This window comes from Elusimicrobiota bacterium, from assembly GCA_016182905.1.
In the GTDB taxonomy this organism is placed as follows: domain Bacteria; phylum Elusimicrobiota; class Elusimicrobia; order UBA1565; family UBA9628; genus GWA2-66-18.
Genome location: JACPFR010000021.1, coordinates 1 through 56,311 on the forward strand (window position 1 = coordinate 1; position 56,311 = coordinate 56,311).

Annotated in this window: 51 protein-coding genes and 1 pseudogene (1 of these 52 cut by a window edge); 22 read left to right on the forward strand and 30 right to left on the reverse strand. The window is 68.8% G+C overall.

Annotated elements, in window-relative coordinates; translation table 11 throughout:
- The 3 genes from HYV14_08200 to holA form a co-directional block, all read left to right on the forward strand.
- On the forward strand, window positions 1–1,842 hold a 1,842-nt coding region (locus HYV14_08200; GenBank protein MBI2385981.1), incomplete at its 5' end, for a leucine--tRNA ligase.
- Window positions 1,839–2,456 (forward strand): hypothetical protein, encoded by a 618-nt coding sequence (locus HYV14_08205; protein ID MBI2385982.1) that lies wholly within the window; start codon window positions 1,839–1,841, stop codon window positions 2,454–2,456. The genes HYV14_08200 and HYV14_08205, both read left to right, overlap by 4 nt.
- A gap of 4 nt (window positions 2,457–2,460) precedes the next feature.
- Entirely contained in the window at window positions 2,461–3,474 is a 1,014-nt protein-coding gene (gene holA / locus HYV14_08210; GenBank protein ID MBI2385983.1) for a DNA polymerase III subunit delta, read from the forward strand.
- 58 nt (window positions 3,475–3,532) lie between these two features.
- Here holA and HYV14_08215 read toward each other — a convergent pair whose 3' ends face one another.
- Genes HYV14_08215 through HYV14_08225 form a run of 3 tightly spaced genes read right to left on the reverse strand, consistent with a single transcriptional unit; the run spans window position 3,533 to window position 5,323 of the window.
- Entirely contained in the window at window positions 3,533–3,823 is a 291-nt protein-coding gene (locus HYV14_08215) for a 30S ribosomal protein S20 (protein ID MBI2385984.1), read from the reverse strand.
- Between the two features lie 56 nt (window positions 3,824–3,879).
- Window positions 3,880–4,641, reverse strand: coding sequence for a hypothetical protein (locus HYV14_08220; protein ID MBI2385985.1), 762 nt, complete (start codon window positions 4,639–4,641; stop codon window positions 3,880–3,882).
- Window positions 4,622–5,323, reverse strand: a complete 702-nt coding sequence (locus HYV14_08225) for a FecR domain-containing protein (GenBank protein ID MBI2385986.1) — start codon at window positions 5,321–5,323, stop codon at window positions 4,622–4,624. The genes HYV14_08220 and HYV14_08225 overlap by 20 nt, the downstream gene beginning before the upstream one ends.
- 33 nt (window positions 5,324–5,356) lie before the next feature.
- On the opposite strand from HYV14_08225, the gene HYV14_08230 reads away from it, so the two are divergent.
- Window positions 5,357–6,658, forward strand: a complete 1,302-nt coding sequence (locus tag HYV14_08230) for an excinuclease ABC subunit UvrC (protein ID MBI2385987.1) — start codon at window positions 5,357–5,359, stop codon at window positions 6,656–6,658.
- Between the two features lie 133 nt (window positions 6,659–6,791).
- On the opposite strand, the gene HYV14_08235 is transcribed toward HYV14_08230, so the two are convergent.
- The 4 genes from HYV14_08235 to HYV14_08250 form a co-directional block, all read right to left on the reverse strand.
- A complete protein-coding gene (locus tag HYV14_08235; protein ID MBI2385988.1) occupies window positions 6,792–8,027 on the reverse strand; it encodes a type II secretion system F family protein in 1,236 nt (411 codons plus the stop codon).
- Between the two features lie 14 nt (window positions 8,028–8,041).
- A complete protein-coding gene (locus HYV14_08240) occupies window positions 8,042–9,121 on the reverse strand; it encodes a type IV pilus twitching motility protein PilT (GenBank protein ID MBI2385989.1) in 1,080 nt (359 codons plus the stop codon).
- A gap of 17 nt (window positions 9,122–9,138) precedes the next feature.
- Window positions 9,139–10,887 carry a Flp pilus assembly complex ATPase component TadA gene (gene tadA, locus HYV14_08245; protein MBI2385990.1) on the reverse strand — a complete coding sequence of 583 codons (1,749 nt, stop codon included), beginning with the start codon at window positions 10,885–10,887 and terminating at the stop codon, window positions 9,139–9,141.
- A 119-nt stretch (window positions 10,888–11,006) separates the two neighbouring features.
- Window positions 11,007–13,193 (reverse strand): hypothetical protein, encoded by a 2,187-nt coding sequence (locus tag HYV14_08250; protein ID MBI2385991.1) that lies wholly within the window; start codon window positions 13,191–13,193, stop codon window positions 11,007–11,009.
- Window positions 13,194–13,267: 74 nt separating this feature from the next.
- Between HYV14_08250 and HYV14_08255 the strand changes: the two genes are divergently transcribed.
- The gene (locus HYV14_08255) at window positions 13,268–14,662 is read left to right on the forward strand and encodes an MBL fold metallo-hydrolase (protein MBI2385992.1); all 1,395 of its coding nucleotides are present in this window, start codon (window positions 13,268–13,270) and stop codon (window positions 14,660–14,662) included.
- A gap of 77 nt (window positions 14,663–14,739) precedes the next feature.
- Here the strand turns inward: HYV14_08255 and HYV14_08260 are convergent, their stop codons facing one another.
- The 5 genes and pseudogenes from HYV14_08260 to HYV14_08280 form a co-directional block, all read right to left on the reverse strand.
- Entirely contained in the window at window positions 14,740–15,225 is a 486-nt protein-coding gene (locus tag HYV14_08260; protein ID MBI2385993.1) for a TraR/DksA family transcriptional regulator, read from the reverse strand.
- Window positions 15,226–15,336: 111 nt separating this feature from the next.
- Window positions 15,337–16,812 carry a glutamate--tRNA ligase gene (locus tag HYV14_08265; GenBank protein ID MBI2385994.1) on the reverse strand — a complete coding sequence of 492 codons (1,476 nt, stop codon included), beginning with the start codon at window positions 16,810–16,812 and terminating at the stop codon, window positions 15,337–15,339.
- On the reverse strand, window positions 16,809–18,464 hold the full coding sequence (gene recN / locus HYV14_08270) for a DNA repair protein RecN (GenBank protein MBI2385995.1): 1,656 nt from the start codon (window positions 18,462–18,464) through the stop codon (window positions 16,809–16,811). The genes HYV14_08265 and recN overlap by 4 nt, the downstream gene beginning before the upstream one ends.
- Before the next feature lies 1 nt (window position 18,465).
- On the reverse strand, window positions 18,466–19,347 hold the full coding sequence (locus tag HYV14_08275; GenBank protein ID MBI2385996.1) for an NAD(+)/NADH kinase: 882 nt from the start codon (window positions 19,345–19,347) through the stop codon (window positions 18,466–18,468).
- A 358-nt stretch (window positions 19,348–19,705) separates the two neighbouring features.
- Window positions 19,706–21,040: pseudogene (locus HYV14_08280) on the reverse strand (ComEC/Rec2 family competence protein).
- A gap of 189 nt (window positions 21,041–21,229) precedes the next feature.
- Here HYV14_08280 and HYV14_08285 point away from each other — a divergent pair.
- The 5 genes from HYV14_08285 (at window position 21,230) to HYV14_08305 (ending at window position 25,963) form a co-directional block, all read left to right on the forward strand.
- Window positions 21,230–21,700 carry an SRPBCC family protein gene (locus tag HYV14_08285; GenBank protein ID MBI2385997.1) on the forward strand — a complete coding sequence of 157 codons (471 nt, stop codon included), beginning with the start codon at window positions 21,230–21,232 and terminating at the stop codon, window positions 21,698–21,700.
- The gene (locus HYV14_08290) at window positions 21,700–22,614 is read left to right on the forward strand and encodes a TIGR01777 family protein (GenBank protein MBI2385998.1); all 915 of its coding nucleotides are present in this window, start codon (window positions 21,700–21,702) and stop codon (window positions 22,612–22,614) included. Before HYV14_08285 ends, HYV14_08290 begins: the two co-directional genes overlap by 1 nt.
- 59 nt (window positions 22,615–22,673) lie before the next feature.
- Window positions 22,674–23,372: an SDR family oxidoreductase gene (locus HYV14_08295; protein MBI2385999.1), complete on the forward strand. Its 699-nt coding sequence runs from the start codon at window positions 22,674–22,676 to the stop codon at window positions 23,370–23,372.
- Between the two features lie 87 nt (window positions 23,373–23,459).
- Entirely contained in the window at window positions 23,460–25,610 is a 2,151-nt protein-coding gene (locus HYV14_08300) for a hypothetical protein (protein ID MBI2386000.1), read from the forward strand.
- Window positions 25,611–25,708: 98 nt separating this feature from the next.
- The gene (locus HYV14_08305; protein MBI2386001.1) at window positions 25,709–25,963 is read left to right on the forward strand and encodes a hypothetical protein; all 255 of its coding nucleotides are present in this window, start codon (window positions 25,709–25,711) and stop codon (window positions 25,961–25,963) included.
- Between the two features lie 53 nt (window positions 25,964–26,016).
- On the opposite strand, the gene HYV14_08310 is transcribed toward HYV14_08305, so the two are convergent.
- Window positions 26,017–26,559 carry a hypothetical protein gene (locus HYV14_08310; GenBank protein MBI2386002.1) on the reverse strand — a complete coding sequence of 181 codons (543 nt, stop codon included), beginning with the start codon at window positions 26,557–26,559 and terminating at the stop codon, window positions 26,017–26,019.
- 96 nt (window positions 26,560–26,655) lie between these two features.
- Here HYV14_08310 and HYV14_08315 point away from each other — a divergent pair, with 96 nt between their 5' ends.
- The 7 genes from HYV14_08315 (at window position 26,656) to HYV14_08345 (ending at window position 32,150) form a co-directional block, all read left to right on the forward strand.
- Window positions 26,656–27,735: an anhydro-N-acetylmuramic acid kinase gene (locus HYV14_08315; GenBank protein ID MBI2386003.1), complete on the forward strand. Its 1,080-nt coding sequence runs from the start codon at window positions 26,656–26,658 to the stop codon at window positions 27,733–27,735.
- Between the two features lie 26 nt (window positions 27,736–27,761).
- A complete protein-coding gene (locus HYV14_08320; GenBank protein MBI2386004.1) occupies window positions 27,762–28,037 on the forward strand; it encodes an MGMT family protein in 276 nt (91 codons plus the stop codon).
- A gap of 5 nt (window positions 28,038–28,042) precedes the next feature.
- Complete coding sequence (locus HYV14_08325) at window positions 28,043–28,831, forward strand: PhzF family phenazine biosynthesis protein (GenBank protein MBI2386005.1); 789 nt, start codon at window positions 28,043–28,045, stop codon at window positions 28,829–28,831.
- Window positions 28,828–29,790: an endonuclease/exonuclease/phosphatase family protein gene (locus HYV14_08330; protein MBI2386006.1), complete on the forward strand. Its 963-nt coding sequence runs from the start codon at window positions 28,828–28,830 to the stop codon at window positions 29,788–29,790. The genes HYV14_08325 and HYV14_08330 overlap by 4 nt, the downstream gene beginning before the upstream one ends.
- A 50-nt stretch (window positions 29,791–29,840) precedes the next feature.
- The gene (locus HYV14_08335; protein MBI2386007.1) at window positions 29,841–30,548 is read left to right on the forward strand and encodes a hypothetical protein; all 708 of its coding nucleotides are present in this window, start codon (window positions 29,841–29,843) and stop codon (window positions 30,546–30,548) included.
- A complete protein-coding gene (locus HYV14_08340) occupies window positions 30,545–31,192 on the forward strand; it encodes a hypothetical protein (GenBank protein ID MBI2386008.1) in 648 nt (215 codons plus the stop codon). The genes HYV14_08335 and HYV14_08340 overlap by 4 nt, the downstream gene beginning before the upstream one ends.
- Window positions 31,193–31,268: 76 nt before the next feature.
- Entirely contained in the window at window positions 31,269–32,150 is an 882-nt protein-coding gene (locus tag HYV14_08345) for a YihY/virulence factor BrkB family protein (protein MBI2386009.1), read from the forward strand.
- Here HYV14_08345 and HYV14_08350 read toward each other — a convergent pair.
- Window positions 32,147–33,154: an ABC transporter permease gene (locus HYV14_08350; GenBank protein MBI2386010.1), complete on the reverse strand. Its 1,008-nt coding sequence runs from the start codon at window positions 33,152–33,154 to the stop codon at window positions 32,147–32,149. The two genes, HYV14_08345 and HYV14_08350, sit on opposite strands and share 4 nt — an antisense overlap.
- Window positions 33,151–34,041: an ABC transporter ATP-binding protein gene (locus HYV14_08355; protein MBI2386011.1), complete on the reverse strand. Its 891-nt coding sequence runs from the start codon at window positions 34,039–34,041 to the stop codon at window positions 33,151–33,153. Before HYV14_08355 ends, HYV14_08350 begins: the two co-directional genes overlap by 4 nt.
- Window positions 34,042–34,143: 102 nt before the next feature.
- On the opposite strand from HYV14_08355, the gene HYV14_08360 reads away from it, so the two are divergent.
- The 3 genes from HYV14_08360 to HYV14_08370 are packed head-to-tail and all read left to right on the forward strand — an operon-like array spanning window position 34,144 to window position 36,886.
- Window positions 34,144–35,328, forward strand: a complete 1,185-nt coding sequence (locus tag HYV14_08360) for a hypothetical protein (GenBank protein MBI2386012.1) — start codon at window positions 34,144–34,146, stop codon at window positions 35,326–35,328.
- Window positions 35,329–35,333: 5 nt separating this feature from the next.
- Window positions 35,334–35,972 (forward strand): hypothetical protein, encoded by a 639-nt coding sequence (locus HYV14_08365; GenBank protein ID MBI2386013.1) that lies wholly within the window; start codon window positions 35,334–35,336, stop codon window positions 35,970–35,972.
- Window positions 35,969–36,886, forward strand: coding sequence for a TPM domain-containing protein (locus HYV14_08370; GenBank protein ID MBI2386014.1), 918 nt, complete (start codon window positions 35,969–35,971; stop codon window positions 36,884–36,886). The genes HYV14_08365 and HYV14_08370 overlap by 4 nt, the downstream gene beginning before the upstream one ends.
- A gap of 73 nt (window positions 36,887–36,959) precedes the next feature.
- Here the strand turns inward: HYV14_08370 and HYV14_08375 are convergent, their stop codons facing one another.
- From HYV14_08375 to HYV14_08445, 15 genes are all read right to left on the reverse strand, one after another.
- Window positions 36,960–39,395: an MtrB/PioB family decaheme-associated outer membrane protein gene (locus tag HYV14_08375; GenBank protein ID MBI2386015.1), complete on the reverse strand. Its 2,436-nt coding sequence runs from the start codon at window positions 39,393–39,395 to the stop codon at window positions 36,960–36,962.
- A gap of 25 nt (window positions 39,396–39,420) precedes the next feature.
- Complete coding sequence (locus tag HYV14_08380) at window positions 39,421–40,263, reverse strand: DmsE family decaheme c-type cytochrome (GenBank protein ID MBI2386016.1); 843 nt, start codon at window positions 40,261–40,263, stop codon at window positions 39,421–39,423.
- Window positions 40,264–40,624: 361 nt separating this feature from the next.
- The gene (locus tag HYV14_08385; GenBank protein MBI2386017.1) at window positions 40,625–41,974 is read right to left on the reverse strand and encodes a sigma-54-dependent Fis family transcriptional regulator; all 1,350 of its coding nucleotides are present in this window, start codon (window positions 41,972–41,974) and stop codon (window positions 40,625–40,627) included.
- Window positions 41,967–43,418: a HAMP domain-containing protein gene (locus HYV14_08390; GenBank protein MBI2386018.1), complete on the reverse strand. Its 1,452-nt coding sequence runs from the start codon at window positions 43,416–43,418 to the stop codon at window positions 41,967–41,969. Before HYV14_08390 ends, HYV14_08385 begins: the two co-directional genes overlap by 8 nt.
- Entirely contained in the window at window positions 43,415–44,320 is a 906-nt protein-coding gene (gene phnD, locus HYV14_08395) for a phosphate/phosphite/phosphonate ABC transporter substrate-binding protein (GenBank protein ID MBI2386019.1), read from the reverse strand. The genes HYV14_08390 and phnD overlap by 4 nt, the downstream gene beginning before the upstream one ends.
- A 98-nt stretch (window positions 44,321–44,418) precedes the next feature.
- Window positions 44,419–45,597, reverse strand: coding sequence for a cystathionine gamma-synthase (locus HYV14_08400; GenBank protein ID MBI2386020.1), 1,179 nt, complete (start codon window positions 45,595–45,597; stop codon window positions 44,419–44,421).
- Window positions 45,598–45,632: 35 nt separating this feature from the next.
- Complete coding sequence (locus HYV14_08405; protein ID MBI2386021.1) at window positions 45,633–46,031, reverse strand: hypothetical protein; 399 nt, start codon at window positions 46,029–46,031, stop codon at window positions 45,633–45,635.
- Window positions 46,028–47,506: a carboxypeptidase M32 gene (locus HYV14_08410; protein ID MBI2386022.1), complete on the reverse strand. Its 1,479-nt coding sequence runs from the start codon at window positions 47,504–47,506 to the stop codon at window positions 46,028–46,030. Before HYV14_08410 ends, HYV14_08405 begins: the two co-directional genes overlap by 4 nt.
- Window positions 47,507–47,510: 4 nt before the next feature.
- Complete coding sequence (locus HYV14_08415) at window positions 47,511–48,569, reverse strand: alpha-ketoacid dehydrogenase subunit beta (protein ID MBI2386023.1); 1,059 nt, start codon at window positions 48,567–48,569, stop codon at window positions 47,511–47,513.
- A 3-nt stretch (window positions 48,570–48,572) separates the two neighbouring features.
- Entirely contained in the window at window positions 48,573–49,631 is a 1,059-nt protein-coding gene (locus HYV14_08420; GenBank protein ID MBI2386024.1) for a thiamine pyrophosphate-dependent dehydrogenase E1 component subunit alpha, read from the reverse strand.
- 49 nt (window positions 49,632–49,680) lie between these two features.
- Entirely contained in the window at window positions 49,681–51,165 is a 1,485-nt protein-coding gene (locus tag HYV14_08425) for a tetratricopeptide repeat protein (protein MBI2386025.1), read from the reverse strand.
- Window positions 51,165–52,550 carry a cystathionine beta-synthase gene (locus HYV14_08430; protein ID MBI2386026.1) on the reverse strand — a complete coding sequence of 462 codons (1,386 nt, stop codon included), beginning with the start codon at window positions 52,548–52,550 and terminating at the stop codon, window positions 51,165–51,167. Before HYV14_08430 ends, HYV14_08425 begins: the two co-directional genes overlap by 1 nt.
- Before the next feature lie 14 nt (window positions 52,551–52,564).
- Window positions 52,565–53,152 carry a recombination protein RecR gene (recR, locus tag HYV14_08435; GenBank protein ID MBI2386027.1) on the reverse strand — a complete coding sequence of 196 codons (588 nt, stop codon included), beginning with the start codon at window positions 53,150–53,152 and terminating at the stop codon, window positions 52,565–52,567.
- The gene (gene dnaX / locus HYV14_08440) at window positions 53,149–54,861 is read right to left on the reverse strand and encodes a DNA polymerase III subunit gamma/tau (GenBank protein MBI2386028.1); all 1,713 of its coding nucleotides are present in this window, start codon (window positions 54,859–54,861) and stop codon (window positions 53,149–53,151) included. Before dnaX ends, recR begins: the two co-directional genes overlap by 4 nt.
- Window positions 54,858–55,238, reverse strand: coding sequence for a DoxX family protein (locus HYV14_08445; GenBank protein ID MBI2386029.1), 381 nt, complete (start codon window positions 55,236–55,238; stop codon window positions 54,858–54,860). The genes dnaX and HYV14_08445 overlap by 4 nt, the downstream gene beginning before the upstream one ends.
- Before the next feature lie 252 nt (window positions 55,239–55,490).
- Here HYV14_08445 and HYV14_08450 point away from each other — a divergent pair, with 252 nt between their 5' ends.
- Both HYV14_08450 and HYV14_08455 read left to right on the forward strand, forming a co-directional pair.
- The gene (locus HYV14_08450; protein ID MBI2386030.1) at window positions 55,491–56,138 is read left to right on the forward strand and encodes a hypothetical protein; all 648 of its coding nucleotides are present in this window, start codon (window positions 55,491–55,493) and stop codon (window positions 56,136–56,138) included.
- Window positions 56,135–56,311, forward strand: the 5' portion of a protein-coding gene (locus HYV14_08455; GenBank protein MBI2386031.1) for an alpha/beta fold hydrolase. Its footprint extends 507 nt past the window's final position; only the first 177 of its 684 coding nucleotides appear in the window; its start codon is at window positions 56,135–56,137; its stop codon lies beyond the right edge, outside the window. Before HYV14_08450 ends, HYV14_08455 begins: the two co-directional genes overlap by 4 nt.

A 56,311-nucleotide genomic window follows, 5' to 3' on the forward strand; every position in this document is an offset into this window, starting at 1 on the left:
GGGCGCTCCGAGGGCGCCGAGGTGACCTTCAAGTCGGAGGGCGGGGACGAGATCAAGGTGTTCACCACCCGGCCGGACACTTTGTTCGGGGCGACGTACATGGTGCTGGCCCCCGAGCACGCCTTGACGGAGAAATTGACCACAGAGACACAAAGAACGAAGGTAACGGCTTACGTCGACGCGGCGAGGAATAAGTCCGACCTGGAACGGACGGAACTGCAGAAGGACAAGACGGGGGTGTTCACGGGCGGGTACGCGCTCAACCCGGTCAACGGGGAAAAGATACCGGTCTGGATCGCGGATTACGTGCTCGGGTCGTACGGCACGGGGGCGATCATGGCGGTGCCGGCGCACGACGAGCGGGACCATGAGTTCGCGGCGAAGTACGGCATCGAGATCAAGACCGTGGTCTTGCCTCCGGCGGGGGCGGATCTCGAGGAAGGAAAGGCTTTTACCGGCGAGGGAACGGCAACGAATTCGGGACTCCTGGACGGCCTTACGACGCCCAAAGCCAAGGAAAAGATTATCGCTTGGCTTGAAGAGAAGGGCCTCGGGGCCAAGCGGGTAAACTATAAACTTCGCGATTGGCTCTTCTCGCGGCAACGGTATTGGGGAGAGCCGATACCGATAGTGCACTGCGCGAAGTGCGGAGTGGTCCCCGTACCTGAATCGCAGCTGCCGCTGCGATTGCCCGAGGTGGCCGATTTTAAACCGACCGGGACGGGCGAGTCGCCTTTGGCGAACGTCACGGACTGGGTCAATACGGCGTGCCCCGCCTGCGGCGGGGCGGCCAAGCGCGAGACCAACACGATGCCGCAGTGGGCGGGCTCGTGCTGGTACTACCTTCGGTACATCGATCCGAAAAATTCCACGGCGGCCTGGGACAAAGATCTCGAAAAATCCTGGGGACCGGTCGATTGTTATGTCGGCGGAGCCGAACACGCCGTCCTCCATCTGCTATATGCCCGGTTCTGGCATAAAGTCCTGTTCGACCTCGGCTTCGTCTCCACCAAGGAACCTTTTCAGAAGCTGAGGCACCAAGGGATGATCCTGTCGTACTCGAACCGGGATTCGAAGGGCAATTATCACCCCTACGAAGACGTGGAGTATGACGAGAAGGGGCAGGCCAAGCTCGCGGCCACCGGCGAGGTCCTCGCCTCGCAGGTCGAGAAGATGTCCAAGTCCAAGAAGAACGTGGTCAATCCCGACACCGTGCTCAAGCGCTACGGCGCCGACTCCTTCCGCCTGTACGAGATGTTCATGGGGCCCTTCGAGCAGGCCAAGCCCTGGGACATGCGCAGCATTGAAGGGGTGCATCGATTCTTGAAGCGCGCGTTCGTGCTGATCAACGACCTGGAGACGGCTCCCGCCGGGGGCGAGGGGCTCGTCGCGCTGCGCCACCGCACGATCAAGAAGGTCGGAGAGGACATCGAAGCCTTCGGCTTTAATACGGGCATCTCGGCGTTGATGATCTATTTGAACGCTCTTCAGGCTGATGATGCGCCGTCGAAGATAGACCTCGATACGTTTCTTCTTCTGCTCAATCCGTTCGCCCCGCATCTGACCGAGGAATTGTGGGAAAAGCTAGGCCACGAAGATCTGCTCTGCCGTCAACCGTGGCCGTCGTGGGACGCCAAGCACCTCGTCGACTCGACCATCGAGTATCCCGTCCAGGTGAACGGCAAGCTGCGCGACACGTTCACGATCGCGGCCGACGCGGCGGACGACGTCGTCAAGGAGACGGCGGTCAACCTCGCGAAGGTCCAGAACGCCGTGGGGACTCAAAAAATCGTTAAGATAATCCTCATCCCCAAGAAGCTGGTGAACCTGGTGGTCAAATGATCAAGAGATCGATTCCTCTCGTCCTGATCGCGCTCGCCGCCGCGTGCGGCACCGACGTCGCCTACAAGCCGACGCCCCAGCTGCTCCCGCAGCACGTCCAGCGCCTGGCTCTGCGGCCGATCGTCAACAAGACCCAGCAGTTCGGCCTCGAGGACAAGCTCCTGCTGCGCGTGCGCGACGAGTTCCTGCGCGACGGCCGCTACCCGCTGGTCCCCGAGCCCGAGTCCCAGGGGATCGTGTGGATCACGATCTCGCGCTACATCCTGACCGCCGTGCAGTACGACGCAACGCAGATCGCGACCGCCTACAAGCTGCGCATCCTCGTCGATCTCCAGTTCGTCGACAAGAGCACCAACCAGATCATCTGGGAGGAGAAGAACCTCGAGGGCATCCTGTCCTTCCCGGCTCAGACCCTCCGCGGGGGCTTGACGGAAGAACAGGCGCGCGAGCAGATCTGGGACATCCTGTCGCGCAACATCGTCAAGCGCGTCGTGGAGGGCTTCGGCTCGGTCACCGGGACCACGGAGCGGCGCATCACCGGCGACGCCCCTTCCACGCAGCCCGCGGCCAAGCCCGAGGAGCCGCTGAAGCCCGTCATCTCCAACCCGTACTGAGGCGATGGAGCTCAGGCCGAACGACCTCGCCGCGGAGTGGAAGGCCGGCAAGTTCCGGCCCGTCTACTACCTGTTCGGCGAAGAGTCGGCGTCTAAGGCGGACGCGGTCCTGAGGCTCAAGGCGCTGTTCAAGCCCGACGACTTCAACCTGCGGGAGTTCAGCGGAGACCCGAACTCCGAGCACCCCGCGATCGTCAGCGAGGCCCTGACCTTGCCCGTGTTCGCCGACAAGCGGCTCGTGATCGTGCGCAACCCCAAGATCCCCGCCGAGGCGCGCGCGGCGCTGGCCGAGTACCTGCGCGCTCCCTCGGCGACGACGACCTTGGTGCTCCTGTCCGAGGACCGGCGTCCCGACAAGAAGGACGCGCTCGCCAACGCCGCCGCCGCGGCCGGAGCGGTGTGCGTTTTTTCCCCGCTCACGGAAGAGGAAGCCGTCGAGCGCCTCCTGGTCGAGGCCAAGAAGGCCGGGAAGAACCTCGATCCCGCGGCCGCCGCCGCGCTCACCGAGCAGGCCGGGACGGATTGGGGCATTTTAGCCGGAGAGCTGGAAAAAGCGATCCTCTTCGCCGGCCAGGCGGCCGACATCGGCATGGAGGCCGTGTCGGCGAGCATGGGCTTGCGCAAGGCGACCGACCCGTGGGCTTTCGAGCGCCTGGTGTCGTCGCGCGACCTCAAGGCCTGCATGACCTACCTTCGCGACGCCTTCGCCGACGCCAAGCCCGACGAGGTCGTGTTCCGCTCGCTCGCTCAGGCCCGCGCCGCCTACCTCAAGCAGCTCAAGGCCAAGCGCATGCTCAAGGCCGGCCTGGCGCAGAGGGACATCGAGATGAAGCTCCGGATCTTCTACGACCGCGACTTTTTCCAGCGCGCCCAGCGCGTCACCGAGGAGCGCCTGCGCCGCGACCTGCGCCGCCTGCTCGAGGTCGAGACCGACCTCAAGTCCAAGGCCTGGCTCGACGCCAAGATCGAGTTCGAGGGCGTCGTCGTCGAGCTCTGCACCCCGACGGCGCGCCTCTGAAGGAAGCGAAGCGCCCGTCCCTTGCGGGACGGGCGCTCGTTTTATGCCGTGAAAAGTGTTACTTCGCGGCGGCGGTCAGCTTGTTGACCTGAAGGGCCAGGCGCGACTTCTTGCGCGCGGCGGCCTTCCAGTGGATGGTTCCGCTCTTCGCGGCCTTGTCGAGCGCGGCGGAGGCCTTGCCCGTCAGCGCGCCGAGGTCCTTGATGTCCCTGCTCTTCGCGGCGTCCACGACGGCGCGGACGGCGAGGCGGACCGACTTCTTGATGCCCGCGTTGTGGATCGCGTGCTTCAGGGACTGGCGGTGAGCCTTGAGACCCGACTTGTGACGCATCTGCTTCTTCTTTGCCATAGTTTTGAGATTATGGCTTTTTAGAGCCTATGCCGTCAATGAGGCTCCGACGGGGCTCAGCGGGCCCGGATCAGGACGGTGAAGCCCCAGACGAGGGACCGGTAAAGGGCCTTATAGGACCCCCCGCCGGAGGAGACCGCGTAGGCCGAGGAGGTCGTCCAGACCACGTCGCGCAGGGCCACGCTCGGGCCCACGGAGACGGCCGCGGAAGGGTGCCACAAGCCCGCCAGGTACCACCAGCGCTCGTAGTACGAACGCGTGCCGAAGTTCAGCGGGATATAGGTGCCGTGGCGGAGGAAGACCGTCGCCTTCGGCTCCAAGCCCTCGAGCCAGAACCAGGCGAGCTCCGGCTCGAGCTTGAGGGAGCTCTGGTTGTTGAAGAAGTTGCGCTCGTAGCGGACCTTGAACGCGCCGACGAAGCTCCCTCCCAGGCCCGCGCGCGGCGTCGCGTCGAGGATGAGGATGTTCTCCGGACGGTTCCCGGTCGGCCGCCAGAACCACGTCCCCGCTCCGTTGTTCGTCCAATCGTCGTCGTGCCGGGCGCCGCTCTGCACCTGGTAGAAAACGCCGAGCTTGAGGTTCCGGTGGGCCCTCCCGTAGGTCCCCAAGGTCAAGGAGCGCTGCGGTCTCTGTCCCTCGAACTGCCAGCGCTCGGTAAGGTCGGCGAGCGGCTCGAGGCGCCCCGCGCGCCCCATCACGCGCGCCGAGGCCTCGTACTCCGGCAGGCGCCCGCGCGGGACCTGCGGGACGGGCGCGGCGAAGGCCGCGGACGCGGCCCACGCGAGGAGGAAGGCGGCCTTAACGGTAATCTTGGTCAAGGAGGTCCGCGTAGGCGCCGTCCAGATCCGTCTCGTCCTCGACCGGGCTCTTCTCGGCGTCCATGTTCCAGTTGAGGCTCTTGGTCCAGTCGTAGGCCTGCGGCTTGGTGAGGTCGACCCCGGCCTTGATCAGCACGCCTTTGCCCGCGGGCACGAGCAGGCTCTCCTTCGACTTGTCCGTCGAGAGCTCGACGGCGCCCTCGTTGACGCACACCCACAGGTCCCGGGACTTGCCCTTGGCGCGCCCGTAAGCCGTGAAGAACTCCGTGCCGCGCACGGCGGCGACGGCGGACGGCGTGCGCACGTTGAACTGCCGGCCGGCGAGGCGCTTCGTGATCTTCGCGAACACCGAGCCGTAGGAGAGGAAGGCCTCGGCCAAGGTCTCGGACTTCGAGCCGTTCGCGCCGGGCCAGGTCACGGCGACGCGGCTGGACCCGCGCAGCTTGAGGCGGGAGCCGTCGGGCAGCTCGATGACGGCGCCGGCGCCCTGCGCCGTGGTCACGGAGGCGCCGTGGTCGAGCCGCGCTCCGGTCTTGCCGAGGCCGCCGCCGTGCTCGGACTCGACGGTCACGTCCCCCTTCACGTACACGAGCCGCGCGGAGGGAGCCTTGGGATCCGCCGCGAGCAAGGGGCCGGCGGCGAGGAGGAAGATGGCCGATAGAAGTCCGATTCTCGTCGTCATGTGATGATTCTACCTCATTGATATACTGTAGGTATGGAGCCTTTGGACCGCCGCCACCTCCCTCATAAGACCGGCGTCTACATCATGTGCGACGCCGGTGGGGAGATCCTCTACATCGGCAAGGCGCTGGACCTGGCCAAGCGCGTCGCGAATTATTTCAATCCCAACAAGGAGGACCTCAAGAACCAGAGCCTCGTCCCCCTGATCCGGCGCATCGACTACGTCCTGTGCGAGTCCGAGCGCGAGTCCCTGCTGCTCGAGCGCCGCCTGATCAACGAGCACCAGCCCTTCTTCAACGTGATGTGGAAGGACGGCAAGACCTACCCGTACATCAAGGTCACTTTGGGCGAGGATTATCCAAGGATCTTCACCACGCGCCGCAAGGTCCGCGACGGCGGCGCCTACTTCGGCCCCTTCCCGAAGGTCTCCCCGATCCGGGCGCTCCTGCGCTACCTCTGGAAGCAGCGCCTGTTCCCCCTCCGGCCGTGCCGCTGGGAGTTCTCCGAGGCGAAGCCGCTGGACAAGCGCAAGATCACTTCGTGCCTGTACTACCACACCGGGGAATGCCCGGCGCCGTGCGCCGGGAAGACCTCGAAGAGCGCCTACCGCGACATCGCCGAGAGGGCCGTGCTGTTCTTCAAGGGCCGGTACGACGACCTCCGGGCGGAGTTCGAGCGGGACATGCAGGCCGCGTCGAAGGAGCTGGACTACGAGCGCGCGGCGCAATTGCGCGACAACGTCCTGGCCCTGTCCCAGATGGGCGAGCGGGTGCGGGTGCGCGCCGTCGAGGCCGACCAGGTGGGCGGCCACACCGCGCGCACGCAGATGGTCACGGACCTCCAGAAGGCCCTGATGCTCCCGACCCCGCCGGTGCACATCGAGTGCTTTGACATCTCGCACTTCCAGGGCCATCAGACCGTCGCGTCCATGGTCTGCTTCACCGGCGGCAAGGCCAACCGGGACCACTACCGGAAGTTCAAGATCCGGGACACGGCGGGCATCGACGACTTCAAGTCCATGCACGAGGCCGTGTACCGGCGCTACAAGCGCCTCAAGGCCGAGAAAGCCGCCCTGCCCGACCTCATCCTCATCGACGGCGGCAAGGGCCAGCTCGGCGCCGCCCAGGAGGCCCTCAAGGCGCTCGGGCTCAAGATCCCGATGGCCTCGCTGGCCAAGCGCATCGAGGAGGTCTTCGTCCCGGGCCGCTCCGAGTCCATCCTCCTGCGCCTCGACGACCCCGCCCTGCGCCTGCTCCAGCAGCTGCGCGACGAGGCCCACCGCTTCGGCGTCGCCTACCACCGCCTCCTGCGCGACAAGAGCCTGTTCGAAGGATAGGCGCGAGCGGTGTCAGGCTCGCAAATTCGTTGAATTCTCCTGAAAGCAGAAGGCCCCGGCAGCGTCGCCGAGGCCTTCCCACTCGCGGACGTCCTAAGAATTCAACGAATTTGCGAACCTGACACCGTGTCCCTTAGCCTTGCTTGCCGGCCAGCTCGCCGAGGCCGAACATGGGCATGAACATCGCGATGACGATCGTGCCGATGATGAGGCCCATGACGACGATGACGATGGGCTCGATCAGGGAGGTCAGGCCTTTGACGGCGGTGTCGACCTCCTGGTCGTAGAAGTCGGCGATCTTGGAGAGCATGATGTCGAGGGCGCCGGTCTCCTCTCCGACGGAGATCATCGAGGTGACCATGTTCGGGAAGATGCCCGACTTCTTGAGCGGGTCGGACAGGTGGCCGCCCTCGCGGATGGACTCGCGCGTGCTGTCGACGGCCTCGGCGATGACGACGTTGCCGGCCGTCTGGGCGACGGTCTCCAGCGCCTGCATGATCGGCACGCCGGACTTGATCAAGGTGCCGAGCGTGCGCGTGAAGCGGGCGACGGCGACCTTCTTCAGGATGGGCCCGAAGATCGGAGCTTTGAGGGACTGGGCGTCGACCCATTTGTGGCCGAACGGCGTGGCGTAGAACTTCTCGAAGGCCTTCCAGCCGACGAACGGGGCCGCGACGATGAGGTACCATTTCGCCTTCATCGCGTCGGAGAGGTCGATGAGGATCTGCGTCGGCAGCGGCAGCTCCGCGCCGAAGCCCGCGAAGATGTTCTTGAAGGTCGGGATGACGAAGATCATCAGGAAGACGGTGACGATCGAGCAGATCGAGAGCACGATCGCGGGGTACATCATCGCACCCTTCACCTTGGCCTTCAGGGCCTCGGAGCTCTCGAGGTAGGCGGTCAGGCGCTCGAGGATGGTGTCGAGGATGCCGCCGAGCTCGCCGGCCTTGACCATCGAGCAGTACAGGTCGGGGAAGGCGTTCGGGTGCTTCTTCAGCGCGTCGGAGATGGACAGGCCGGCCTCGATGTCGGACTTGACCCCGCCGAGGACCTCCTTGAAGTCGGGGTTCTCGGCCTGGCTCTCGAGGATGCCGAGGCTCTGCACGATCGGCACGCCGGCGCCGACGAGGGTCGACAGCTGGCGGGAGAACAGCGACAGGTCCTTCGAGGGGATGCTCTTCTTGCTCTTCTTCCAGCCGACCGCGGCCTTGAACTTCTCGACCGGCGACATCGTCTTCTCCGCGATCTCGAGGACGACCATCTTCTGCCCGCGCAGCTTCTCGACGGCGGCGCGCTGCTCGTCGGCGTCGATGACGCCCTCCATGACGAGGCCGGCGGCGGTCTTGGCTTTATAGCTGTAGGCGGGCATAGTCTCTCCCTATTCTACGATTGCGCGGGCGTCATGTGGCGCTGCATCAGGCGGCGAAGGTCCTCGGGGTCCATCGAGTGCGCCATGGCCTCCTGGAAGGTGATCTTCTGCTTGAAGTAGAGGTCGGCCAGCGACTGGTTCATCGTCTGCATGCCGATCTTGCCGCCGGTCTGGATCGCGACCTGGATCTGCTCGACCTTCTGCTCGCGGATCAGGTTGCGGATCGCGGAGTTGACGATCAAAGTCTCGCAGGCCAGGACGCGGCCCGTGCCCGTCGAGTGGCTCAGCAGCTGCTGGCAGAGGACGGCCTGGAGGACGAAGGAGAGCTGGACGCGGACCTGATCGAGCTGGTGCTGGGGGAACACGTCGATGATGCGGTTGATCGTCTGGGCGCAGTCCGTCGTGTGGAGCGTGGCCAGCACCATGTGGCCGGTCTCCGCGATGTTGAGCGCGGCCTGGATCGTCTCCAGGTCGCGCAGCTCGCCGATGAGGATGACGTCCGGGTCCTGGCGCAGGATGTGGCGCAGGGCGGCGCCGAAGGTCACCGTGTCGGAGCCGACCTCGCGCTGGTTGATGACGGACTTCTTGTGCGCGTGGACGAACTCGATGGGGTCCTCGATCGTCATGATGTGCGCGGCGCGCGTCTCGTTGATGAAGTCGATCATGCTGGCCAAGGTCGTGGATTTGCCCGAGCCGGTCTGGCCGGTGACGAGGATGAGCCCCTTCGGGAGCTTCATGATGTCGAGGATGGACTTGGGCACGCCGATCTCCTCGAAGGTCTTGAAGGAGTTCGGGATCGCGCGGACGGCGGCGCCGACCGAGCCGGTCTGGCGGTACACGTTCATGCGCACGCGGCCGATGCCGCGCAGGTTGAAGGCGAGGTCGAGCTCGTTGGACGCCTCGAAGCGCTGGCGCTGCTGGTCGTTGAGCAGCGAGTAGATCAAGGTCTGCGCCGTCTCGCTGCTGAGCTTCTCGAACGGCGTCGGCAGCAGCGAGCCGTCGATGCGCAGGGTCGGCGGGGCCCCCACCGTGAGATGGAGGTCGGACGCGCCGCGCTCGTGCATCAGCAGGAACAGCTCTCCCATCGAAACCATGCAGGACTCCTTTAAAGTTAAGTGTCGACGTCCGACGCCGTCACGCGCATCATCTCCTCGGCGGTGGTCAGGCCCCCGAGCAGCTTGCGCACGGCGCACATGCGCAGAGTCAGCATGCCCTGCTTCATGGACTGGTTCTTGATCATCTTCGCTGACGCCCGGTCCAGGATGAGCTGGCGGATCGCGTCGGTGACTTCCATGACCTCGTAGAGGCCCTGGCGTCCGCGATAACCGGTGGTCGCGCAGTTCTCGCAGCCTTTGCCCTTATACAGCGTGATCTTGTTCTTCTCGCCCACGGCCGCCTGGAGCTGGACCTCGGGCACGCCAAGCTTGAGCAGCCAGTCCTTCTCGACCTCGTACGGCTCCTTGCACTTCGGGCAGATCGCGCGCAGCAGGCGCTGGGCCTCGATCATCAGCATGGCCGAGCTGACGAGGAAGGGCTCCACGCCCATCATGCCCAGGCGCGTGATCGTCTGCGAGGTGTCGTTGGTGTGCAGAGTCGAGAAGACGAGGTGGCCGGTCAGGGCGGCGTTGATTGCGATCGTCGCCGTCTCCTGGTCGCGGATCTCGCCGACCATGATGACGTCGGGGTCCTGGCGCAGGAAGGAGCGCAGCGCCGCCGGGAAGGTCAGGCCGACCTGGTTGTTGATCTGGACCTGGTTGATGCCGGGGAGCTGGTACTCGACGGGGTCCTCGGCCGTCATGATGTTGCAGTCCGGGGTGTTCAGGTTGGACAGAGCCGAGTACAGAGTGGTCGATTTTCCCGACCCGGTCGGTCCGGTGACGAGGTTGACGCCGTACGGCGCCTCCATGGCTTTCTTGAAGACCGCCATGGCTTCCGGCTCGAAGCCGAGCTGGGTCATGTTGACCTTCAGACCCGACGAGTCGAGGATGCGGGTGACGATCTTCTCGCCGGGAGCGCAGGGCAGGACCGACACGCGCATGTCGATCTCCTTGCCGTCCATCTTGATGCGCATGCGCCCGTCCTGGGGCACGCGCCTCTCGGCGATGTTGAGGTTCGACATGATCTTGACGCGCGCGCAGATCGCGGCGTGGAACTTCTTGGGCGGGGAGGGCTGCTCGTGCAGGACGCCGTCGATGCGGTAGCGGATGCGCAGGTCCTTGGCGTAGGCCTCGATATGGATGTCCGAGGCCTTGGCCTTCACCGCCCCGGCGATGATCAGGTTCACCATCTTGATCACCGGGGCGTCCTCGGCCGCCTTCTCGAGACCGGATTCGGTCTTTTCGGCCTTCTCCTCGACCTGCTCGAGCTCGTCGGCCGCGGCCTCGTTCTCCGACTGCTGCTTGACGATCTCCTCGAGGGCCTCCTGGGAGGTCTCCTGCTTGTAGTACTTCTCGTGCGCGGCGGAGATCTCGGCCTCGGAGGCGAGGCAGCCGATGACGTCGCAGCCGAGCTGCATCTTGAGGTCGTCGAGGATCATCACGTCGAGGGGGTCGGCGATGGCGACGGTGAGCCGGTCCTTCGTCTTGTTGAAGGGCATCAGCATCTTCTGCCGCGCGATGGACTCGGGGACCGCCTTGATCGCCTCCTCGGGGATCTCGCCGATGTCGGCGAGGGACACGTAGGAGATGCCGGTCTTCTCGGCGAGGAACTGGAGGAGCTTCTCCTCCTCGATGAAGCCCTTCTCTATGAGGAGGGAGCCCAGCTTCTCGCCGCCCTTCTTCTGGGCGTCGAGGGCTTCTTTCAGGTTGTCCGCGGTGAGGAGCTTCTCCTCGACCAGGAAATCGGCGAGACGCCGGGACAGGCCGAGGGAGATCACATGCTGGGTCGGAGCCATTTCCCTATAAGGTTACGGTCCACGGGGTTTTTTGTCAAGGCCGGTCGCTAGAACAGGCATATTAATAAGAAATGAACGAATAACGCCTATATGCCCGAATCGACGGTGTCCGATCCGAAGGTGCCGTCGTCCTCGGCGGGCGGACGCAGCTCGCCGGAGTCGGGCAGGGGCAGCAGCGGCACCTCCTTCGGCTCCTCGATGACCGCGCGGCGCCTGGGGGCGGCCTTCTTCACTGGCTTCTTCTTGGCCTTGGGGGCCTCCGGCGGGGGCCCGCCGGCGAGCATCTGGCGGGCCTCGATGTTCTTGCCCATGACGATGCCGTTGCCGTCGACCTCGAACAGATACAAGGCGCCCTTGCCCACGGACGAGCCCGGGACCAGGCGGTACTCGACGAGCACGGTGTTGTCCCCCGTCGTGCTCGCGTTCCACTCCTCGGTCCCGGCCCCGGGGCTGGCGGTGTACGAGTACTGCAGCCAGCGGCCGACGGTGCCGCGGTCGCCGTCGAGCGGGAAGTCCTTGACCGCCTCTATCGCGGCCAGATGCTCGGCCGACGGGCCGGGCGCCGGCGCCGGAGCGGGCGCGGGATCCTCGGCGATCTTCGGCTTGACCATCGGAGGAGGTACCACGGCTCCCTCGTCGACGGTGACGCCGATCGGGGCCTTGCCGTCGTCGAGCGTCGTCATCTGACGGAGGTCGTCCTTCGGCTGGCGCATGAAGATCACGCCCAGGACCACGAGCAAGGTCACGAGCACGCCGCCGGCGATGAGGAAAGGCTTGTTGCTGCGCCCCGGCTTCTTGATCTCGCCCGTCGGCGGGGCGGGCTCGGGCTTGGCGAAGCGCGCGGCGACGGCGGCGTCGGCCGGGGCGGCGGCGGACGCGGCGCCCGACCGCGCCATCGTCGCCGGGGGCGGGACCTGCGTGGTCGCGTCGGAGGAGCCGGACAGGTCTCCGCCGGTCAGGTCGGGCACCGGCTGGGAGCGGCTGAGGGTGTTCGGCGGCGGGGCCACCGGCGTCGGCGTCGCGGGCGCGGGCTGGGAGGGCACCGTGAACGGGCTGATGAGCGAGGAGGGCTCCGGCGTCGACATCGGGGTCATGACGACCGGAGCCGGCTCCGGCGGGACGATCGGCGCCAGCGTGATCGGGGGCGGCGGCGGGGGAGGCACGACCGGCATCGGCGCCGGCGTCGGGACGGGCGGGATCTCCGCCGGAGGCGGGGTCTGGGCCGGCGCCGCCTCGACGATGGGCTCCAGCTTGAACTCGGGGACCGGATTCGAGGAGGCGCCCTGCGCGGCCTCGTCGGCGCCGAGGACCTTGAACGACTTCTTGGTCGGGACGATCTTGAACGCATGCGGCTTGCCGAACGACAGCTTCGCGGGCGCCGGCGCGGCCTCCGGCGCCGCGGCCGGGGCCGCGATGCTCGGGAGCTCCACGGCGGGAGGTTGATCCGCCTTCGGCGAATCGATAACAGCCGGTGCGGCAGCGGAAGCGAAAGACGGGATGTCCGGAAGCGCCGGAGCGGGAGGCTCGACCGGCGCGGCCGGGGGCGGCGGGGCCGCGGCGGCGGGCGGGAGCGGCGCGGAGCCGGCGAAGGACGGGAAGCCGCCGCCGACGGGGGCCTCGGGCCACTCGGACGGGGGCTCCACCGCCGGAGATGCCGGGACGGCGGCGACCGGGGGCGGCCCGCCCGGGATCGGGGGCGGCGCCGGCGACAGGAAAGTCTTCACGGGCTCGGGCGCGGGAGGAGCCGCCGCGGCCTGCGCCGCGGGCTCGATACCGCGGGAGCGGAGCTCGAGGTCCTTCGCGGCCAGACGCCGGGACAGATCGGTCTGCGCGGCCTCCAGGTTGGAGACGTGGCGGTACATCGCCTCGAGCTGAGCCGTCAGCTCCGAGATCTTCTCGCGGGCGCAGCGCGACTCGGCCGCGTCGGCGTCGGCGCTCGGGAACAGGATATCCTTGAAGTCCTTCTTGAACGAGGCGTCCTGGAACAGGTCCTCGGCGAGGGAGGCGGGGAAGTCGTCGTCGCCGATGAGGCCGGCGGAGTCGATCTGCAGCTGGTCGAGCAAGCCGGAGGTCGAAGGGAAATCGTCGAGAGGACCCGCGCCGCCGTCGGGCAGCCCCGCCAGCTCGGAGAGCTCCCCCGCCGGGGTCCACGAACCGCCCGCGGGGTCGCCCGCGCAGACGAGGGTGCCCGCGTCGAGGCCGGGAAGGCCCGACACGGCCTCCTTGTCGAAAGGGCCGAGGATGCGAGATTCCTTATAAACCCAATACTTCACTCGATGCTAGGGTAGCTTCCCGGTGTTACATTTTCAAGGCGGCCGCGTCTCCCCCCAAAAGGTAAAATGGGCGCATGATCATCCGACCCTTCTACCTCGCCTGCCTGGCCCACGGCTCCTACCTGCTCGGAGACGAAAAAACGGGCGTCGCGGTGATCGTCGACCCCCAGCGCGACGTGGACGGCTACGTCGAAGAGGCGGCAAAGCTCGGCCTGAGCATCAAGCACGTGATGCTCACTCATTTCCACGCGGACTTCGTGGCCGGCCATCTGGAGCTGCGCGACCGCTGCGGCGCCGCGATCCATCTCGGCGCGCGGGCCAAGGCGGATTACCCGTTCTCCCCGCTCAAGGACGGAGCGCGCCTCGAGTTCGGCGCGCTCGGCATCGGAGTCCTCGAGACCCCGGGCCACACCCCGGAGGGCGTCTGCCTGACGGTGTACGACCTGGACGCCGACCGGAGCAAGCCCAAGGCCGTGCTCACCGGGGACACCTTGTTCATCGGCGACGTCGGCCGCCCGGACCTCATGGCGTCGGTCGGCTTCGCGGCCGAGGATCTCGCGGGGATGCTCCACGACTCCCTGAAGACCAAGCTGATGACCTTGCCCGACGAGACCTTGGTCTATCCCGCCCACGGGGCCGGGTCGGCGTGCGGCAAGAACATGTCCGACGAGCGCGTCTCCACGATCGGCGAGCAGAAGCTCTACAACTACGCCCTCAAGGCCCGCTCTCGCGAGGAGTTCATCCGCCTCGTGACCGAGGGCCAGGCCGAGGCGCCCGCCTACTTCGCGCACGACGCGGACATGAACCGCCGCGAGCGCGGCACCCTCGACACGGCGCTGGCCTCCCTCCCCGAGCTGTCCCCCGAGCGGGCGGAGACGCTCGTCCGCGAGGGGGCGGTCGTGCTCGACACGCGCGATCCCGCCGACTTCGCCGGCGCGCACTGGCGCGGCGCGGTCAACATCGGGCTCGACGGCAAGTTCGCCAACTGGGCGGGCTCGGTGCTCGACCCCGAGAAGCCGCTCATCGTCGTCGCCGACGCCGGACGGGAGAAGGAATCCGTCCTGCGGCTGGCCCGCGTGGGAGTCGACCGCGTGGCCGGCGTCCTGAAAAGCGGCATGGCCTCCCTGGACGGCCGCCCGGACCTCGTGGCGCGGACGCCGCGGACGACCGCCCGGGCCTTGGCCGAACGCCTCTCCGGGAAGAACGCTCCGTTGGTCGTGGACGTGCGCACCGACGCCGAGCGCGCGGCCGGCTTCGTCGCCGGAAGCCTCCACCTGCCGCTGGCGCAGTGGCCGCGGCGGGCGGCGGAGGTCCCGAAGGGGCGGCCGGTCGCCGTCTACTGCGCGGGCGGCTACCGCTCCTCGATCGCGGCGAGCCTGCTCCGCGCCGCGGGCCACGCCGACGTCACGGACCTCGTCGGCGGCTTCGGGGCCTGGCGAGAGAGATCGCTGCCGACGTCTCTCTCCTGAACGACGAAGGGAACTATCCTTGAGGATAGTTCCCTTTCAACCGTCCGCGGGGACGGCTCGATCGACGGACCCTCCGGCTATTCTCCGGCGCGTTCCGTTTCGCCGATGACGCTGAAGTCGAGGCCCGGCTCGGCGGCCTCCGTCACCTTCTGCTCGATCTGGTTCTGATAGGCGATCGAGTAGCGCGCGTAGGGGATCGCCTCGAGGCGGGCGCGGGTGATGGGCTTCTGGGTGGCCTCGCACAGGCCGTAGGTCCCGTTGTCGATCTTGCGGATGGCGGCCTCGACCATGTCGAGGGTGGTGCGCTCGTTGTCGGAGAGCTCGAACATGAGCTCTTTTTCAATGGACTGGCTCGCCTGGTCGACGGAATCGCCGTTGTCCACGTCGCTGATACCCTGTTTGCGCACCGTGCGCAGGATGTCGTCGCGCATGGAGACGAGCTCGGCGCGGATCGACTTGATCTTCGCCGGCGTCAGCCACGCCAGATCTTTGGCGGAAGCTCCGGCGGAAGCCTTGGGCTTCGCCGGCGAGTTCACCGCCTTCTTCACGAGTTTTTTCGTCATAACGCCTCCGGAAAATCGGAAAGGGATAGTATATGAGAATGCCCGCGCGACGCAAGACCCAGGCCCGCCGGGCGCGACGCCGGGGTCCTCGCCCTGCCTGCAACAGAACGGCTATGCGCCGGGAACGGTCTCGGCAAGGCGAGAGGCGGCGTCCTTGAGGCGGGAGACGACCATGTCCTTGCCCATGATCTCGAGCATCAGGAACAAGGTCGGCCCCTCGGTCCGTCCGCTGACGGCCACCCGGATCGGATGGAAGACCTGGCCGTTCTTGAGGCCCTTGTCCGCGACGAACCGGCGGATGCGGGCCTCGAGGGCCTTGTCCTCGAAGGGCGCGAAGCCGGAGAGGACCTCGGCCATGTCCAGCAGCACCTGCTTGGCGCCGGGAGCCTTGAGGACCTTGTCGAAGGCCTTCGGGTCGAAAACGACGGGCTTGTAGAAGAACTCGATCAAGCCGGGTATCTCGGAGAGCAGCTTGAACTTCTCGTGCTCGAGCGCGACGACCTTCTCGAGCGCCGGCCCGGGCAGGCCGATCAGGCCCGCCTTCTCCAAAAAGGGCTTCGCCAGCTTCACGAGCTCGGCGACCGGAGTCTGCCGGATATACTCGCCGTTCATCCAGTTCAGCTTGACCGTGTCGAACGTCGCCGGGCTCTTCTGGCAGCCCGCGAGGTCGAACTTGGCGATCAGGTCCTCGTCGGTGAACAGCTGCTGGGACTCCGAGGTGGACCAGCCGAGCAGCGCGAGGTAGTTGCGCATCGTGTGCGGCAGGTAGCCCTGGTCGCGGTACTCGAGCACCGAGGTCGCCCCGTGGCGCTTGGAGAGCTTCGAGCCGTCGGGGCCGAGGATCATGGACAAGTGCGCGAACAGCGGCGGCGTCCAGCCCAGCGCGTAGTAGATCTGGATCTGGGACGGGGTGTTCGACAGGTGCTCGTCGCCGCGGATGACGTGGGTCATCTCCATCAGGTGGTCGTCGATGACGCAGCAGAAGTTGTAGGTCGGGCCGTCGGTCGTCTTCCAGATGACGAGGTCCTGCTGCAGATTGTTCTCGAAGGAGACCTTGCCGCGGATCTGGTCGTCGACGGCGGTCGCGCCGTCGGCCGGCATCTTGAAGCGGATGGAGAACTTCTTGCCGGCGGCCTCGCGCTCCCTGCGCTGCGCGTCGCTGAGCGCGCGGCACACCCCGGGATAGCGCGGCGGGCGCTTCTCGAGCTGGGCCACGCGCCGGTACTCGTCGAGCTCCTCCTTCGTGCAGTAGCAGCGGTAGGCCTTGCCCTCGGAGACGAGCTGGTCGAGGTACTTGCGGTAGATGTGGACGCGCTGCATCTGGAAGTAGGGGGAGTACGGCCCCTTGTCGGTCTTGCCGTCGAGGGGACCCTCGTCCCAGTCGAGGCCGAGCCACTTCACCGAGTCCAGGATCGCGGTCACCGAGTCGTCGGTCGAGCGGACCTCATCGGTATCTTCTATCCGCAGGATGAAGTCGCCCTTGTGGCGGCGCGCGAAGAGCCAGTTGTACAGCGTCGTGCGCGCGCCTCCGATGTGCAGGAAGCCGGTCGGGGAAGGGGCGAAGCGAGTGCGGATCTTTTGGCTCATGAGATTGAACTCTCCAGTAATTCCTGCGCGTGCTTGCGGGACGCGCCCGTCGGCTTGCCGCCGAGCATCGTCGCGACCGCCTCGAGACGGCCGGCCCCGTCGAGACGGTCGACGCGCAGGCGCGTGCGGCCCGCGGCGACGTCCTTGGCGGCGTGAAAGTGGTTCTGCGCGAAGCAGGCCACCTGGGGAAGGTGCGTGATGCACAGCACCTGGCGGCCCTTCGCCAGCGCGGACAGGCGCTCGCCCACGGCGTGCGCGACCTCGCCGCCGATGCCGGCGTCCACCTCGTCGAAGACGAGCAGCGCCGTCCGGTCGGCCTTCGCGAAGACGGTCTTCAAAGCCAGCATGACGCGGGAGAGCTCGCCGCCGGAGGCGGCGCTCTTCACCGGGCGGGGCGGCTCGCCGGGGTTTGGGGCAAGGAGGAATTCCACCGCGTCGGCCCCCGTCTTGCCCCAGCTCCCCTCCTCCATCTCGACGGCGCAGGAGAAGCGGGCGTGCGGCAGGCCCAGGACCTTGAGCTCCTTGAGCGCGGCCGCGTCGAGCTTCTTGGCGGCCTTCACGCGCTTATCATGAGCCTGGTCGGACAGGCGCATGAGCTCACCCTCGGCCTTGGCGAGCTCCTTGCGCGTCTTCTCGAGATGCGCGTCGGCGTTCTCCAGGCCGTCGAGCTCCGCGGCCAGGCGCTCGCGCGCGGCGAGCACCTCGGCCAAGGTGACGCCGTGCTTGCGCTTCAGGCGCGCCAGGGCGTCCTGGCGCGAGAGCAAAGCGTCGAGGGCGGCGGGATCGGCCGAGACCGAGTCGCGGTAGGCGCTGAGCTCGCGCGCGACCGAGCCGGCGGTGACGTGCGCGCTCTCGAGCTCGGTGTGGAGGCTGCCGGCGGCCGCGTCGAGCTTGGCGAGCTCGGAAACGGCGCGAGACGCTTTCAGCAGGCGCGCGACGGCGGCGTTCTCCTCGGCGTACAGCAGGCCGTAGGCGGCATCGGCGAGGCCGCGCAGGCGCTCGGCGTTCTTCAGGCGCGGGAGCCGCTCCTCCAATTCCTCGTCCTCGCCGTTGCGGATATTGGCCTCGTCGATCTCCTCGAGCTGAAAGCGCAGCAGGTCGGCGCGGCGCTCGCGCTCCGCCTCGGACAAGGAGGACGCCTCGAGGCGGGCCTTGAGCGCGGTCCAGGCGGCGTACGCCCCCGCCAGAGCCTCGCGCTCGGCGTCGAGGCCGCCGAAGCGGTCGAGCAGCTCGAGCTGGGAGGAGGCCTGCAGCAAGGTGCGGCTCTCGTGCTGGCCGTGGAAGTCGGCGAAATGGTCCCCGACGCGGCCCAGCGCGGCCACCGGGGCGGGGCGGCCCGCGATCATCGCGCGCGTGCGGCCGGTGGCGTCGAGCTCGCGGCGCAGCTCGACGGTCTTGCCCGTCAAACCGAGCTCGCGGCGCAGGTCGGCCGGGACGTCGGCGAGATCGACCAGGCCCTCGACCTCCAGGCGCTCGGCGCCCGCGCGCAGCCAGGACGAGGAGCCGCGCGAGCCGAGGAGGAAACCCAGGGCCTCGAGGAGGATGGACTTGCCCGCGCCGGTCTCGCCGGTGAGCGCGGTGAAGCCGGCGCCGAGCTCGAGCTCGACCTTCTCGGCCACCGCGAAGTTGAAGACCTTCAGCTTCCTCAGCACGTCAGCGCTGCCCCCACTTCAGCTTGCGGCGCAGGACCTCGAAGAAGGAGCGGCCCGGCGGCAGCAGCAGGCGCAGCGGCGTCTCCGCGCGGCGCACGCGCACCTCGTCGCCGAGCTTGAGGTCGCAGCCGGGACGGCCGTCGAGCGAGACGAGCACGCGCGGCGCCTCGCCCTCGCGGCGCTTGCCGAGGCGGATGGTCAGGGGCAGGTGCGCCGGGACGATCAAGGGCCGCTGCGTCAGCGCGTGGGGGCAGATCGGCGCCACGAGGGTCACGTCGAGGGAAGGATCGATGATCGGGCCGGAGGCGGCCAGCGAGTAGGCCGTCGAGCCCGTCGGCGTCGCGACGATGAGCCCGTCGCCGAAGTAGTCGGCCACGAAGCGCTCCCCGGAGCGGGTGGAGAGCGTGATCGCGCGAGCCTGCTCGCCGCAGCGGATGACGACCTCGTTGAGGGCGAGGTCCGGCCCGTAGATGCGCCGGCCGGCGCGCAGGACCTCCGCCGAGAGCATCGAGCGCTCCTCGACGGCGAAGCGCCCGGCGAGGACCGCGCTCACGCAGCGCTTGAGGTCCCCCGCCTCGGCCGCCGAGAGGAAGCCCAAGGTCCCGATGTTGACGCCGAGCAGCGGGATGCCGCGCGGGGCGACCTCGCGCGCGACGTGGAGCATGGTCCCGTCGCCGCCGAGCGCGACGGCGAGGTCGGCGTCGCGCAGGGAGCGCGCCGTCGGCACGCGCGCCGCCGTCACCGTGCGCACGCCGTGCTTCTTGAGCAGGGCGCGCACGAGCTCGAGCGTCCGCGACGAGTCGGGCTTGGCCTCGTTGCGGAAAATGAGGACCGAGCCGAACGCCGGGACGGAGGGGATCTTGGATGAAGTAGGAGTCGCCATCGGTCGTGACCTCGAACGCGGACGCCCAAGGAGGCTCGATTATAGCAAAAGGCCCTTGGGCCCTTCGGATGGAAGGATTACCCCGGCCCCCGACCGAGATCTCGACGCGGCCGAGCCTCAGCGTCCACGGCCCGCCCACGGCGACCCGCTCCAAGGTCCCCGCGCCCAGAGCCCGCGAGGCTCGGCGCGCCTTAGCCCGGGGCGGCTTGGGGCCCAGGTGCCAGGCGGGGCCGCCGTTGAAGCGCAGCAGGACGCTCCCGTCCGTCAGGAACAACGCCGACACCGGCGGACGCGGGGCCAAGGCCCGCCCGCCGGCGAAGAGGAGCGCCGCGCAAGCCGCGAGGGCGGCGCACGCCTTGCGCCGGGGCCAGAGGCTCAGGCCCCCGAGCAGGAGGAGCCAGGAGGCGATCTCGACGCCGGTCCAAGGCCGCGGCTCGACGGCCGCCCACGACAGGGCGGCGGCGCGCACGCAGGTCCGCTCGAACAGCCGCAGGCCCGCGTCGACGAGCCCCGACGCCGCGGGCGCCGCCGCCGGGAGCCACGCGTCCGCCGCCCACAGGCCGAAGCCGCCCGCGAGCAGCGGCCCCGACAGCGGGACGAGGATGAGGTTGACGAGCGGCCCGACGAGCGAGGCTCGCCCGAACACGGCGATCCACAGCGGCCACAGCGCCGCGGCGACGGCGACGCTGATCAGGAACAGGGCCGCCGCGGCGCGCGCGAGGCGCGGCCAGGACGCGGGCGCGGCGCGCTCCGCCCCGTTGCCCGCCCAGATGATCGCCGCGCAGGCCCCCACGCTCATGACCGCGCTCGGCGACAGGGCCGACGCCGGATCGAGGACGAGCATGACCGCCGCCGCGAAGGTGAGCGCCGCCGACGCCGTCGTCTCCCGGCCGAGGGCGCGCCCCGCGAGCGCCGCGGCCAGCATCACCCAGGCGCGCACGCACGGCGGGTCGGCGCCCGCCATCAAGGTGTAGAACCCGGCGGCGCCGAGCGTCAGCGCCGCGCGCGCCGCGGGCCGGAGGCCCGCGGCGAGCCCGCACAGCGCGGCCGCCGCCGCCGCGAAGCCGATGTTCGAGCCCGAGGCGACGAGCAGGTGCGTGGCCCCCGCGTCGCGCACCGCCTTGGCGAGCCCGTCGGAGAGCGCGCCCGCGTCGCCGAGCGCGATGCCGGCGAGCAGGGCGGCCCGCTCCGGCGGGAGGCGGCGCGCGAACGCGGCCTCGGCGGACAGGCGCGCGCGCTGGGCCCAGGCCCAGGGCAGGAAGCGGACGGGAGCGCCACCCGTCGAGACCGCGACATCGCGCGCGTGGAGCACCCAGCCGCAGCCCGCGGCCGCGAGCGCCCCCGCCTCGTCGAAGTCCCCGGGGTCGCGCGGGCGCCGCGGCAGCCGCAGCTTCCCCGCGACGACCGCCTCGCGCCCCTTTTCCAGGTCCCCGACCTCGCGCCCGCGCGGAAGCCAGACCTGCGCGCGCTGGATCCCCGTCGGCGAGGCGAACGCCAGCCGCGTGCGCCAGCCCCGCCGCGTCCGGCGCACCGGCGCGTCGAGCGTCCCCGCGACGCGCACCGGCCCCGCGTACGCCGCCTCCCTCCAGCCCTCGTCGCGGGCGGGCGCGAGATGCCCCGCGCGGCGCGCGGCCAAGACGGCCAAAGCCCCGGCGACCACGGCCCAGAACAGCGGACGGCGAAGGATCCCCATCCTTTCATACGATCGACCCGCCCGTTTTGTTCCCTCGCGGGCGGCTGTTTCCGGAAACGGTTGCGGGCCGCCCGGGCGCAGGCTATACTGCGGCCGTATGCTCCTTCCCGCACTTGGCGGTCAAGAAAACGTGACGCCGGGACGATGAAAGATTTTGCAGAATCCCTCATTCCCAGGAGGTCAGCGAACATGACGACCAAGACCGAAGAGAAGAGGACCACCGGCACCGTCCGGCTCCACCGCGTGCTCAAGGCGCCGGCGGAGCGCGTCTACAAGGCGGTGCTCGATCCAGCGGCGAACTGCAAGTGGCTGCCGCCGCACGGCTTCACCTGCACGGTCCACAGCCTCGACGCCAAGGCGGGCGGGACCTACAGGATGTCCTTCACGAACTTCTCAACGGGCAAGAGCATGTCCTTCGGCGGCAGGTACGTCGAGCTCAAGCCCGGCGAACGCATCGTCGCCACCGACGCCTTCGACGACCCCGCCATGCCGGGCGAGATGCGGACCACCTACGCCTTCACCAAGGTCTCCGTCGGCACCGAGGTCAGCATCGTGCAGGAAGGCATCCCGGCGATGATCCCGGTCGAGGCCTGCTATCTGGGCTGGCAGGAGTCCTTGGAGCAGCTCGCCGCGCTCGTCGAGCCGGAGATACCCGACTGATGAAAGTGGTCTTGGCCGGCGGCACCGGCTTCATCGGCGGCGCGCTCATCGAGACTCTGCTCCAGCGCGGCGACGCCGTCGTCCTGCTCACGCGCGACGTCGCCGGGGCCCAGCTCCGCTGGGACGGCCGCGTCGACGCCCGCCTCTGGAACGGGCGCGACCCGGGCCCGTGGGTGATGACCGTCGACGGCGCCGACGCCGTGATCAACCTCGCCGGCGAGAGCGTGGCGGGCGGGCGTTGGACCGCGGAGCGCAAGCTCGCGCTGATCAAGAGCCGCGTGGACTCGACCCGGGCGGTCGTCGCCGCGATCGAGGCGGCCAAGGAACGCCCGCTGGTCCTCGTCAACGCCTCGGCCGTGGGCTTCTACGGCGTCTCTCCGGAGGGCGAGTGCGCCGAGGACGCGCAGCGCGGCTCCGACTTCCTCGCCGCGCTGTGCGGGCAGTGGGAGCGCGACGCCCGCGAAGCGGACAGACTCGGCGTCCGCACGGTCATGACCCGCTTCGGCGTGGTCCTGGGCAAGGGCGGCGGGGCGCTGGCCAAGATGCTGACCCCGTTCAAGCTCGGCCTCGGCGGCCCGCTCGGCGGCGGGCGCCAGCCGTTCCCGTGGGTCCACATCGACGACGTCGTCGGGGCGATCCTGTTCGCGATCGACGACGCGAAGCTCACCGGACCCGTCAACGTGACCGCGCCCGAGGCGGCGACGAACGCGGGGTTCACGAAAGCCCTCGGCCGCGCCCTTCATCGCCCGGCCTTCCTGCCCGCACCCGCCTTCGCCCTGCGCCTGGCGCTCGGCGAGATGTCCTCTCTGCTGCTCGGCGGACAGAAGGCCGCGCCGAAGAAGCTCCTCGCGCACGGCTACCAGTTCCGCCGCCCGTCGCTCGACGGGGCCCTCGCCTCGCTGTTCACGAAGTAGCACAGGAATGCGACGCGCGGTCCATGGACCGCGCTCCGCGCCCTCGCTATCCTTGCGGCATGAACGTTCTTAAGCCGTCCGCGGACCACGGGAAGCTCGTCGCCGGCCGGAGGGTGTTGATCACGGGGGCGTCCTCCGGGATCGGACGCGCCCTCGCCGCCGCGTTCCAGGTCGACGGCGCCGTCCTTGCGGTGTGCGCCCGCCGCGAGGTCCCAGTGGGCGAGGCGGCGTCTTTCCGCGCCGACGTCTCGAAGCCGGAGGACGTCGAGAGGCTCATCCGCGGGGTCGAGGAGGCGCTCGGCGGCCTCGACGCGGTGGTCAACAACGCGGGCGTCCTCGAGGCCGGGCGCGTGACCGAGCAGCCGCTCGAGCAATGGCGCCGCGCGCTGGAGATCAACCTCACCGGCCCGCTGCTCGTCGCTCGCGCGGCGGCGCGGCTGATGCCCCGCGGCAGCGTGATCAACGTGACCTCGGGCCTGGGCTTCTTCCCGATGGAGCCGTATCACGCCTACTGCGTCTCCAAGGCCGGGCTCAACATGCTCACTCGCGCCCTGGCCGCGGAGTGGCGCGGGCGCATCGCGGTGAACGCGGTCGATCCCGGCGTCGCCCGCACCGCGATGAACCCTTCGGCCGCGGAGGAGCCGGCCGGCGTCTATCCCATCGTGCGCGCCCTGGTCGCGGCCGGCGCGGAAGGTCCGACGGGCCGCTGCTTCAAGAAAAACGGCGAGGACGTCCCCTGGGCCGGGTGCCTCAAATGAGCCCGAAACGGCCTGGGTCCAAGGTCTAAGCCTCCTCGGGTCCTTCTTCCCTAGTCCTCCGTCGAGGGGCGGTGGTAGGATGGGGCCATGAAGCGACTCCTCGCCCCCGTCCTCTGCGTCCTGCTCGAGCTGCCCTCCGCCGCGGCCGTCGTCGTGCCGCGCGTGCAGGCCGGGCTGACCCCGGCCCTGGGGCCGTCGCTCTCGGCTCCCGCGCTCTCGGCGCCGTCGTTCCAGCTCTCCCCGACAGCTTCCCTGACCCCCTCCTTGAGCGTCGCCGCCTTGCTCGCGGCTCCCGCCGCCCCTGTCCCCGTCGCCCCCGCCGCTCCCGTCTCCGCAGCCGTGCCCGCCGCCTTCGCCGCGCATCCGCTGCTTTCGGCCCCCGCCGCGCCCGGTCCCGTCGGCGCCGCCGCGACGCGCGCCGCCGAGGCCGCGCGCACGGCGCTCGCCGCCGCCGGCTTCGCCGCCCCGAGCGCCGCCGAGAAGGCCGACGACGCCGTCCCGGCCCGGAAGGCCAGTCACGATTTCGCGAAGATGTTCGCGCTCGCGCGCGAGGTGATGAAGCGCCCCGAGGCCCGCCGCTTCCTGCGCGAGGTCTTCAAGGAGGAGCTCACCCTCACCGACGAGCAGAAGAAGGAGTTCGCCCTCGAGGACGGCGTCAAGGACATGTCCGAGAGCCAGTTCATGCTGATGCTCCAGCACAACCCCGCGCTGTGGCCCGAGGTCGAGGCGTTCCTGAAGGCCGCCAAGAAGGAGGACAAGGCCGACCCCGACGCCGCGGACACCGAGTTCGAGAACGCGATGCGCGCCAAGTTCCGCGAGCTCCTCGCCGACCAGCGCGTCGCCGAGGTCTTCCGCAAGTTCAACGACCCCCTCACGCCGATGACCCTCGAGCTTCCCGGCGGCAAGCCCGGCTACCGCAACGCCGAAGTCCACGCCAACCATCAGCGCGTCGTCGACGGCAAGACCGTCCCCGCCGGCGACCTCAAGAAGGTCCTGCTCGACTTCATCGCCGGCGCCGAGACCGAGATCATGTTCAACGTCTTCGACTTCGACCTGATGGACGTCGCCGACGCCCTGATCGCGCGGGCCAAGGACGGGGTCGTCGTCACCGGCGGCATCGACAAGAACGTCGTCGAGTCCCGCCCCGAGGTCAAGGCCGTCTTCGACAAGCTCAACAAAGCCAAGGGCATCGCCATCCGCGCCGTCGACTCGGTCGGCCTCAACCACCAGAAGGTCATGGTCCGCGACTTCAACGACGAGAAGAAGGCCAAGGCGCTGTTCTCGTCGGGCAACTTCACGCAGTCCTGCATCGGCCCCGAGGGCGACCTTAAAGATCTTCCGGCCGCGAAGCGGCCGAAAGACTCGCTGCCCAACGCCAACCACATGCTCGTCCTCGACAGCTTCCTGCTGGCGCAGGTCGCGGCCAACAGCCTGACCAAGACCCTCGTCTACGGCCTGCGCGGCGGCGAGTACCCGCTCGACGGCGCCTACAAGGTGCTCGGCGACGACGGGCAGTGGCTCGTCATCTCCTTCTCGCCGCGCGGCGGCATGGGCGACATCAACCGCGACATGACGCGCCGGCTCATCACGACGACCAAAGGCCCCCTGAGACTGCTGCAGTTCGCGTTCTCCTCGGAGGCGGTGCGCGACGCGATCATCGAGCGCGCGCGGATCGAGGGCAAGGACTTCGACCTCAAGGCCGTCGGCGACACGCCCTTCGCGGTGCGGCCGTGGAGCGTCTTCCTCGAGCTCGCCGGCTACGCGCTCGACGAGACGGAAGGCAAGGCCAAGGAGTACGTCGAGGCCGCCGCCAACGCCCTGCGCGAGGTCCTCGGCACCGAGCGCTACGAGGCGATCCGCAAGAACCTGCGCGTCGGCCCGCGCGCGTACAAGAACCACGTCTACAAGCCCGAGGAGGGCGCCGCGGTCCAGTACAACGCGAAGATCCACCACAAGGTGGTCATCAGCGGCGATTACGCGGTGCTCGGCACCTCGTTCAACTTCAGCGAAGCCGCCAACTCCAACCAGGAGCAGTTCCTGCTGACCAGCGACAAGGCCCTCGTCGCCGCGATGACGTCCGTCTTCGACGGGCTGTTCGCGTTGGCGACGACCTCGATCGTCGAGGAGATCGTCCGCCGCAACGAGCTGTTCCGGAAGAACGAGGCCGAGGACGAGGGCGGCGACGCGCAGTACGACCACGTCGACAGGGAAGCCCGCCGCTCGCGCAAGAAGGGCTGAGCGCGCCGGACACGCGCCCGCCACAAATGATTCACGCGGCATCAATTGGCATGCCCGTCCAGACCTGGCATCCTGTGTCAACGACGCACGGAGGTTCCATGCCGATGACTCAAAACAGGGTGAAGCACATGACGTACGACGCCGGCAGCCGGCTGTCCCGGTTCACGGAGGAGGCGCGCCTGCGCCTGAAGAAGCGCGGCGGAGAGCTGCTCGCGGAGGCGCAGGGGCAGAGCGAGCGCGCGATCAAGAACTCGCGCGGCTGGATCGTCAAGAATCCCGGCCTCGCCGTCGGGTGCGCCTTTCTGGCCGGAGCCGCCGCGACCGCGCTGATCCGCCGGAAGAAGACGGAGTAACCGCGCCGTTCAGGGGCCGCGCGCGCGGCCAGGGAGCGCGCGCGGCCCGGAGCTCAGCGGAACAGTAGCCGCCGCATCGACGGCTGAGACTTCCCCGCCGCCGCGAGCTGAAGGGTGCGCAGGTAGTCGCCGCGCGCCTCCTCGACGGTCAAGCGGCCCTTGACGATCCCGTCGGCCAGGTTGAGCATCAGCACGTTGCGCTCCTCGCTCGTCGAACGCGCGGACAGCTCGTTGCCGTCCGCCGACACGCGAAGGCCGCTGCTGAACGCCGCGAGGGCGTCCCGCTTGTCCGCGGGGACCGGATAGACGATCGAGCTCTCGATGTTCCTCCCGAAGGCGCTGTTGTCGAAGAAGCCGAGCTCGTCCCACACCACGATCCGCTTCCACGGCCCCCGATCCTCCCAGACGAGCCGGTCCTCGACCATGCGGGTCGGCGGGCCGTATTTCTCGACCATCAGCTCGTTGGTCAGGGTCGACCCTTGGGAGGAGCCCCGCTCGGCGGTCTCCTCCCGCGCGCGGCGCCACTCGGAGAGGCGCGGCGAACACGCGGAGCAGGCGGCGAGGAGCAGCAAGGCGGCGGCGATCGGTCGAGGCATGAACCCTCCTGCGCGGTGCGCGACTCCCACGATACCTGAAGCCGCCGCCGCCGGGAATGGACGGATTGTAAAGGTATTTTTGGTAAAGTCCACGCCATGAGCACCCGCCTCGCCGTCGGTCTGATGTCCGGCACCTCCGCCGACGGGGTGACCGCCGCGCTCGTCGCCGTCGGCGCGGACCGCCTGCGCGTCCTGCGCCACCGGACCTATCCTTTCTCCGCCGCGCTCAAGAAGCGCGTCCTGGGCGCTCCCGGCCTCTCCGTCGCCGAGCTGTCGCGCCTGAACTTCGAGCTGGGCGAGGCCTTCGCCGCCGCCGCCCTCAAGATCGCCGGCCGCTCCCGCCCCGCCGTCATCGGCTCCCACGGCCAGACCGTCTGGCACGGCCCCGACGCGGCGCCGCCGAACACTTTGCAGATCGCCGAGCCCGCCGTCATCGCCGAGCGCACCGGCGTGACGGTCGTCGCCGACTTCCGGCCGCGCGACATGGCCGCCGGCGGCCAGGGCGCGCCGCTCGTCCCCGCTTTCGACCTTTTCCTCTATGGACGCGGATCGCTGAAGGCGGTGATCAACGTCGGAGGGATATCGAACGCGAGCATCATCGGCCATGATCGGATCCTCGCCGCCTTCGATACCGGCCCCGGGAATGTCCTTTTAGACGAGGCCGTGCGCCGCGCGACGAAAGGCCGCCTCGACTTCGACTCCGGAGGCCGCCTCGCCGCCGCGGGAACGGTCGACGAAAGGCTGCTGAGCCGCCTCCTGAAAAATCCGTACTTCCTCAAGCCCCCGCCGAAGTCCCTCGACCGCTCGACCTTCGGCCCGGCTTTGCTCGACCGCGTCTATCCGCGCCTGACGGCCAAGGCCCTTCCGGACGCTCTCGCCACCCTCGCCGAGCTCACCGCGCGCTCTTTGTGGCTCGGGGTCCTCCAAAGCTCGCCCGGGCCGTTGAGCGAGGTCGTGATCTCCGGCGGCGGCGCGCTCAACGCGCACCTGATGCGCCGCCTGCGCGCGCTGTTCTCCCCCGCGCCCGTCGGCGTCACCGCGATCCCCGTCATGGCCAAGGAGGCCGCCTGCTTCGCCTGGCTCGCCGCGCGCGCCCTCGACGGGAAGCCGGGCAACGCCCCCGCCGCGACGGGCGCCCGCGGGGCCCGCATCCTTGGTAAAATAATACTCCCATGAGACTCCCCAAGAAGATCCTCGTCGCGATGAAGTCCCACTCGCCGTTTTACCAGGCCGTCTGGAAAGCCTGCGCTTCCATACCCAAGGGCCAGGTCCGCACCTACGGCTGGGTCGCCAAGCGCATCGGCAAGCCCAAGGCGGCCCGCGCCGTCGGCATGGCGCTGGGCAAGAACCCCTTCGCCCCGACGGTGCCCTGCCACCGCGTTGTCGGCGCCGACGGGCGCCTCACCGGCTATTCCGCCGCCGGCGGAATAGCCAAAAAGCGCCGCATGCTGAAGGCCGAAGGCGTCCCGCTCCCCTAGCTCCCGTGGGGCTCCCCGTCTGCGTCGTCGACGCCTTCGCGGAAAAGCCCTTCACCGGCAATCCCGCCGCCGTCGTGTTCCTCGACGGCCCCCGGGACGACGCCTGGAGGCAGAGCGTCGCCGCCGAGTTCAACCTGTCGGAGACCGCGTTCCTCGAGGACGCCGGAGGCGTCTTCAAGCTGCGCTGGTTCACGCCCGCGGTCGAGGTCGCGCTGTGCGGCCACGCGACCTTGGCCGCGGCCCACGCGCTGTGGGAGACCGGCCGCCTCGCCCCCGCGAAGCCCGCGCTGTTCGACACGAAGGGCGGAAGCCTGAGTGCCCGCCGCGACGGCGAGTGGATCGTCCTCGACCTGCCGTCGCTGCCCGTGACGCCGGCCAAGCCGCCGCCCGGCCTGCTGGCCGCCCTGGCCGACACCCCGCTCGCTTTCCTCGAGAACGACGGCCTCTACCTCCTGGAGATGGACAGCGAGGAGACCGTGCGCCGCGCCGCGCCGAACCTCGCGGCCTGGTCGGCGCTGACCGGCAAAGGCCTCGTCCTGACGGCCGCCGCCCGTCGTCCGGCCTGCGACTTCGTCTCGCGCTGCTTCTTCCCCGCCGACGGCATCCCCGAGGACCCGGTGACGGGCTCCGCCCACTGCGCGCTGGGGCCGTACTGGTCGGAGCGCCTCAAGAAGCCCGTGCTCACCGCCTTCCAGGCGTCCAAGCGCGGCGGCTTCCTGCTCGTCCGGCCCAAGGACGGGCGCGTGGAGGTGGGAGGACGCGCCGTCACGGCGTGGAGCGGAGTCCTCGCGTGAAGGCGGCCGCGTTCGTCCTCGCCGTCCTGACCCTCAACGTCGCCGGGCCGCGCCGGGTGCATCAGGGCTGGCAGAGCCGCCGCGCCGCCCTGATCGAGAACGTCAAGTCCGAGAACCCCGACGCCGCCGCGTTCCAGGAGGCCTGGCGCGGAGAGGACGCCGACGCCCTGGCTGAGGCCGCCGGCCACCCGTTCCGCGCGCACGCGCCCGCGCTCGGCCTCGCGGTGACGAGCCGGCGGCGCATCGTCGACCGCGCGACGCTCGACCTCGGCGACGGGTACGGCGTCCTGCGCGCCGGCCTCGACCTCGACGGCACGACGGCCGACGTCTACTCCGCGCGCCTCGAGCCCGGCTCCGGGCCCGCCGCCGCGCGCCGGCTCGGCCGTCTCCTGGCCGCGGCCGAGTTCGTCCGCGCCGAATCGAAGTCGCGCCCGTTCGTCCTCCTCGGCGACCTCGCGGCGTCCTCCGACGAGAAGGATTCGGCGCTCTTCCTCGACCTCGTGGGAGCCCGGGACCTGTGCGTCTCGCACGGCGACGAGATGTGCGGCCGCACGGTCGAGGACAGCCGCGTCGACTACGCCCTGATCCCCTATTCGTCGCGCCCGCCGCGCGAGACGGCGCGCACGGCCTTCACAGGCAGCGTCGAGGACGGCGCCGACACCCGGCCGCTGTCGACCCACTTCGGCCTCGCCGCCCGCCTCGACGGCGCCTGGCTCAAGCTCCGCCTCGCTCCCGAGCCGGAGGGCCGGGTCGAGGCTCTCGCCGCGGCCGCCGAGCTGCTCGACGCGGCCCGCGCCGACGCGGAGGCCCGGGCCGCCCTCGCGGGCTGGCTCCCCTGGCGCGGCACCCTTCTGGCGCGGCGCGCCCGCGCCGACGCCGCGCGCTTCGCGGCCGACGGCGAGCGGGCCCGCACCGCCCTGGCGCGGACCGCCAAGCCGTCCGCCCCGGCCTACGAATGAAGCCCGAGCCCGTGCGGTTCGAGCGCTGCGATTATAGTAGGCTTGAACCCATGAGCACCACCCTCGAGCCCCGGTACATCGTCGAGACCGCCGAGCGCCTGCAGAAGCGCGTCGCCGAGCGCTTCCCCGGCTCGGGCCTCCTCGGCCTCGCCGGCTCCGTGGTCGGCCTCGCGCGCGAGGCCGACCACCGGAGCTCGCGGATCGCGAAGGCCCACCTGCCGCTGCGGGCCGCCGCGTGGACGCTCGCGGCCGCGCTGCTCGCCGGCGTCGCGGCCACCTTCGTGCGCGTCAGCGCTGCGCCGGGCTTCTCCAGCCTGGCCGACCTTCTCCAGGGCGTCGACGCGGCCGTGAACATCGTCCTCCTCCTCGGGGCGGGCATCCTGTCCATCGCCAAGCTCGAGGAGGCCGTCCGCCGCAAGAAGGCCCTCGCTCTCGTCCACGAGCTCAAGGAGCTGGCCCACGTCGTGGACATGCATCAGCTGACCAAGGACCCGGAGACCGTCACCGGCGGCTCCTCGCGCACGGCGTCCTCCCCCAAGCGCACGATGACGCGCTTCGAGCTCGGCCGCTACCTCGACTACTGCTCCGAGATGCTGTCGGTGCTCGGCAAGATCGCCGCGATCTACGGCCGCCGCATCCAGGATCCCGTCGTGCTCGAGGCCGTCGACGGCGCCGAGGACCTGTCCACCGCGCTGGCCGGCAGGATCTGGCAGAAGATCGCCATCCTCAACGACCGCGACCGGGCGGCCAAGACGTGACGGCCGACCTCGAGGCCGAGCAGGCGGCGACGCTCGCCTCCCCCCGCCGCGCGTACGGCCTCCTCGCTCGCGTCCTCTTCCTCGGCATGGACCTGGTGTACGGGAAGCGGCGCACCTTGCGCAAGTTCACCGTGCTCGAGGTGATCGCGCGCGTCCCCTACCAGGCCTGGGAGCAGGTGGCCTACGTCGCGATGACCCACACCTACCGCACGCCCGGGTTCGCCCGGCGCGTCTTCGAGTTCGTGAAGGAATCCCGCGCGCAGCAGGACAACGAGCAGTGGCACCTGCTGATCCTCGAGGAGCTGATCCAGAAGGAGGGCCTCCCGGAGAGCTTCCTTCTGTACCGCCTCGCGCCGCAGCTCGTCGCCTTATTCTATTACCACGTGAGCTGGGTGCTGTACGCCGTCGACCCCAAGCTCAGCTACGCGCTCAACGCCGATTTCGAGGACCACGCCGAGCACGAGTACATGGAGTTCGTGCGCGAGAACCCGGCCCTCGCGGGCCGGCCGTTCGACAGCGAGTTCAAGGCCGATTACGGGGAGCATCTCGCCACGCTCGCCGACCTGTTCCGCCAGATCGGCCTCGACGAGCGGCGCCACAAGGACGAGAGCCTGGCCCGCATCGCCGCGCCGCGCTTCTCCTAGGCCGGCTCACCGCCGCAAGAAAGGCTTTACCCGCCCGCGATGGCCGGGGCGCGCGCCGAGGACCTACACTGGCCCGGTGAAGAACCTCGTCCTGCCGGCGATGAAGGCCGCGCTCCGACAGAGCGCGGCGGACCGCGTCCCGATGATGGGCGCGGCCCTCGCCTTTTACGCGGTCTTCTCGATCGCCCCTCTCCTCGTGATCTCGATGAGCGTCGCCGGCCTGTTCTTCGGCGAGCGGGGCGGGGCCGAGGTGCTCGACACGCTCGGCGGCGCGGCGGGCGACCACGGGGCGCAGGCGCTCCGCTCGATGGTCGAGGGCGCGGCGAGCCGGCCCTTCGCGGGCCGGACGGCGGCCGCGATCGGGGTCCTCACGCTCCTGATCGGCGCGTCGAGCGTGTTCGCCCAGCTTCAGGAGTCGCTGAACGTGATCTGGAAGGTCGCCCCGGCGACGGACGCGCACTGGAGGGACACCGCCCGCCGCCGCCTCCTGACCTTCGGCATGGTCGGCGGCATCGCCGCCCTCCTGCTGGCCTCCGTGATCGTCACCGCCGTGCTCTCCGCCGCGGGGCGCTTCGCCGGCGCCGACTCCGGGTCCGCCGCCTGGTGGCCGGCGGTCAACTCCCTCGTCTCGGCGGCGGTCATGACCGGCCTGTTCGGGGCGGTCTTCAAGTACCTGCCCGACGCGCGCCTGCCCTGGCGCGCCGCGCTGCGCGGCGGCTTCTGGACGAGCCTGCTCTTCGCCGCGGGCCAGCAGGCGATCGGACTCTACCTGGGACGGACGGCCGTCGCCTCCACGTACGGGGCGGCCGGCTCGCTCGTCGCCCTGCTGCTCTGGGTGTACTACTCGGCCCAGATCGTGCTGTTCGGCGCGGAGGTCACGCGCGCGTACGTCCTGCTCGAGGGGCTCCGCGCGCCGCCGAAGGCCGTCGCGCGGCGCGCGCACGCTCGGACCGGCTAGTCCCAGCGGAAAGTCCAGGCGCCGACGCCCAGGAACACCGCCGTCATGAGGGCGAGGATGTACAGGTGCGGCGCGACCTGCGCCAAGGTCGCCCCCTCGGTCATCACCGCGCGCGCCGCGTCGATCAGGTGGGTCAGCGGCATCATGCCGGCGACGAAGCGCAGGGCCTTCGGCGCGCCCTCGAGCGAGAACCACACGCCGGACAGGAACATCATCGGCCAGGACAGCATGTTGAGCACGCCGCCGGCGAGCTCCTCGCTCGTCACGCGCGCGGCCACGAGCAGGCCGAGCGAGACCAGGCACGCCGAGCCGAGCGCGAAGATGAGGTAGAGGTCGAACAGCGAGCCCAGGCGCTCGTAACGGAGGAAGAAGTCCGAGCCGTGATAGACGACGGCGAAGACGCCCATGATCAGGATCAGGCGCGAGACGACCTGGGCGGCGAGGAACTCGACGGCGCGCAGCGGGGTCGCCTTCAGGCGCTTGAGCACGCCGTTCTTGCGGTAGCGCACGAGGTTGTAGCCGACCCCGAACAGGGCGGAGAACATCATGTTCATCGACAGCAGGCCGGCCACCAGCCAGTCCACGTAGCGGATCGGCCTCCCCTCGACGGCCGCGCGCGCGGGCGCGAAGGCCGCGGCGTCGGTGCCGAGCATGATCTTCTCGACGAGGTAGCCCTTCGGGCTCTTCTCGTTGACGAAGTACGCGAGCGGCCGGCCCGGCGAGACCAGCATGTCGAGCTGATGATGCCGGAGCTTGTCCAGCGCGGCGGCCTTGTCCTCGAACGGGACGAACTTGAGGTGCTTCGTCGCGGCGAAGCCGGCCGGGAGCGCGGAGACCTCCCCGGCGACGCCGACCTTGAACACGTCCTGGCTCTTGTCGGAGAACGCGAAGGCCATGCCGAACACGACGAAGAACGGGAACAGGATGTTCCAGCCCAGCGCCCCGCGGTCGCGCAGGAACTCCTTGTTGCGGCCGATCAGGACGGCCCAGAAGCGCCGCGTCATTCGCGCAGCTCCCGGCCGGTCAGCGCGAGGAACAGGTCCTCGAGGGTCCGCGGCCGCACACGCAGGTGGGCGAGGCTCGAGCCGCCGCGCTTGAGCGCCTCGAGCGCCGCCTCGACCTCGTTCGTCAGCAGCTCGGTGATCTCGCCGCGCTCGACGATCTCCCCCTGGAGGCCGCCGGAAGGCGCCTTGAAGTCGGCCTTCGGCAGCTCGATGACCACGCCGTCGAAGTGCCTCTTGAGGAGGGTGTCGGGCGCGCCCTGCGCGATGATGCGCCCCTTGTCCACGATGGCGACCTCGTCGCACAGCGCGTAGGCCTCCTCCATGTAGTGCGTGGTGAGCAGGACCGTCTTCCCGCGCGCCTTGATGGAACGCGCGAGGTCCCAGAAGTTGCGCCGGGCCTGGGGATCGAGGCCGGTGGTCGGCTCGTCGAGGAAGACGACGTCGGGATCGTTGACGAGCGCCAGGGCCAGCAGCGCGCGCTGCCGCTGGCCGCCGGACAGCTTCTCCGGGTCGCGGTCGAGCAGCTCGCCGAGGTCGCACAGTTTCGTCAGCTCCGCCTCGCTCAGGCGCCGCGGATACAGCGCGCCGAACAGGTCGAGCAGCTCGCGCACGGTCAGATGGTCTTGAAGGGCGGTATCCTGGAACTGGATCCCCGTGCGCTCGCGGAACTCCGCCCCGATCGGCTTGCCTCTATAGAAGATATCGCCGCCGTCGGGCGGCAAGATGCCCTCGAGCATCTCGACCGTCGTGGTCTTGCCCGCGCCGTTGGGGCCGAGCAGCCCGAAGCACGAGCCCTCGCGCACCGACAAAGAGAGCCCGTCGACGGCGTTCGCCGCGGCTTTCGGGTAGCGCTTGACCAAGCCGCGGGCTTCGAGGACGGCGCTCATGGCGGCGATTATACCAGTATGGGGAATTGCGGCGGAGGACTGTCGTGTATCCGATGGAAGATGGTATTGTTACCTCCAGGAACCGCCGCTGGAGGATCACGAATGATTCACCTTTTCTTTCTGATCGCGACGATCGCCTTGAGCCGGCCCGCGGCGGCGCAGGATAAGCCCGCCGTCCCCCAAGATCTTCAGGAGACCGTCCAGCAGCTCCAACGCCAGCTGAATCAGCAGCAGGAGGAGTTGCGGGAGCTCCAGAAGGCGCTGCCCCCTAAAGCGGCGCCGCCGGCCGCCGGCGCGGACAGGAAGCCGGCTCGCCTCGGCTTTTTCATCGACGTCGAGCCCCAATGGATCAGCGCGCTCGGCCTGGAGCGGGAGTACGCCGCCCGAAACAACACGGCCGTCTGTCCCGACCCCGGCGGCGGCGGCGGGCGCTGTCTCAGCGCGAGCGGAGCCTGGTCCACCGTCGGGACGCAGGACGTCTTCGCGCCGAAAGTCACCGCCGGCTTCATCCTCCCCAGCGGCGACATCTTCTCCGTCGGCGGCTTCCACGCCCAGTCCCTCGGCGGCCGGTCGCGCCTCGCTTCGGGCAACGTGTTCGGCGCGGCCCCCTTAGAGCCCTTCGATGAGATCACCAATCCCAACGGGAACAACCAGCCCCTGCCCCTGTCGGCCGACGCGGAGAACACCTTCGCGATGGACCAGGTGGACTTCGAATACCGAAGGCCGCTGCGGTTCGAGAGCCTCGAGCTGACGCCCGAGCTGGGCCTGAGGTCTTTCTTTCTCAAGAACGAGCTGAAGACCACCTTCAACCATGCCGTCCCGGGCTTCTCCTTCAGCCTGGCGCGAGGCTCGCGCAGCGCGGCAATCGGGCCCAAGGCGGGCCTGGGCGCCGAGCGGCGGATCGCCGGGCCGGTTTCGCTCCGAGCCAAAGGAGTCTCCGGCTTCCTGATCGGCTACAACGAGTCCGAGCAGGTTCTCTGCCAAGGGACCTCCTTCGCCAACCCGGGCTGCGGATCCCTGCACAGCTTTCGCAGGCGGGTCGATCAAGGCTTCCCCTTCATCGAAGGGGAGTTCGCCGTCCAATACAAGGCGCGGCCGAGCGGCGGGTTCAGCGCGGCCGCGGGCTACCGCATCGCGAGCTACTTCGGCCTCGTGACCTTGCCGGAAACCATCGGGGATTCGCTCGACATCGGCGGCAGCGGCAACAGCTCGCTGCAGCGCGATATTTTCCAGCGTCACGACGTGGCGATCAGCAGCTTTTTCTTCCGTCTGCAGTATCTCTTCTAGACCCGATGCTGACTTCCGTCGACCGGGACAGGGTGCGCGCGGCCGTCGCCGAGGCCGAGGCCGGGCTGACCGCCGAGATCGTCCCCTGCGTCTACGCGCAGAGCAGCCCTTACCCCGAGTCGATCTGGGGCGGCGCCGCCGCGGGCATGGGCCTCGCCGCCGGGGTCCTCCTGCTGGCCGACAGGATCCACCCGTTCTGGATGCCCCTGTCGCGGCTCATCCCGTGGGTCCCCGCGGCGGGCCTGCTCGGCGCCGCGCTCGGCCGCTGGTGCGGCCCCGTCAAGCGCGCGCTGATCGGAGCTGAGCGCATGGAGGCGTCCGTCGCGCGCCGCGCCAAGGAGGTCTTCTTCGACCGCGGCGTCGCGCGCACGGCCGGGCGCGACGGCGTGCTGATCTTCGCGAGCCTGCTCGAGCGCCGCGTCGTCGTGCTCGCCGACGAGGCCGTCCGCGCGCGGGTCCCCGCCGCCGCGTGGGACGCCGCGGTGGCCGCGATGACCGCCCGCGCCGCCGAAGGCCGTGTCGCCGACGGCCTGTGCGCCGCCGTCGAGAAAACGGCCGCGGCGATGAGGGACGCGGGGTTCGCGGGCAAGCCGTCCTTCGGCAACGAGCTCGGCGACGACCCGCTCACGGGAGACGGGCATTGAGCCGCGCGCTCCTCCTGCTGCTGGCGCTCGCCGCGCCCGCCGCCGCGCTCGAGGTCCCCTATCTGTCGGGCCGCGTCAACGACCGCGCCGGCCTGCTCTCCGCCTCGGCGAGCCAGGCCGTCGAGGCCAAGCTCAAGGATTTCGAGGCGCGCACCGGCCACCAGGTCGCCGTGCTCACTTTGAACTCGCTCGAAGGCGAGCCGCTCGAGGATTTCTCCCTCAAGGTCTCCCGCACCTGGGCGCTCGGCCGCAAGGGGCAGAACGACGGCGTCCTGTTCCTGATCTCGAAGAGCGACCGCAAGCTGCGCATCGAGGTCGGCCACGGCCTCGAAGGGAACATACCCGACGCGCTCGCGGGACGGATCATACAGAACGAGGTCGTGCCCCGCTTCCGCGCCGGCGACTTCGAGGGCGGAGTCGCCGCGGGGGTGGACGCGATCGTCGCCGCGGCGGAGGGCGCGTACTCACCGCCGCCGGCGCCGGGGGAAGACGGCGATCTCAACGGCATGGGGCTGCTCGAGAAGCTCGTGACGAGCGCCTTCGTCCTCGGCATGCTCGGCCTCTTCGAGGTCGTCGGCCTCGCCGCGCCCGGCGCGGGCTGGTTCCTCTATTTCTTCCTGATCCCCTTCTGGGCCGCGTTCCCGATGGGGATCTGGGGCGCCAAGATCGGCATGGGCTTCCTGATGACGCACCTGATCGGGTTCCCTTTCGTCAAATTCCTCCTTCCGCACACCTCGTTCGGCCGGAACTTCAGCCAGAAGGGCAACAAGGTCTACTACGGGAGCAGCGAGATCTTCACCATCGGCGGCGGCTCGGGGAGCTCCGGAGGAGGCTGGTCCTCGGGCGGAAGCTCCGGCGGCTTCTCGGGCGGCGGCGGCTCCTTCGGCGGAGGCGGCTCGTCGGGCAGCTGGTGAAAGAACAAGCCCCCCTTTCGGGGGGCTTGAGTACGGATCCATCCGCGAGCCTGGGAAAACCCGCGGAAGGAGATCAGAACTTATAGGCCAGGTACGTTCCCACCATGTGCGCCGTGTAGTTGTAGTTGCTGGCGCCCGTGGCCACGTACTTGGTCGTGTTCTCGGGCGTGGTGCCCGACATGTACGCTCCCGTGTTCTGGAAGTCGTTGAGCATGTACCAGGAGAAGAGGTAGTTCATGCCCACGGTCAGGTCCTTCATCAGCTCGTAGGAGCCCCCCGCCCGCACCTCGTGCGTCTTGTTCACGACGAGCGGCCACACCTGGGCCGCGCCGTTGGCGAGCTTCGTGCCGCTGTAGCCCATCGCGGAGGCCTCCGCGGCGTTCGGGTTGCTCGTGTCGAAGCGCATGCGGCTCTCGGAGTAGTCGTAGCCCGCGTTCAGGGTCAGCCTCTCCGGGATCGGCCGGATCTCCGCCGCGAACCCGATCGTATCCACGTTCTCGGTGATGTCCGTGTTCCAGTAGTTGAACGGGTTGAAGTTGTCGCCGCTGAGACTGTCGTCCAACCCGCTGCCCGCGACGTTGAAGGCGTCGTCCTTGGCCGCGTTCTGCGTGAGCCCCTTGCGGTGCTCCCGGCTGTAGTTCACGCTCAGTGAGACCTTGTCGGAGGCGTCATAGGTCACATCGACGCTCCCGATGAGGTTCTTCTGGCTCTTGAACCCGAACCTCTCCGCCGCGCCGTAGTCGTCGTTCTGGTACTGCCCGGCGACGCCGAAGGACAGGGCGTCCGTGGGCGAGACGTCGGCGCGCAGGTCGGCCCGGTTGCGGATGCGGTCCGCCCAGTTGAAGTTGGCGAGGCCTACGGCTTCCGGGTTCGCGGCGGTCGCGCCGCGCTTGTAGTTCTTCACCGCGCGGTGGGCGTAGTGATACGCGCCGTGCAGCTTGGCCATCTCGACGGGATGGTAGACGAAGCCCGCGCCGGCCCCGACCTCGTCGGTGCTGTCGATGCGCTGCTGCTTGTGGTTGTAGCGGTCCCACATCGCGTCGGCCTCGACCGTCAACGGGTGCGCGACCTGATAATCGACGGCGAGCTTGGCGGTCTGGCGCGCGTAGGACGGCGTGTCGTTCCGGACGGCCGCGTTCTTGTCGTTCTTCACGGTCCGCCAGTAGGATTCGCCGAAGGCCGCGTAGCCCGGGAACAGGACGCTGTCGGATCTGTTCGAGTAGTCGTAGTAGCGGTACTTGAGCGACGCCCCGAGCTTCTCGGTCGGCTTCGTCGTCAGCGCGAGGCTGTTCGTGATCGTCCGGATCTCGCCGTTGAAGCGGGACACCGGCAAGGCCGCGGCGTCGGTCACGTTGGCCGGAGCGCCGCCGATCCCGGCGATCCCGCTGTTGAGCGTGTACGGCACCAGAAGCTCGTTCTGGTTGGTCATCCCGTAGCTCACGTTGCCCGTGAAGCGGCTGTGCATCGGCAGCTCCACCGAGCCGGAGAGCGAGACGTCATGGGACTGGTTCGACGGCGCCAGCGACATCTGGCCGTTGACGAACCGGCCGCGGTCGTAGGCGTTGTTGTTGGTCACGCCGTCCGCCGCCTTGGCTCCGGAGTCGGTCGTGCGGAACGGGTTGGACCAGGCGAACGAGCGGTAGCCGTTGTCGAAGTCCGTCAGCGTGTATTCCGCGTCGACGAGCCAGCCCTTCTTATAGACGCCGCCGCCCGCGTTGAAGGTCGTGGTGCGGTAGTTGATCGGCTCGGCCAGCTCCAGGCCGGTGACCACGAACTGGTCCTCGGTGTGCGCCAGCCCGGCCGCGCCCTGAGCGAATCGCTCGTAGGTCCCGGCCCCGATCGAGCGCGCGCCGTCGCGCCGCTCCTGGCTCACCTTCACCCACGTCTTGACGTCGGAGGTGACGTTGTAGCCCATGCTCACGGCCGCGCGCTCGCGCTCGAGCTTGAAGCTCGTCGGGTCGCTGATCGACAGCAGGTTGCGGATGATCGCCTGCTGCGCGGCGTCCTCGCCGGTCGTGTCGGTCAGGGCCACGCCGCCGCGGTCCGCGCGCGTCTGCTCCGAGGCCTGCAGGGAGGTCTGCACCGCGTTGGCGATGCCCAGCCTGTTGGTGCCGGCGCCGTTGAGGATCAAGGTCCCGGTGTTGAAGTTGTGCGGAGTCCGGTCGAAGGACGCCGCGAAGCTCCACTTCCCGTGAACCCCGCTCTTGACGCCGTAGGACTCGTCGTCGCGCGTCGCGTTCTGGATCTTGAGGTCCAGGTAGTAGGGCTTGGTTTCGCTGTCCAGGCGCAGGCGCATGTCGTTGACCATGAAGCCGTTGCCGACGTCGCGATACTCGGAGAACTTGTCCTTCGAGCCGGACACGCTGGACGCCCGTCCTCCGATCTCGAAGTCGCCGGTGATGAGGGCCTTGGTCTCCGCGGTCTCCGCGGCCGCGGCCGGAGAACCGGCCGCCATGAACGCCAGGGAGAGGGACAGTCCCACTCGGATGATTCGGTGTGTTCTGATCATATATTCTCCAATTCGTTAGAGCGCGTCAGCGCTGAAGGACCGCGCCCGACGGGTGGTTCGAGCCGTGGACCATCGCATGGCAGTTCAAGCAGGAGCGGTTGGTCGCGTAGACGGACTTTTCGCTCAAGGTGCCCGACTGATGGCGTCCCTGCATGTGGCAGGACTGGCACAGGCGCGGGACCTTGACGGTCAGCATCTTGTTGTTGGAGGACCCGTGAGGCGAGTGGCAGGTCATGCAGTCTTCCTTGACCGGCGCGTGCTCCCACAGCATGGCGGCCTGCTTCTCCGTGTGGCACTCGTAGCACTTGTCGTTGATCGACTTCGACGCGATCAGCTTCTCCGCCCGCGAGCCGTGGGCGTTGTGGCAGGAGGAGCACGTCATCTTCCCGGCGCCGCTCTTCGAGGTCGCGTCGCGCAGGGGATGCTTGGAGCGCTTGACCAGGTCGGCCTTCACGTCCTTGTGGCAGGTCGTGCACAGCTCCATCTCGGTCTTCTTCGACAGGAGCGTCTCGTTGCCGCCGTGGACCTTGTGGCAGGACACGCAGCTTTCGCCCTTGCCGGAGTGGGCGCTGCCCGCCCAGAACATCCGGTTGCGGTCGGCGGAGTGGCAGGTCAGGCAGGTCTCGGAGGCCTTCTCGGCGGCGGCCTTGCCGGGGTTGAAGATGTTCTTCCCGTCGCCGGCCGACGCGTGAGCGGCGCCGTCGCCGTGGCAGGTCTCGCAGGTCTTCTCGAAGGCGATGCCCTTGATCTTCTCGAGCCGCGCGCCGTGGGCGGTGCTCTTCAAGGTCGAGGCCTGCGCGTCGTGGCAGCTGGCGCAGGCGGGGGCGTCGGCCGCGCGCGCCGGCGCCTGGAAGAGCAAGGCCGCCATCGCGGCGAACGCCGTGACGACCAGGCCGGTCCGGCGTGTATGACCACTTCTTCGAGTATCCATTGGATCTCCTCTCATGTTCGTGCCGCGCCGGCTCAAGACCTCGTTTTCCAGCGCCCCTTCGGCTTCATCGAGCTTCCGGGCCAATCTTCGGATCATCTTTCGCGCAAGCTCCGGCTCATTCCAGAACCGTTCATCTTTTCGATATAGAACCTGCACGCATCACCTGTGGCAACATTTCAGCCAACCATATCGCAACGTTTCAGCCACCCATTTTCCTCGACGGCGCGCTGGGGGGGCGTGAAAAAACGCGCCGGGCAGGGAATATTTCCCGACCGGCGCGTAATTTTTCCCTGCCCGCTCAAGAAGCGGCCTCGTAATCCCGGAGCTTGTTGTAGAGCGTCTTGACGTCGATGCCGAGGCTGCGGGCCGCTTGGGTTTTATTGGCCCCCGTGGCCGCGAGGACCTTGAGGATATGGCAGCGCTCGACCTCCGCCAAAGACGAGTCCTTGGGGCGATTCCCGGAAGGGGAGCCGCCTTTCAGGCAGGAGGCGATGTCCGCGCCCCGGATCACCTCTCCCTCGGACAGGATCATCGCGCGCTCGACGATGTTCTCGAGCTCGCGGACGTTGCCGGGCCACGGATAATCCGTCAGGATGGCGAGCGCCTCCGGCGAGAGGCTCCGGCTGCGCGTGACGATGGTGGCGGCGCACTTCTTAAGGAAGTGCTCCGCGAGGCGCGGGATGTCCCCCCGGCGCTCCCGGAGCGGCGGCAGGCGGATGGTCACCACGTTGAGGCGGAAGAACAGGTCGTCGCGGAACTTGCCCTCCCGGATGGCCTTGGGCAGGTCGCGATGGGTGGCGCTGAGGATGCGGATGTCGGTCTTCATGTTCCGCGTGCCGCCCAGACGCCGGAACTCCCCGGAGTCGAGGAAGCGCAGGACCTTCGCCTGCACCCCCGGAGGCATGTCGCCGATCTCGTCGAGAAAAAGGCTCCCGCGGCTGGCCAGCTCCACGAGCCCCGGCTTCTGGCGGGAGGCGTCGGTGAAGGCGCCCTTCTCGTGGCCGAACAGCTCGCTCTCCAGAAGAGCGTCCTGGAAGGCGGCGCAGTTGAGCGCGAGGAAGGGCTCGTCCCGGCGGACGCTCTTCTGATGGATCATGCGGGCGATGATCTCCTTGCCCGTGCCGGTCTCGCCGGAGATCAGGACCGAGGAGGACGCGGTCGCCGCCCGCTCCGCCATGCGCAGGGCCTCCTGCACCCCGGGATCCTCCCCGACGAACAGGTCGAACTCCGACTCGCGGGAGAACCGGCGCTGCAGGACCTCGTGCTCGCGGCGCAGCTGGGTCTCCGCGAACGCGCGGTCGACGAGCAGGCACAGCTCGCCCAGGTCGTACGGCTTGGTCAGGTAGTCGTAGGCGCCCAGCTTCATCGACTCGAGCGCCGTCTCCACGGTGGCGTTGCCGGTCAGCATGATCACCCGCGCCAACGGATGCTCCTTGCGGATCTTCTCCAAGACCGCCACGCCGTTCTCGCCGGGAAGGGCGATGTCCAGAAGGACGACGTCCGAGGACTGCCGCGCCAGCGAGTCCAGGGCCCCTTTGCCCTCGCCGGCGTCCGAGACCTCGTAGCCTTTGCGCACGAGCTCCTTCTTGAGGTAATGGCGGAGCTTCTCCTCGTCGTCGACGATCAGGACGCTCGCTTTTCTAGGCATCGCCGGCGGCCTCTCTCCCGTCGAACGGGATGGAAAAAGTGAAGGTGGCGCCCTGGCCGACGCGGCTCGCGACGTCCAGCCGCCCGCGATGGCTGTCGATGATCTTCTGGCAGATCGCCAAGCCGAGCCCCGTGCCTTTTCCCGCGGGCTTGGTGGTGAAGAAGGGCTCGAACACCTTGCGGAGATTCTCCGGCGGGATGCCGCTCCCGGAATCCGTCACCGACACCGACGCGCGCTCCGCGCCGCGTTCGGCCCGGACGCGGACTTCCCCCCCGGGCGGATTGTGATCCACGGCGTTGATGAGGATGTTGAGCACGACCTGGCGGATCTGATCGGCGTCGGCCTTCGCCGTCACGGGCTCCGCGGCCGGGTCGAAGACGATCGTCTGTCCCGCCTGCTTCGCGCGGTGGGCGACCAGGGGGATCGTGTGCGCGATGAGCTCGTTGAGGTCGACCTCGGCACGCCGCGGCTCCTTGTGGCGGGCGAAATCCAGCAGGCCGCCGGTGATCGTCTTGCAGCGGAAGATCTCGTCGTTGACCGTCTTCAGGTACTCGGGGAACGCCTCGAAATCGGGATCGGCGAGGAGCGCGGGGCTCTTCGCCCGGTCGAGGAGGGCCTGAGTGCAGACCGCCATCGTGTTGAGCGGGTTGTTGATCTCGTGGGACACGCAGCTGGCGAGCTCGCCGATGGCGGCCAGCTTTCCCGAGCGGATCAGGTCGGCCCGCGACCGCTTGAGGTCGTCGATCATGACGTTCACCGCCCGAGCGACCCTCCCCACCTCGTCGCCCAGGTCGTCGTGGGCCCGGACGTCGAGGTTTCCCTCGCCGACCTGGCGGGCGACGTCGCCGAGATGCGAGAAGCGCCGCGCGAGCTGCGAGGTGAGCCGGTAGGCGATCCCGAGCCCCAAGCCCAGCATCAGCGCCGCGCCCGCGCCCCACCCCAGAACGACGAGCGCGATGCGCCGGCGCACCGACTGCTCGTTCATCCCCACGTGCACGGTCCCCAGCCTTCCGCCGAGCAGCGGGGTGGCGATGTCCTGGATGCGCCCCTCGTCCGTCGAGATCTGGCGCTTTTGCACGCCTCCCGGCGCCGGACCCGAAGGCACGGTGATCCGGGCCAGCCCTTTGGGCACGCCGGCGGAGAAGGTATGCGCCTGCATGTTCCCCGCGGGGCCGAGCACGTAGACGTAGCGCACGTCGTCGTAGCTGCTCAGGGTGTCGCGGAATAATTGATGGAGCGCGAACTGATCGTCCGTCAGGATGGCGTCCTCGGCGGGGCCGACCAGGACCCGGGCGATGGTCACGCCGCGCCGCGTCAGCTCCTCCTTGAGCATGCGCGAGAGGCCGCGGTGGATGTTCCCCATGACGGTGATCCCGAACGCCAGGACCAAGGCGCCGACGCCCGTCATGATCTTGAGCTTGAGGCTGAGCCCCCGCACCTTCATCGCGCTCTCGAGACCTCGGCCCGCATCCTGCGCACGCCTTCGTAGGATGAGTCGGTCCCGACGTTGAAGCGCTCGATCCCCGCCTGTCCGAGAAGAGCCTTGCCCTCGGCGTCGAGGTGCATCCTCAAGAAGACGCCGCGAAGCCGCTTCTTGAGCTCCGGGTCCAGGCGGGGATGCACGACCACCGGCGGCATGCCGAAGGGCGCCGAGCGCTCGATCACCTTCGTCTGGAACGCGGCGCTCGAGCCGGACTTCGCCAGACCCTCCCAGACGAGGCTCGAGACCGCCGCGCCGTCGGCCAAGCCGTGGGCGACGGCCTCGACGGAGTTGTCATGCCCCCAGGTGAGGATGGTCCTGCTGAAATAAGTCTCCGCCGTCGCTCCGGCCTTCGCGAGCAGGTGCGCGGGGTAGAGCTTTCCCGTCGTCGACAGGGGGTCGGTGAAGGCGAAGACCTTGCCGCGCAGATCCGCGAAACCGCGGACCGGGCCGCCCTTGCGCGCGATGACGTAGGCGCAATAGGTCCCCCGTCCGCTGACCTGAGGAACGACCAAGGCCTCCGCCCCGAACCGCTCCCGCGCCTCCACGTAAGGCCCGCTGCAGACGAACGCCGCGTCGACCTCGCGGTTCTCGAGCAAGGCGATGCACTCGGAGTAGCCCGAGCGCTGGACCACGTCGACGGGCATCCCGAGCTTTCGGCCCAGATACTGGAGCATGCGCTCGTAGTCGCGCAGGTTCCTCTGCGGAGAAACGGTGGAGGCGATGGCGATCCGCAGCGGGTTGACGGGCTTCTGAACGTCGGCGCCGGGAGCCTCGACGTCGCTGAAAGAGATGCGTGGTTCGGCCGGGTCCTTGCCGCAGGCGGTCGCAAGGAGCAGGCAAAGCGCGATGGAAAGGCGACGCATGCCTTCCCCTTTAGCAACAAAACGGCCCCGCGGAATCAAATAGCGGAAAATACATTATTAATATGTATTTTTCGCAAACGGCAAAAAACGGGAAAACCCTACTTCGCGGTCAGGCTGCGGTTGATCGCGCGGTCGAGGTCGGCGACGAGGTCCGCCACGTCCTCGATGCCCACGGAGAGACGGATCAGCCCGTCGCCGAGTCCCGCCTTCAGGCGCTCCTCGCGCGGGATCGAGCCGTGCGTCATCGACGCGGGATGGCCGATCAAGGACTCGACGCCGCCCAGGCTCTCGGCCAGGGAGAAGATCCCGCAGGACGAGATCATGCGCTTGGCCCGCTCCATGTCCCCCTTGAGCTCGAAGGAGATCATGCCGCCGAAGCCGGACATCTGGCCTTCGGCGACCTCGTGGCCCGCGTGGGCCGGCAGGCCGGGGTAGTAGACCTTGGCGACCTCCGGGTGGGACAGAAGGTGCTTGGCGACGGTCATCGCGCTCCGGCAATGACGCTCGACGCGCAGGGCCAAGGTCTTCGTGCCGCGCAGGAGCAGGAAGCAGTCGAGGGGACCGGGCACGGCGCCGACGGCGTTCTGCAGGAACTTGTATTCCTTGTGCAGGGCCTCGTCGTTCAGGAGGATCGCGCCGCCGACGACGTCGGAGTGGCCGCCGATGTACTTCGTCGTCGAGTGGACCACGACGTCGGCGCCGAGGGACAGCGGGCGCTGGAGCGCCGGGGACGCGAAGGTGTTGTCCACGACGAGCTTGGCCTTCTTGGCGTGAGCCAGCTTGGCGAGGGCGCGGATGTCGGTGATCTTCAGCAGCGGATTGGACGGGGTCTCGATCCAGACGAGCTTCGTGTCCGGCGTGAAGGCGGCCTCGACGGCGTTCAGGTCGGTCGTGTCGACGAAGGTGAAGGCGACTCCGAAACGAGCGAACACTTTCGTGAAGACCCGGTAGGTGCCGCCATAGAGATCGTTGCCGCAGACGACGTGGTCGCCGGACGACAAGGCCTCGATGATCGTCGAAGTGGCGGCCATGCCGGAGGCGAAGCATAACCCGAAGGCGGCCCCTTCCAACGACGCCAGATTTTTTTGCAGGGCGTTGCGGGTGGGATGGACCGTCCTGGCGTAATCGAAGCCTTTATGCTTCTCCGGCCACTCCTGGACGTAGGTCGAGGTCAGGTAGACGGGAGTCATGATCGCGCCGGTGGAAGGATCGGGGGACTGGCCGGCGTGGACGGCGCGCGTCGAGAAGCCGAGGGCTTTGTCGTCGGAGGTGCTCATGAGGCCGATTCTAGCAATTTGACGGGACCGCGGCCTCAGGAGGCGCCGGCGAAGGCCTCGATCTCGCCCTGCGGGCCGTGAAGCTCGATCTCGATGCCCGAGCCGCGGATGAGGAACTCGCTCGATTCCCCCGGCTCGAGGAGCAGGGCCGTCTCGCCTTCCTCGTCGAGAGGGTAGGGCAGGATGTCGTCGAACTTGCGCCCGTTGAGCACGAGGCTGCCGCCGTCGAGGAGGAGCGGGAACTCGAACTCCTCGCGCTCGCACTCGAAGTCCTTGACGCGGATGACGGCGTCGTGGAAGCGGCCGGTCCCGGCCGCGACGCCCGGATCCCCCGACTCGTGGACGTAGACGACGCAGTTCAGGACGAGGTCGCCGTCCTCGATCGCGAGGGCTTCGATCGTCGAGTCGTGAAGCTCGATGCCGATCTTGGTCATAGCGCGCCGTACTTGCCCTTCATGTAGCGCAGGTAGGGAGCGGGGTCGAGCGGCCCGCCCGTCGCCGCGGTCACGATCTCCCGGGCGGTGCCGGTCTTGCCGCGGGAGTGGACGTTCTCGACGAGCCAGGAGAGCAGGGACGGCGCGCCGCCGCCCTCGATCTCGGCCTCGATGCCCGGGCGGGCCTTGAGCGCCGCCTCCCAGAGCTGCAGCGAGATCGCGTTGCCGATCGCGTAGGTCGGGAAGTAGCCGATGAGGCCCTCCGCCCAGTGCACGTCCTGCAGCACGCCGCGCGCGTCGTCGGGCGGGACGACGCCGAGGGAGGCCTTCATCTTCGCGTTCCACGCCTCGGGCAGCTCGGCGGCGCGCAGGCGGCCGGCCAGGAGGTCGCGCTCGAGCTCGAAGCGCAGGATCACGTGCAGGCCGTAGGTCAGCTCGTCGGCCTCGACGCGGATGAAGGAGGCGGACACTTGGTTGACGGCGCGGTAGAAGTCCTCGGGGCCGAGGCCGCGCGTCTGCGGGAAGGCCTCATGGAAGCGCGGCGTCCAGCGCCTCCAGAAGCCGCGGCTGCGGCCGACGACGTTCTCCCAGAGGCGCGACTGGGACTCGTGCATCGCCATCGTCGCCCCGGTGCCGAGCGGGGTGCCGTCGAGCTCCGGGGAGACGCCCTGCTCGTAGAGGCCGTGGCCGGCCTCGTGCAGGCACGAGTACAGGCTCGAGAACGGCAGCTCCTCGTGGTAGCGCGTGGTCAGGCGCACGTCGCCGCGGCCGAGGAAGCAGCAGAACGGGTGGGCGGCGACGTCGAGCCGCCCGCGGGTGAGGTCGAAGCCCATCTCGCGCACCGCGAGCTCGCCGAGGCGCCTCTGCGCGTCGACGGGGAAGCGTCCGCTCAGGGCGGGCGCGTCCGCGCCCCGGGCGAGGACTGCCTTGGCCAGAGGGGCCAGCCCCTCGCGGATCGCGCCGAGCAGGGCCGCCGCCTCGCCCGTGGTCATGCCCGGCTCGAACTCCTGGAGCCAGGCGTCGTACAGGTCGCCGGACGGCGCGAGCGCCTCGGCCTGGCGGCGCTTGAGCTCGAACATCTTCTCGAGGGCGGGGCGGAACAGGGCGAAGTCGCTCTTGGCCCGGGCCTCCACCCAGAGACCGTGGCTGAGGGCGGCGTGGCGGGCGAGTTCTTCGACCAGCGCCGCGGGGACGCGGCGGCGCCGCTCGAACTCGCGCCGGGACCAGCGGAGCATCGCGGCCTCGGTCGCGCCGGCGGGCTTCTCCGCCTCCGCCGCGTCGAGCAGGCGGCCGAAGTCCTCGCCCGCGATCAGGGCGTGCATCGCGGAGCCGACGGCGGCGCAGGCCTCGGCGCGGGAGGCGGCGCCGGCCGGGGGCATCATGACGGCGTGGTCCCAGGCGAGGAGGCCCTCGGCTTTCGTCAGCGCGCTGAAGGAGCGCAGCCGCTCGAGCAGGGCGCGATAGGCCGGCGTCACCGGTCTACGCCGGGTCGGCGAGCAGCTCGGAGACGGCGCGCTCGACGTCCTTCGCCTGGGGCTGGATGAAGTACTCGAGGTTCGGCGACAGGGCGATGCCCGGCGTGGCCTTCCCGGCGAGCAGGCGCGGGCGGACCTTGAGCTCGTAGAAGCACTCGTCGACCAGGCGGCGGATGAGGTGCTCGGCGAAATTGGTGATCTCGGTCTCCTCGTTGACGAAGACGACGCGGCCGGTCTTCTTGACCGAGGCCTTGATCGCCTCCCAGTCGTAGGGGATCAGCGAGCGCAGGTCGATGACCTCGAGCGAGCCCTTGCCCTCGGCCTTGAGGCGGCGCGCGACGTCCAGGCAGATCGGGGCCATGCGGCCGTGGGTGACGACGGTCGCGTCGGCTCCGGCGTGGGAGACCTTCGCCTTGCCGATCTCGACGGTGTAGTCGGTCAGCTTCGGCCAGGTCGCCTTCCACTTCGTGCGATCGCCGAGCGGCGCGTCGATCATCCCGTGGAGCAGCTTCTCGTCGGCGGGCTCGCCGGGTATGAGCTCCTCGCCCTTGGAGCGCAGCAGGGCCTTGGGCTTGAGGTAGAGGACGGGGTCGTTGCTCTTGATCGCCGCGATCATCAGCCCGTAGGCGTCGAGCGGCGTCGAGGGGCAGACGACCTTCATGCCGTGGAGCTTGCTCGCGACGGAGTCGAACGAGTGGGAGTGGTACATGCTGCCGTGGATGCCGGAGCCGGTCGGGGTCATCACGACCAGCGGCGTCTTGTAGCGCCCGCCCGACGACCAGTGGCCGTTGGCGGCGAGCTTGAGCATGTCGACGACGTTGAAGATGTAGTCGACGAACTGGATCTCGGCGACGGGACGTCCGCCCGCCCACGCGAGACCCAGCGCCGCTCCTATGATGCCGCGCTCGTCGAGCGGGCTGTTCCAGGCGTTCTCCAGGCCCTGCGTCGCGGTGAACACGCCGCCCAGCGGCGGGCCGACGTCCTCGCCGAAGATCTCGGTGACCCCGAGGTTCTGCTCGCCGTAGTGGAGGGCCATGCGGATGGCCTGCGCCATGTTGGCCATGGGTCAGCTGCCTCCCTTCGTCGGATAGGACGGGGGCAGGCCGTCGGCGAACACGTCCTCCCACACCGTCTCGACGGCGGGGAAGGCCTCGGCCTTGACCTGCTTGTGGGCCTCGTCGAGCGCGAGCATCTCCCGCTCCCACACCTTCTTGATGCCGTCCACCTTGACGACGCCGTGCTTGACGAGCTTGTCCTCGAGCAGGGCGATGCAGTCCGTCTCGGGGATGCGGTTGGCGCCGGAGGACGAGGAGTGGCCGTACAGGCGGCTGCACTTCGCCTCGAGGAGATAGGGCCGGCGATGCTTGCGGACGTAGGCCATCGCCTCCTCGATCGCGTTCCAGGACTCGAGGACGTCGTTGCCGTCGATGGTCCGGCCGGGCATGTCCGGGAACGCCTTCGCCCAGTCGGAGATGTTCTTCTCGCCGTGCTGGGTCTTCATCTCGGTCGAGATTCCCCAGCCGTTGTTGACGACGATGATCAGGACCGGGAGCGGGAGCGCCGGGCGGTTGGCCCAGACCAGGCAGGAGTGGAAGTCGCCCTCGGCCGTGCCGGCGTCGCCGCCGTTGACGATGGTGATCGCGTCCGTCTTGGCGCGCGCCTGGGCGATGCCGGTGCCGATCGCCGTCGAGTACTGCGTCTCGATCGTCGGCGAGATGGGCACGACGTTGTACTCCGGGATCGCGTAATGGTTGACGAAGTTGCGGCCCTTCGAGTACGGGTCGGTCCCGACCGAGCGCATCTGGCGGACCGAGTCGATCGGCTCGGCGCCCATCGAGAGCACGATGGCCGCCGAGCGGTAATGCAGGTGCAGGAAATCGTAGTTGACGCCGTGGCCCTTCTTGATCTGCAGGCCCAGGGGCACGTTGAAGGCCTCCTCGCCGGGGCCGCCGATCCAGAAGAACCCGTCGCCGCCCTTGCTCATCTTGATGAGGCGCTCTTCCAGGAGGCGGGCGCGGACCATCAATTCGTGGATCTTGAGGAGCTTGGCGGCGCCGAGCTTTTTATAGGCGTCGGCGGCGGGGGCGGTTTTGGCGGAAGTCTTGGCGGCCTTGGCGGTGGGCATCAGAGCCATTCTAGGAAATCCGGAGCCCCCCCTCAATAGGTCCCGACCGCTAGTTCGCCGTTCCGAGCTTGGCGGCCCGGTCGGAGCCCTTCTTGGCGAGCTTGTGGGACGGGAACTTGTCCCCGACTTCCTTGTATAGCTCGATCGCCTTGGCGTTGTCCTTGACCGAGTCCTCGTAGACGCCGGCGGCGTCGTACAGGGCCTGCGGCGCCTCCTTGGCGCCGGCGTAGTCGTCGGACACCTTGCGCAGTATCTCGGCCTGGCGGGTGAAATCCTTCAGATCGCGGCGTGCGTAGTCGGCCGCCTGCAGAAGGGCGTCGATGCCGTCCTGGCCGCCGTGCATGGAGGACAGCCGCATCAAGGTCTTCACCGCGTCGTCGGAGGCGTTCAGGCGGTCGCGCTGAAGCTTGGCGATCGCCTTGAGGGACGCAAGAGAAGCGGGCGTCTTCGGGAACAGCTTGACGATCCGCTCGTGCATCTCCACGGCGAGCGCGTACTGGCGCAGCTTCTCGTCGAAGAGCCGGGCCGAGTTCTCGAGGGCGGCCTGGACCTCGGGCGCCTTCGGATACTTCTCCACGAGCTCCTGATAGGCGTCGATCGCCTTCTTCGGGTCGCGCAGGGCGTCCGCGAGCAGATCGCCGACGGCCATCTGAGCCTGCGCCCGCGCGGGGCTCTCCGGGAACAGCGCGAGCAGCTTGCGCCAGGACAGGAGGGCCGCCGCGGGCTTGTCGTTGGCGGCGTGGAGCCGCGCCAGCGCCGCCTGGAGCTTGTCGCCGTCCTTGTGGCCGGGGAAGCGCACGGTGAAGTCGCGTATCTCCGCGGCGACAGGCTCGTACAGCGCGTCGGGGGCGAGCTGCGCGAGCTTCTGCCAGAGCGCGGACAGGCGGTCGGCCTTGTCGGCGGTCTCGGGCAGCTTCACGAGCTCGTTGAGGATAGGGCGGTGCCGGCGCGACGCCTTCTTGTCCACCACGGTCAGATAGTCGGACTTCGCGCGCAGGCCGACCTTCGTGTCCGGGTACTCATAAAGGAGACGGAGCAAGGAAGCGGTGGCGACCTGCCAGTCGCCGTTCTTCTGGCGCAGGCCCGCCAGCAGGAGCATGGCCTCGGGGGCCTGCTCGGAGGCGGGGTGGCGGCGCACGAAGACGGCGAGCTCCTCCATCGAGGCCTCGGAGACCTTGCCCTCGGCGTCCTCGGCCGCGGCCTTGGCGAACGCGAACTCCTCGTCGGGGCCGGCGGCCTTGGCGGCCGCGGGAACCGGCTTGGGCTCGGCCTTCGGCTCGGGCTTCGGCTCAGGCTTCGGCTCGGGTTTCGGCTCGGGTTTGGCTTCTTCCTTTTTATCCTCGAGCATCGACGGGCGCGGAAGATCAGCCGGCTCCTCCGGCGCCGCGGCCTTCGGCGCCTCGACGACCTCGGCGGCGGGGGCGGCGGGAGCCGCCTCCGCGTCCGCCGCCGGGACGACGAGGGCCCCGTCCGCGCCGTCTTCGGCGAAGGTCGCGACGGCGCACAGCAGCAGGAGCGGAAGGAATATCTTCATCAGAGGTTCTCCGAGGCGCGGGATACGGCGTTGACGACGTCGTACTTGGTCACGATGTCGTAGGACGACTTGCCCGTCTTGACCAGGACGGCCGGACGGTCGGGGGTGAAGTAGCGCAGGACGGACTCGACGCGCGCCTCGGGGGCGAGCACGGGCAGCGCCTGGGTCATCGCCTCGCGCACGATCATCTTCTTGATGTCGCGGCCCTTGAGCATGTGGCCGAGGATCTCGTCCTCCATGACGGTCCCGACGACCTTGTCCTTCTCGAAGACGGGCAGCTGGGAGATGTCGAGCTTGCGCATCAGCGCCATCGCCGCGAACATCTTGTCCGTGGGCTTGACGGTCGCGAGCTTGCCGCCCTTGCCGTGCTTGCGCTTGGAGGCGAGGATGTCGGCGACCTTGAGGTGCACCTCGCTCTCGAAGTACTGGTTCTCCTTCATCCACTCGTCGTTGTAGATCTTGGAGAGGTAGCGCATGCCCGTGTCGGGCACGAGGATGACCATGAAGTCTTTTTCCGTGAGCTTCTTCGCGTACTCGAGGCCGGCCACCACCGCCGAGCCGCCGGAGCCGCCGGTGAGGATGCCCTCCATCGTCGCGAGCTTGCGCGTCATCAGGAAGCAGTCCTTGTCCGGCGTGACGATCACGTCGTCGACGCACTCGAGGTCCATCGTGCCCGGGAAAAAATCCTCGCCGATGCCCTCGACCACGTAGGGCTTCGCGACGCCGAGCTTGTTGTGGACGATCTTGTCGTAGTACAGGGAGCCGACGGGATCGGAGCCGATGATCTTGATCTTCGGGTTCTGCTCCTTGAGGTACTTCGCCACGCCGGAGATCGTGCCGCCCGTGCCCATGCCGGCGACGAAGTGCGTGATCTCGCCCTCGGTGTCGGTCCAGATCTCGGGGCCCGTCGTGCGGTAGTGGACCTTGGGGTTCTCCGGGTTCTCGTACTGGTTCGGGTGGTAGGCGCCGGGGATCTCGGCGGTCATCTTGTCGGCGACGGAGTAGTAGGAGCGGGGATCCTCGGGCTCGACGGCGGTCGGGCAGACGATCACTTCCGCGCCCAACGCCTTCAATAGATTGATCTTCTCGCGCGACTGCTTGTCGGTGATGGTGAAGATGAGCTTGTAGCCGCGCAGGGCGGCGACGAGCGCCAGGCCGATGCCGGTGTTGCCCGACGTGCCCTCGACGATGGTGCCCCCGGGCTTGAGCAGGCCCTTGCGCTCGGCGTCGTCGATCATCGCCACGCCGATGCGGTCCTTGACCGAGCCGCCGGGGTTCATGAACTCGGCCTTCACGTAGATCTTGGGCTTGAGCCCTTTCGCGAGGCGGTTGAGACGGATCAGCGGCGTGTTGCCGATGGCTTCGAGCACGTTTTCATAGCGCATGATGGGCTCCTTCGCTAGACTTCCCGGCGTCCCGACAAGGCGTACGACAGGGTGCGCTCGTCGAGGTAGTCGAGGTCGCCCCCCAGCGGCACGCCGTGCGCGATGCGCGTGACCTTGACCGGGAAGGGCTTTAAGATCTGGGCGAGATACAGGGCGGTCGCCTCGCCCTCGGTGTCGGGATCGGTGGCGAGCACGATCTCGCGGATGCCGCCGGCGCGCACGCGCTCGACGAGCTCCTTGGCCTTGATGCGGTCGGGGCCGACGCCGTCGAGCGGGGCCAGCGAGCCGTGAAGGACGTGATAGAGGCCGCCGAAGGCGCGCGAGCGCTCGAGCGCCGCCAGGTCCTGGGTCTCCTCGACGACGCAGATGAGCCCGGCGTCGCGCGCGGGGTCGGAGCAGAGGCGGCAGACCTCCTTGTCCGTGAAGTCGAGGCAGCGCGCGCACAGGCGCACCCCGGCCTTGGCCTCGCGCAGCGCGTCGACGAGGCCCTCGACCTCGGTGCGCGGCGCGCGCAGGAGGTGGATGGCGAAGCGCTCGGCCTGCTTCGGCCCGACGCCCGGCAGGCGCTTCAGGGATCCGATCAGCTTCTCGAAGGCTTTCATGACTGCGGCTTCTTGATGATCCTGGCCTTGCCGCCGAACACTCCCTCGGCGTTCTTCAGGCCGCCGGTGCCGGCGCCGGGAGCGCCCTCGCCGATGTCCTTCCAGCGCGTGCCGGGAGGGGCGTCGACGCCCGTCGCGGGCTCGGGCATGCCGCGGTCGACGATCTCGCTGACCGCGGGCGCGTCGGCCGCGCCGAGCGCGAGCTCGAGCGCCACCGGGCGTCCCGCCAAAGCCTGCAGGGCCGACTCCAGGATCGAGGCCGAGCGCTTCGCCATGTCGAGGTCGAAGGCCTTCGGGAAGGTGATGCGGTAGCCGCTCCCGACGGGCTCGCCCTTGGCGCGCTCGAGCGCGGAGCCCAAGGTGATCTTCGTCTTCGAGACCGCCTCGATGAGCGCCGGCCAAGATATCGCTCCCATACCCGGGGCGGGCGCCGCTCCACGACTATCCTCAAGGATAGTCGCCGGGGCGCCTTCGAGAGGCTTGGCCGTGACGGGGCGCGGCGTCTCCGACGGAGGGATCGCGCGCGGCGTCAGGGCCGGCGCGGGCGACAGGCCGCTGCCGCCGCCGCCGGCGGCGAGGCGCTTCTCGAGCGCCTCGAGGCGGGCGACCCAGGCGCCGAGATCGTGCGCGGCTTCGATCGCGGAGAACAGGCCGAGCTCGAGCGCCAGGCGCGGGGAGTCGCCGTAGCGGAGCTCCTCGAGCGCGCGGTTGAGGCGCCGCATCAGGAAGCCGAGGGCGTCGGCCGAGGCCCCGTCGAGCGCCTTGGTCCACAGGGCGTCGACGGGCTCGCCCGCGCCGAGCTTGACGAGGTAGACGCCCTCGATCGCGGCGCGCAGGTCCTTGATCAGCTGCGCGGGCTCGACGCCCTCCTCGTAGATCTTCTTGAGCCAGCCCGCGAGCGCCTTGGGGTCGCGCGCGAGCAGCGCGCCCGCCACGCCGATCAGCAGATCCTGGGGGACGAAGCCGAACATCTCGCGCACCGAGTCGACGGTGACCTTGCCCTCGCCGGCCGATCGGCACTGGTCGAGCAGGCTGATGGCGTCCCGCAGGGATCCTTCGGCGGCGCGCGCCAGCAGGGCCAGCGCCTCCGGCTCGACGGAGATCTTCTCCTTCTTGGCGATCCCCGAGAGGTACTCGGCCAGGGGCTCCGGCCCGACGGGGCGGAACTTGAAGCGCTGGCAGCGGGAGGCGATCGTCGCGGGGACCTTGTGCACCTCGGTGGTGGAGAGGATGAACACGACGTGCGGCGGCGGCTCCTCGATGGTCTTGAGGAGCGCGTTGAACGCCGAGTTCGAGAGCATGTGCGTCTCGTCGATGATGAAGACCTTGTAGCGGTCGCGCGTCGGGGCGAGCGCCACGGTCTCGATGATCACCTCGCGCACGTCGTCGACGCCGGTGTGCGAGGCGGCGTCCATCTCGAGCACGTCGAGGCTCGAGGACAGCGCGATCTCGCGGCAGGAGGAGCACTCGTCGCAGGGCGTCGGCGTCGGACCCTTCTCGCAGTTGAGCGCCTTGGCGAGGATGCGGGCCGTCGTCGTCTTGCCGCAGCCGCGCGGGCCGGTGAACAGGTACGCGTGATGGACGCGCTTGGTCGTCAGCGCGTTGGCGAGGGTCTGAGAGACGGCGGGCTGGCCGACGAGCTCCTCGAAGCCCTTCGGGCGATACTTGCGGGCGAGGACCTGATGGGCGGCCGGCTTTTCCTTGCTCACGCCTTCCCCCCGCCCTCGAGGCTGATGCCGCCCGGGCCGCGGGCGATGAGGTTGAGCAGGCCGCCCAGGATCGCGAGGTTCTTCAGGAGCTGGATGCGCTGGTCGGGGCCGGTGTGGAACACCCAGGTCGCGGCGACGAGGTACGCCGCGAGCGCGGCCGCGCCCCAGCGGGTCTTGTAGCCGAGGATGACCGCGATCGCCCCGAGCGCCTCCACCGCGATCGCTCCCGCGCAGAGGAGGTTCACCGCCGGCATGCCGTGCGACTCCATGAACTGCAGAGTCCCGTCGAAATTCGTGATCTTGCCGAACGCCGAGGCGAGGAAGATGATGGCGACGAACAGCCGTCCCACCAGGGCGAGAACGTCGTCGGTGTCCATCCGTTGATGTTAACAAAGAAACCGCTGAACCACAAAGACACAAAGACGCCGAGTCGTCGGCGCTCTTTGTCTCCAAGTTCACGGGGCGGGTTTGAGTCGCAGGCTGGGAGACAGTTTTATCTCAAGACAATCGAACGATCCCTCCGACCGTGCGGCACCGCCGGCGCTGGCGGTATTGGGGGATAAAATCCCGTGAATTTGGAGCTCTTTGCGTCTTGGTGTCTTTGTGGTTTATCCGTTATACTAAGGCTGATGCGCCGAATCGCCCTCGCCGCCCTGTTCCTCGCGTCCGCCCTTCCCGCGGCGGCTATTGATAGCCAAGCTCCGACCCTTTGGCAGGAACGCTTCTTCTGGGACGCCCTGCTGACGGCGCGCGACCGCATGGCGCGCCAGCAGAGCGACCCGATGATGATCCCGGTGATGAAGGCCATCGCCGGCCAGGTCGCGCAGCAGGTGGCCAACCTCGCGCAGATCCATCAATACGTGAAGGCCCAGGGCGACAACCTGCGCTACGCCTACGCCCAGCCCGACCCCCAGCCCAGCCTCGACACGATCATCAACAACTTCGAGACGCTGACGACCGGGTGCGACCAGGTGCGCCAGAACCTCTATTACCTGACCGCCCGCCAGCGCATCGCCCAGTCTCAGGCGCTCCCCGACCCGGAGATGTACCAGACCGGCCTCCTGATCCTCGGCCAGGTCCAGCAGCTGCAGCTGACCCTGAACGCTTTATACACCGACATGACCGCCGTCCGCGCCGTCGTCATCGAGAACAACTGGGCCAACGACAAGAACTTCAGCAACAAGACCGAGGAGCTCATGCGCAGCATCGTGCGCGTGCAGGACTCGGTGTTTGCGGTGTACAACGCCGGCTACGAGCTGGCGATGCGATGCCGGTGACCGCCTCCGCGGCGGCCGCCGTCGCCCTCGCGGCGGCACAGGCCGTGAGCTTCGCGACGAAGGACGGCTGGTCGATCTCGGCGTCCTATCGCCCCGCGGCCAAAGGCAAGGCGACCGTGGTCCTCGCCCACGGCGTGGGCAGCGCCGGCGTCGAATGGACGCGCTTCGCCGAG

Excerpts from the sequence above, each read along its gene's own strand:
- HYV14_08355 (MBI2386011.1), bottom strand. The coding sequence starts at position 34,041 with ATGAGCGCCGTCCTCGAAGCCCGCGGCTTGGTCAAGCGCTACCCGAAA.
- HYV14_08275 (MBI2385996.1), bottom strand. The coding sequence starts at position 19,347 with ATGGCGACTCCTACTTCATCCAAGATCCCCTCCGTCCCGGCGTTCGGC.
- HYV14_08205 (MBI2385982.1), top strand. The coding sequence starts at position 1,839 with ATGATCAAGAGATCGATTCCTCTCGTCCTGATCGCGCTCGCCGCCGCG.
- HYV14_08375 (MBI2386015.1), bottom strand. The coding sequence starts at position 39,395 with ATGATCAGAACACACCGAATCATCCGAGTGGGACTGTCCCTCTCCCTG.
- HYV14_08415 (MBI2386023.1), bottom strand. The coding sequence starts at position 48,569 with ATGGCCAACATGGCGCAGGCCATCCGCATGGCCCTCCACTACGGCGAG.
- HYV14_08290 (MBI2385998.1), top strand. The coding sequence starts at position 21,700 with ATGAAAGTGGTCTTGGCCGGCGGCACCGGCTTCATCGGCGGCGCGCTC.
- HYV14_08400 (MBI2386020.1), bottom strand. The coding sequence starts at position 45,597 with ATGAGCACCTCCGACGACAAAGCCCTCGGCTTCTCGACGCGCGCCGTC.
- HYV14_08295 (MBI2385999.1), top strand. The coding sequence starts at position 22,674 with ATGAACGTTCTTAAGCCGTCCGCGGACCACGGGAAGCTCGTCGCCGGC.
- HYV14_08405 (MBI2386021.1), bottom strand. The coding sequence starts at position 46,031 with ATGACCAAGATCGGCATCGAGCTTCACGACTCGACGATCGAAGCCCTC.
- HYV14_08450 (MBI2386030.1), top strand. The coding sequence starts at position 55,491 with ATGCGCCGAATCGCCCTCGCCGCCCTGTTCCTCGCGTCCGCCCTTCCC.
- HYV14_08300 (MBI2386000.1), top strand. The coding sequence starts at position 23,460 with ATGAAGCGACTCCTCGCCCCCGTCCTCTGCGTCCTGCTCGAGCTGCCC.
- HYV14_08445 (MBI2386029.1), bottom strand. The coding sequence starts at position 55,238 with ATGGACACCGACGACGTTCTCGCCCTGGTGGGACGGCTGTTCGTCGCC.
- phnD (MBI2386019.1), bottom strand. The coding sequence starts at position 44,320 with ATGCGTCGCCTTTCCATCGCGCTTTGCCTGCTCCTTGCGACCGCCTGC.
- HYV14_08260 (MBI2385993.1), bottom strand. The coding sequence starts at position 15,225 with ATGACGAAAAAACTCGTGAAGAAGGCGGTGAACTCGCCGGCGAAGCCC.
- HYV14_08320 (MBI2386004.1), top strand. The coding sequence starts at position 27,762 with ATGAAGTCCCACTCGCCGTTTTACCAGGCCGTCTGGAAAGCCTGCGCT.
- HYV14_08235 (MBI2385988.1), bottom strand. The coding sequence starts at position 8,027 with ATGCCCGCCTACAGCTATAAAGCCAAGACCGCCGCCGGCCTCGTCATG.
- HYV14_08310 (MBI2386002.1), bottom strand. The coding sequence starts at position 26,559 with ATGCCTCGACCGATCGCCGCCGCCTTGCTGCTCCTCGCCGCCTGCTCC.
- HYV14_08390 (MBI2386018.1), bottom strand. The coding sequence starts at position 43,418 with ATGAAGGTGCGGGGGCTCAGCCTCAAGCTCAAGATCATGACGGGCGTC.
- HYV14_08385 (MBI2386017.1), bottom strand. The coding sequence starts at position 41,974 with ATGCCTAGAAAAGCGAGCGTCCTGATCGTCGACGACGAGGAGAAGCTC.
- HYV14_08365 (MBI2386013.1), top strand. The coding sequence starts at position 35,334 with ATGCTGACTTCCGTCGACCGGGACAGGGTGCGCGCGGCCGTCGCCGAG.
- HYV14_08420 (MBI2386024.1), bottom strand. The coding sequence starts at position 49,631 with ATGCCCACCGCCAAGGCCGCCAAGACTTCCGCCAAAACCGCCCCCGCC.
- recR (MBI2386027.1), bottom strand. The coding sequence starts at position 53,152 with ATGAAAGCCTTCGAGAAGCTGATCGGATCCCTGAAGCGCCTGCCGGGC.
- HYV14_08215 (MBI2385984.1), bottom strand. The coding sequence starts at position 3,823 with ATGGCAAAGAAGAAGCAGATGCGTCACAAGTCGGGTCTCAAGGCTCAC.
- HYV14_08265 (MBI2385994.1), bottom strand. The coding sequence starts at position 16,812 with ATGAGCCAAAAGATCCGCACTCGCTTCGCCCCTTCCCCGACCGGCTTC.
- HYV14_08315 (MBI2386003.1), top strand. The coding sequence starts at position 26,656 with ATGAGCACCCGCCTCGCCGTCGGTCTGATGTCCGGCACCTCCGCCGAC.
- HYV14_08240 (MBI2385989.1), bottom strand. The coding sequence starts at position 9,121 with ATGGTTTCGATGGGAGAGCTGTTCCTGCTGATGCACGAGCGCGGCGCG.
- HYV14_08335 (MBI2386007.1), top strand. The coding sequence starts at position 29,841 with ATGAGCACCACCCTCGAGCCCCGGTACATCGTCGAGACCGCCGAGCGC.
- HYV14_08425 (MBI2386025.1), bottom strand. The coding sequence starts at position 51,165 with ATGAAGATATTCCTTCCGCTCCTGCTGCTGTGCGCCGTCGCGACCTTC.
- HYV14_08255 (MBI2385992.1), top strand. The coding sequence starts at position 13,268 with ATGATCATCCGACCCTTCTACCTCGCCTGCCTGGCCCACGGCTCCTAC.
- HYV14_08380 (MBI2386016.1), bottom strand. The coding sequence starts at position 40,263 with ATGGCGGCCTTGCTCTTCCAGGCGCCGGCGCGCGCGGCCGACGCCCCC.
- HYV14_08430 (MBI2386026.1), bottom strand. The coding sequence starts at position 52,550 with ATGCGCTATGAAAACGTGCTCGAAGCCATCGGCAACACGCCGCTGATC.
- HYV14_08350 (MBI2386010.1), bottom strand. The coding sequence starts at position 33,154 with ATGACGCGGCGCTTCTGGGCCGTCCTGATCGGCCGCAACAAGGAGTTC.
- HYV14_08225 (MBI2385986.1), bottom strand. The coding sequence starts at position 5,323 with ATGACGACGAGAATCGGACTTCTATCGGCCATCTTCCTCCTCGCCGCC.
- HYV14_08305 (MBI2386001.1), top strand. The coding sequence starts at position 25,709 with ATGCCGATGACTCAAAACAGGGTGAAGCACATGACGTACGACGCCGGC.
- HYV14_08285 (MBI2385997.1), top strand. The coding sequence starts at position 21,230 with ATGACGACCAAGACCGAAGAGAAGAGGACCACCGGCACCGTCCGGCTC.
- HYV14_08360 (MBI2386012.1), top strand. The coding sequence starts at position 34,144 with ATGATTCACCTTTTCTTTCTGATCGCGACGATCGCCTTGAGCCGGCCC.
- HYV14_08230 (MBI2385987.1), top strand. The coding sequence starts at position 5,357 with ATGGAGCCTTTGGACCGCCGCCACCTCCCTCATAAGACCGGCGTCTAC.
- holA (MBI2385983.1), top strand. The coding sequence starts at position 2,461 with ATGGAGCTCAGGCCGAACGACCTCGCCGCGGAGTGGAAGGCCGGCAAG.